General features: G+C 33.5%; 49 protein-coding genes, 2 tRNA genes and 1 pseudogene (1 of these 52 cut by a window edge). 9 read left to right on the forward strand and 43 right to left on the reverse strand.

Annotated elements, in window-relative coordinates:
* From GYV61_RS06560 to GYV61_RS06600, 9 genes are all read right to left on the reverse strand, one after another.
* Nucleotides 1-645 carry the 5' portion of a right-handed parallel beta-helix repeat-containing protein gene (locus GYV61_RS06560; protein ID WP_174795236.1) on the reverse strand. Its footprint begins 933 nt before the window's first position, so 645 of the gene's 1,578 nt are visible here — the first part of the coding sequence; the start codon lies at nucleotides 643-645; its stop codon lies beyond the left edge, outside the window.
* Nucleotides 646-673: 28 nt separating this feature from the next.
* Nucleotides 674-2,563 (reverse strand): heparinase II/III family protein, encoded by a 1,890-nt coding sequence (locus GYV61_RS06565; protein ID WP_174795237.1) that lies wholly within the window; start codon nucleotides 2,561-2,563, stop codon nucleotides 674-676.
* Nucleotides 2,550-2,837 carry a preprotein translocase subunit YajC gene (gene yajC / locus GYV61_RS06570; protein ID WP_122025708.1) on the reverse strand — a complete coding sequence of 96 codons (288 nt, stop codon included), beginning with the start codon at nucleotides 2,835-2,837 and terminating at the stop codon, nucleotides 2,550-2,552. The genes GYV61_RS06565 and yajC overlap by 14 nt, the downstream gene beginning before the upstream one ends.
* A gap of 2 nt (nucleotides 2,838-2,839) precedes the next feature.
* On the reverse strand, nucleotides 2,840-3,268 hold the full coding sequence (locus tag GYV61_RS06575) for a PTS sugar transporter subunit IIA (RefSeq protein ID WP_174795238.1): 429 nt from the start codon (nucleotides 3,266-3,268) through the stop codon (nucleotides 2,840-2,842).
* An 11-nt stretch (nucleotides 3,269-3,279) separates the two neighbouring features.
* Nucleotides 3,280-4,095, reverse strand: coding sequence for a PTS system mannose/fructose/sorbose family transporter subunit IID (locus GYV61_RS06580; protein ID WP_046324402.1), 816 nt, complete (start codon nucleotides 4,093-4,095; stop codon nucleotides 3,280-3,282).
* Complete coding sequence (locus tag GYV61_RS06585; protein ID WP_046324401.1) at nucleotides 4,085-4,867, reverse strand: PTS mannose/fructose/sorbose/N-acetylgalactosamine transporter subunit IIC; 783 nt, start codon at nucleotides 4,865-4,867, stop codon at nucleotides 4,085-4,087. The genes GYV61_RS06580 and GYV61_RS06585 overlap by 11 nt, the downstream gene beginning before the upstream one ends.
* Before the next feature lie 2 nt (nucleotides 4,868-4,869).
* Complete coding sequence (locus tag GYV61_RS06590; protein ID WP_046324400.1) at nucleotides 4,870-5,379, reverse strand: PTS sugar transporter subunit IIB; 510 nt, start codon at nucleotides 5,377-5,379, stop codon at nucleotides 4,870-4,872.
* 15 nt (nucleotides 5,380-5,394) lie between these two features.
* Nucleotides 5,395-6,573, reverse strand: coding sequence for a glycoside hydrolase family 88 protein (locus tag GYV61_RS06595; RefSeq protein ID WP_174795239.1), 1,179 nt, complete (start codon nucleotides 6,571-6,573; stop codon nucleotides 5,395-5,397).
* Nucleotides 6,574-6,664: 91 nt separating this feature from the next.
* A complete protein-coding gene (locus tag GYV61_RS06600) occupies nucleotides 6,665-7,417 on the reverse strand; it encodes an IclR family transcriptional regulator (protein ID WP_174795240.1) in 753 nt (250 codons plus the stop codon).
* 101 nt (nucleotides 7,418-7,518) lie between these two features.
* Between GYV61_RS06600 and GYV61_RS06605 the strand changes: the two genes are divergently transcribed.
* Complete coding sequence (locus GYV61_RS06605; protein ID WP_046324397.1) at nucleotides 7,519-8,169, forward strand: bifunctional 2-keto-4-hydroxyglutarate aldolase/2-keto-3-deoxy-6-phosphogluconate aldolase; 651 nt, start codon at nucleotides 7,519-7,521, stop codon at nucleotides 8,167-8,169.
* Between the two features lie 295 nt (nucleotides 8,170-8,464).
* Here the strand turns inward: GYV61_RS06605 and lacB are convergent, their stop codons facing one another.
* The 6 genes from lacB to GYV61_RS06635 all read right to left on the reverse strand — a co-directional run bounded on the left by lacB (nucleotide 8,465) and on the right by GYV61_RS06635 (nucleotide 14,089).
* The gene (gene lacB, locus GYV61_RS06610) at nucleotides 8,465-9,040 is read right to left on the reverse strand and encodes a galactose-6-phosphate isomerase subunit LacB (protein WP_174795241.1); all 576 of its coding nucleotides are present in this window, start codon (nucleotides 9,038-9,040) and stop codon (nucleotides 8,465-8,467) included.
* A gap of 12 nt (nucleotides 9,041-9,052) precedes the next feature.
* Nucleotides 9,053-9,481 carry a galactose-6-phosphate isomerase subunit LacA gene (lacA, locus tag GYV61_RS06615; protein ID WP_110445649.1) on the reverse strand — a complete coding sequence of 143 codons (429 nt, stop codon included), beginning with the start codon at nucleotides 9,479-9,481 and terminating at the stop codon, nucleotides 9,053-9,055.
* A gap of 21 nt (nucleotides 9,482-9,502) precedes the next feature.
* The gene (locus GYV61_RS06620) at nucleotides 9,503-10,258 is read right to left on the reverse strand and encodes a DeoR/GlpR family DNA-binding transcription regulator (protein ID WP_174795242.1); all 756 of its coding nucleotides are present in this window, start codon (nucleotides 10,256-10,258) and stop codon (nucleotides 9,503-9,505) included.
* Between the two features lie 291 nt (nucleotides 10,259-10,549).
* Nucleotides 10,550-11,479: a phosphate/phosphite/phosphonate ABC transporter substrate-binding protein gene (gene phnD / locus GYV61_RS06625; protein ID WP_174795243.1), complete on the reverse strand. Its 930-nt coding sequence runs from the start codon at nucleotides 11,477-11,479 to the stop codon at nucleotides 10,550-10,552.
* 340 nt (nucleotides 11,480-11,819) lie between these two features.
* Complete coding sequence (locus tag GYV61_RS06630) at nucleotides 11,820-13,223, reverse strand: zinc ribbon domain-containing protein (protein WP_174795244.1); 1,404 nt, start codon at nucleotides 13,221-13,223, stop codon at nucleotides 11,820-11,822.
* Between the two features lie 14 nt (nucleotides 13,224-13,237).
* Nucleotides 13,238-14,089, reverse strand: a complete 852-nt coding sequence (locus GYV61_RS06635; protein WP_174795245.1) for a zinc ribbon domain-containing protein — start codon at nucleotides 14,087-14,089, stop codon at nucleotides 13,238-13,240.
* A 307-nt stretch (nucleotides 14,090-14,396) separates the two neighbouring features.
* Here GYV61_RS06635 and GYV61_RS06640 point away from each other — a divergent pair, with 307 nt between their 5' ends.
* Together GYV61_RS06640 and GYV61_RS06645 are read left to right on the forward strand one after the other, a co-directional pair.
* On the forward strand, nucleotides 14,397-15,359 hold the full coding sequence (locus GYV61_RS06640) for a D-2-hydroxyacid dehydrogenase (RefSeq protein ID WP_174795246.1): 963 nt from the start codon (nucleotides 14,397-14,399) through the stop codon (nucleotides 15,357-15,359).
* A gap of 130 nt (nucleotides 15,360-15,489) precedes the next feature.
* Nucleotides 15,490-16,254 (forward strand): MerR family transcriptional regulator, encoded by a 765-nt coding sequence (locus GYV61_RS06645; protein ID WP_174795247.1) that lies wholly within the window; start codon nucleotides 15,490-15,492, stop codon nucleotides 16,252-16,254.
* A gap of 134 nt (nucleotides 16,255-16,388) precedes the next feature.
* On the opposite strand, the gene GYV61_RS06650 is transcribed toward GYV61_RS06645, so the two are convergent.
* The 4 genes from GYV61_RS06650 to GYV61_RS06665 all read right to left on the reverse strand — a co-directional run bounded on the left by GYV61_RS06650 (nucleotide 16,389) and on the right by GYV61_RS06665 (nucleotide 21,591).
* Nucleotides 16,389-17,153, reverse strand: coding sequence for a hypothetical protein (locus GYV61_RS06650; protein ID WP_174795248.1), 765 nt, complete (start codon nucleotides 17,151-17,153; stop codon nucleotides 16,389-16,391).
* Nucleotides 17,154-17,194: 41 nt separating this feature from the next.
* Nucleotides 17,195-17,905: a uracil-DNA glycosylase family protein gene (locus GYV61_RS06655; protein ID WP_174795249.1), complete on the reverse strand. Its 711-nt coding sequence runs from the start codon at nucleotides 17,903-17,905 to the stop codon at nucleotides 17,195-17,197.
* Nucleotides 17,906-18,046: 141 nt separating this feature from the next.
* Nucleotides 18,047-20,410, reverse strand: a complete 2,364-nt coding sequence (locus tag GYV61_RS06660; RefSeq protein WP_194240822.1) for an alpha-L-rhamnosidase — start codon at nucleotides 20,408-20,410, stop codon at nucleotides 18,047-18,049.
* 5 nt (nucleotides 20,411-20,415) lie between these two features.
* Nucleotides 20,416-21,591: an MFS transporter gene (locus tag GYV61_RS06665; RefSeq protein ID WP_174795250.1), complete on the reverse strand. Its 1,176-nt coding sequence runs from the start codon at nucleotides 21,589-21,591 to the stop codon at nucleotides 20,416-20,418.
* Nucleotides 21,592-21,729: 138 nt separating this feature from the next.
* Between GYV61_RS06665 and GYV61_RS06670 the strand changes: the two genes are divergently transcribed.
* On the forward strand, nucleotides 21,730-22,620 hold the full coding sequence (locus GYV61_RS06670) for an AraC family transcriptional regulator (protein WP_174795251.1): 891 nt from the start codon (nucleotides 21,730-21,732) through the stop codon (nucleotides 22,618-22,620).
* A 101-nt stretch (nucleotides 22,621-22,721) separates the two neighbouring features.
* On the opposite strand, the gene GYV61_RS06675 is transcribed toward GYV61_RS06670, so the two are convergent.
* The 4 genes from GYV61_RS06675 to rhaB form a co-directional block, all read right to left on the reverse strand.
* Complete coding sequence (locus GYV61_RS06675; RefSeq protein ID WP_174795252.1) at nucleotides 22,722-23,489, reverse strand: sulfite exporter TauE/SafE family protein; 768 nt, start codon at nucleotides 23,487-23,489, stop codon at nucleotides 22,722-22,724.
* 77 nt (nucleotides 23,490-23,566) lie between these two features.
* Entirely contained in the window at nucleotides 23,567-24,388 is an 822-nt protein-coding gene (gene rhaD / locus GYV61_RS06680) for a rhamnulose-1-phosphate aldolase (protein WP_174795253.1), read from the reverse strand.
* 25 nt (nucleotides 24,389-24,413) lie between these two features.
* On the reverse strand, nucleotides 24,414-25,682 hold the full coding sequence (locus GYV61_RS06685) for an L-rhamnose isomerase (protein ID WP_110445639.1): 1,269 nt from the start codon (nucleotides 25,680-25,682) through the stop codon (nucleotides 24,414-24,416).
* Between the two features lie 203 nt (nucleotides 25,683-25,885).
* Nucleotides 25,886-27,358 (reverse strand): rhamnulokinase, encoded by a 1,473-nt coding sequence (gene rhaB, locus GYV61_RS06690; RefSeq protein WP_174795254.1) that lies wholly within the window; start codon nucleotides 27,356-27,358, stop codon nucleotides 25,886-25,888.
* 244 nt (nucleotides 27,359-27,602) lie between these two features.
* Between rhaB and GYV61_RS06695 the strand changes: the two genes are divergently transcribed.
* The gene (locus tag GYV61_RS06695; protein WP_174795255.1) at nucleotides 27,603-28,574 is read left to right on the forward strand and encodes an AraC family transcriptional regulator; all 972 of its coding nucleotides are present in this window, start codon (nucleotides 27,603-27,605) and stop codon (nucleotides 28,572-28,574) included.
* Nucleotides 28,575-28,682: 108 nt separating this feature from the next.
* On the opposite strand, the pseudogene GYV61_RS06700 reads toward GYV61_RS06695, so the two are convergent.
* The 7 genes and pseudogenes from GYV61_RS06700 to GYV61_RS06730 all read right to left on the reverse strand — a co-directional run.
* A pseudogene (locus GYV61_RS06700) lies at nucleotides 28,683-28,886 on the reverse strand (HigA family addiction module antitoxin); the annotation flags it as partial.
* Nucleotides 28,887-29,134: 248 nt separating this feature from the next.
* On the reverse strand, nucleotides 29,135-30,367 hold the full coding sequence (locus GYV61_RS06705; RefSeq protein WP_046324378.1) for a tyrosine-type recombinase/integrase: 1,233 nt from the start codon (nucleotides 30,365-30,367) through the stop codon (nucleotides 29,135-29,137).
* 64 nt (nucleotides 30,368-30,431) lie between these two features.
* Complete coding sequence (locus tag GYV61_RS06710) at nucleotides 30,432-30,635, reverse strand: hypothetical protein (RefSeq protein WP_046324377.1); 204 nt, start codon at nucleotides 30,633-30,635, stop codon at nucleotides 30,432-30,434.
* The gene (locus tag GYV61_RS06715; RefSeq protein ID WP_046324376.1) at nucleotides 30,625-31,665 is read right to left on the reverse strand and encodes a Rep family protein; all 1,041 of its coding nucleotides are present in this window, start codon (nucleotides 31,663-31,665) and stop codon (nucleotides 30,625-30,627) included. Before GYV61_RS06715 ends, GYV61_RS06710 begins: the two co-directional genes overlap by 11 nt.
* A 163-nt stretch (nucleotides 31,666-31,828) precedes the next feature.
* Nucleotides 31,829-32,284, reverse strand: a complete 456-nt coding sequence (locus GYV61_RS06720) for a hypothetical protein (protein ID WP_046324375.1) — start codon at nucleotides 32,282-32,284, stop codon at nucleotides 31,829-31,831.
* Nucleotides 32,281-33,420, reverse strand: coding sequence for a P-loop NTPase family protein (locus tag GYV61_RS06725; RefSeq protein WP_052724623.1), 1,140 nt, complete (start codon nucleotides 33,418-33,420; stop codon nucleotides 32,281-32,283). The genes GYV61_RS06720 and GYV61_RS06725 overlap by 4 nt, the downstream gene beginning before the upstream one ends.
* Nucleotides 33,401-33,739: a hypothetical protein gene (locus GYV61_RS06730; RefSeq protein ID WP_046324373.1), complete on the reverse strand. Its 339-nt coding sequence runs from the start codon at nucleotides 33,737-33,739 to the stop codon at nucleotides 33,401-33,403. Before GYV61_RS06730 ends, GYV61_RS06725 begins: the two co-directional genes overlap by 20 nt.
* Before the next feature lie 186 nt (nucleotides 33,740-33,925).
* Between GYV61_RS06730 and GYV61_RS06735 the strand changes: the two genes are divergently transcribed.
* Nucleotides 33,926-35,101, forward strand: a complete 1,176-nt coding sequence (locus GYV61_RS06735) for a hypothetical protein (RefSeq protein WP_046324372.1) — start codon at nucleotides 33,926-33,928, stop codon at nucleotides 35,099-35,101.
* Nucleotides 35,102-35,393: 292 nt separating this feature from the next.
* On the opposite strand, the gene GYV61_RS06740 is transcribed toward GYV61_RS06735, so the two are convergent.
* From GYV61_RS06740 to GYV61_RS06770, 7 genes are all read right to left on the reverse strand, one after another.
* Nucleotides 35,394-36,614: an ATP-grasp domain-containing protein gene (locus tag GYV61_RS06740; protein ID WP_046324371.1), complete on the reverse strand. Its 1,221-nt coding sequence runs from the start codon at nucleotides 36,612-36,614 to the stop codon at nucleotides 35,394-35,396.
* Between the two features lie 9 nt (nucleotides 36,615-36,623).
* The gene (locus GYV61_RS06745; RefSeq protein WP_046324370.1) at nucleotides 36,624-37,520 is read right to left on the reverse strand and encodes a hypothetical protein; all 897 of its coding nucleotides are present in this window, start codon (nucleotides 37,518-37,520) and stop codon (nucleotides 36,624-36,626) included.
* Between the two features lies 1 nt (nucleotide 37,521).
* A complete protein-coding gene (locus GYV61_RS06750; protein WP_122025690.1) occupies nucleotides 37,522-38,139 on the reverse strand; it encodes an ATP-binding cassette domain-containing protein in 618 nt (205 codons plus the stop codon).
* A 29-nt stretch (nucleotides 38,140-38,168) separates the two neighbouring features.
* Nucleotides 38,169-40,202 carry a PEP-utilizing enzyme gene (locus GYV61_RS06755; protein ID WP_174795257.1) on the reverse strand — a complete coding sequence of 678 codons (2,034 nt, stop codon included), beginning with the start codon at nucleotides 40,200-40,202 and terminating at the stop codon, nucleotides 38,169-38,171.
* Nucleotides 40,203-40,280: 78 nt separating this feature from the next.
* Nucleotides 40,281-41,486, reverse strand: coding sequence for an MFS transporter (locus tag GYV61_RS06760; RefSeq protein ID WP_046324364.1), 1,206 nt, complete (start codon nucleotides 41,484-41,486; stop codon nucleotides 40,281-40,283).
* A gap of 1,173 nt (nucleotides 41,487-42,659) precedes the next feature.
* Nucleotides 42,660-42,732, reverse strand: a tRNA-Thr gene (locus GYV61_RS06765).
* Nucleotides 42,733-42,799: 67 nt separating this feature from the next.
* Nucleotides 42,800-43,558: an NADPH-dependent oxidoreductase gene (locus GYV61_RS06770; RefSeq protein WP_174795258.1), complete on the reverse strand. Its 759-nt coding sequence runs from the start codon at nucleotides 43,556-43,558 to the stop codon at nucleotides 42,800-42,802.
* A gap of 140 nt (nucleotides 43,559-43,698) precedes the next feature.
* Here GYV61_RS06770 and galE point away from each other — a divergent pair, with 140 nt between their 5' ends.
* Nucleotides 43,699-44,691 (forward strand): UDP-glucose 4-epimerase GalE, encoded by a 993-nt coding sequence (gene galE / locus GYV61_RS06775; protein WP_174795259.1) that lies wholly within the window; start codon nucleotides 43,699-43,701, stop codon nucleotides 44,689-44,691.
* Nucleotides 44,692-44,729: 38 nt separating this feature from the next.
* On the opposite strand, the gene GYV61_RS06780 is transcribed toward galE, so the two are convergent.
* A complete protein-coding gene (locus GYV61_RS06780; RefSeq protein WP_174795260.1) occupies nucleotides 44,730-45,278 on the reverse strand; it encodes a GNAT family N-acetyltransferase in 549 nt (182 codons plus the stop codon).
* Between the two features lie 186 nt (nucleotides 45,279-45,464).
* On the opposite strand from GYV61_RS06780, the gene GYV61_RS06785 reads away from it, so the two are divergent.
* Complete coding sequence (locus GYV61_RS06785; RefSeq protein ID WP_174795261.1) at nucleotides 45,465-46,835, forward strand: amino acid permease; 1,371 nt, start codon at nucleotides 45,465-45,467, stop codon at nucleotides 46,833-46,835.
* A 135-nt stretch (nucleotides 46,836-46,970) separates the two neighbouring features.
* Nucleotides 46,971-47,660 (forward strand): B3/B4 domain-containing protein, encoded by a 690-nt coding sequence (locus GYV61_RS06790; RefSeq protein WP_174795262.1) that lies wholly within the window; start codon nucleotides 46,971-46,973, stop codon nucleotides 47,658-47,660.
* A 40-nt stretch (nucleotides 47,661-47,700) separates the two neighbouring features.
* Here the strand turns inward: GYV61_RS06790 and GYV61_RS06795 are convergent, their stop codons facing one another.
* The 5 genes from GYV61_RS06795 to GYV61_RS06815 all read right to left on the reverse strand — a co-directional run bounded on the left by GYV61_RS06795 (nucleotide 47,701) and on the right by GYV61_RS06815 (nucleotide 51,091).
* On the reverse strand, nucleotides 47,701-48,063 hold the full coding sequence (locus tag GYV61_RS06795; RefSeq protein WP_174795263.1) for a DUF956 family protein: 363 nt from the start codon (nucleotides 48,061-48,063) through the stop codon (nucleotides 47,701-47,703).
* Nucleotides 48,064-48,069: 6 nt separating this feature from the next.
* Nucleotides 48,070-48,987, reverse strand: a complete 918-nt coding sequence (locus GYV61_RS06800; protein WP_174795264.1) for a PTS system mannose/fructose/sorbose family transporter subunit IID — start codon at nucleotides 48,985-48,987, stop codon at nucleotides 48,070-48,072.
* A 27-nt stretch (nucleotides 48,988-49,014) separates the two neighbouring features.
* Nucleotides 49,015-49,824: a PTS mannose/fructose/sorbose transporter subunit IIC gene (locus tag GYV61_RS06805; RefSeq protein WP_110445630.1), complete on the reverse strand. Its 810-nt coding sequence runs from the start codon at nucleotides 49,822-49,824 to the stop codon at nucleotides 49,015-49,017.
* Nucleotides 49,825-49,841: 17 nt separating this feature from the next.
* Nucleotides 49,842-50,852, reverse strand: a complete 1,011-nt coding sequence (locus GYV61_RS06810; RefSeq protein ID WP_174795265.1) for a mannose/fructose/sorbose PTS transporter subunit IIA — start codon at nucleotides 50,850-50,852, stop codon at nucleotides 49,842-49,844.
* 166 nt (nucleotides 50,853-51,018) lie between these two features.
* A tRNA-Asn gene (locus GYV61_RS06815) sits at nucleotides 51,019-51,091 on the reverse strand.
* Nucleotides 51,092-51,129 lie beyond the last annotated feature (38 nt).

Consider the following 51,129-nt stretch of genomic DNA (forward strand, 5'->3'; position numbering starts at 1 on the left):
TGTGACCGAAACATTTTGAAAGCCAAAGTTCTTATTATTATTTATTTTGCCATTGAGATCTTCATTGATACCAATCAGTATGATTCCACCAGTTACTTTCCAGGCATGATCTACCTGTGTGTCAGAATTAACATCATGGACAAAATTGTTAGCAATTGTAATATTTTTTTCTGGTGTATTTCCGTTATTAATAACTAAAATTCCTGACCTCTGAGAATGAACTTGTGAACTATAATTTGTAACTTCTAAGTTGCTTATCACCCAATCATGCTGATTAATAAGCATTACAGTTCCAGAATTTCTAACATAATTTGAAGTACCATTGCCGTTGATACGAGGTTTTTCTTTTCCCCCGTACTTATTTATTTCAATTGGGTGATTTTCATTGCCACTTCCTTTAGGATGAAGCTGGCCGTTCCATTCAGCACCGCTCTTAAAAAGGATTTTATCGCCAGGTAAAAATTGAACAGAATTAACTTTAGCAAGTGTTTTCCACGCATAATTTCTACTTATGCCGCTATTTGAATCCGATCCTTTAGGATCAACATAATAAGTAGCTGCTTTAACATTCGTCTGTGTAAATGCAATTCCTAAAATAGCTATGGCAAATGTTAAAATGAAACAAAAAATTTTCTTTTTTTTCATCTTTGTTCACCTCTTTTTGACTTTAAAACTACTCCTCAACACTGATGTTGCCATAAAAAGGAATATTATTTACAAAATATAACTTATTTCCTTTAATGGTATTTTCATGTTGAATATTAACAGTTATCGGCTTTCTTCCATTCAAAGAAATAACTATTCCGTAGTTATGGATATCGCTTGTATCAACCTTGCCATTCCTCATTGAGTCCACATGGTTAACACCTGCAATAACCTCTTTTTTACCAATTACAGTGTAAGAAACATTACTATTATTAAAATTATCAGAAATAATCAGTTTCGAAGTTTGCTGGATCTGATTATATCTATCTGAAAGTAATTGCCTTTGTATTTCAACTTGTTTTGAAGAATGAAATAAATAGTATTCATTTTGGTTAATACTAATTTTAATTTGGTTTTGTGTTATTTCCTTTACTTGAGATACTGGATTTAAAATCCAATTATTGCTTTGCAAGTGCTGGCCAGAATCTTCGACAATATCCACAATAACCATAACTGCAACAGTCTTAATCCAGATAAAATACCTTGTCACAATGTAATTTATCTTCTTATCCACATAAGTACATTTGACACTGTCAAAGGTTTTAAAATGGGCTACTTCATTTCTCTGGTTTGAAACTACCGTACTAAATTTCCAAGAATTTAGTGGTACAGTAGGAAAAGTATTATCCACTAAAATAACATTATGTGAAAAGCCTGACTTCAAATATCTACGCTCATGCGAATTGACATATGTATACCTTCCAGGATCAAGAAATATATCATCATCATTAATTACCAAGTCTAAATGACCGGAAGAAGCATGACCGTGTCCGCTTCCTAAATTACCGTTATAAATGTGCCAATAATTCTTGTTATTAGTATCTTTAAAGAAAAAGTTTCCTGAAGTAATCGAATCAAAATATCTAATTTCATCTAATTTTTTTTGGCCTAAAGTTATTTCTGCTTTATCTGCCAAAGAAATCAGTAAAAAATCATATTTATAATTCGAATTGAATTTGCCAGTTAAAATATATTCTGCTGTTGCAACTAAGTCAGCTATTTTAATTGAATCAGTATCTCCCTGCTGTAAAAGATTGCCATTAGGTTTAATTAAAAATTTGCTTGCTTTAAGCATTCTTTTTAATACATTCGTAATTTCTGCAGGAACAAACTTTTTATTAGCCTTAAAACTAGCAACAACTGATAATGAGCTTCTAAATACTTCAATGAAGTACAGTGGTGATTGCTCCCATTGAAGGCCCGTCTCATCTACTTGCAGTTTTAACTCTTGAATTAACTTATCTAAGGCCCAATTTGAAATTTGATTATCTATTATATTAGGGTGTTCAGCAGAAAAGGCTAGTATACCAGTGGTTATTAGTACTCCCCAATTACTTAGATCATACTTTTCAATATAATTATCTTCCAAATACTTAGCTTGACGCTTGACTGATTGATTAATTTGGCTTTTTTCTTCCGCACTAACGATATTCCTACTAATTAAATAGCTAAGGGGCTTTGACCAATTTAACAGCCTTATCCCGGTATCAATTGTGCGCCAAGTCTTATAACGAGCTGAATCGTCTGTATCATTATTTTGTATCCAGTCAAAGAAAAATGTTTTTATTTTAAATAAATACTCACTCTCATTTGTCCGAAGATAAGAATACAAAAGATCCTGTAAATATTCTTGACGCTTTAAAACATAAAGCCACTCGGGGTCACCGTTAGGAGACTCCTGCCAACTATTTAATTGATATACTTCAGGGCTAGGCTCCATATCGTACACATGTTGAAAACGAAATTGATTATTCAATAATAATTTTGCGTTGTCTAAATAGTCTTTTGCATATGAAATCCTATCATCATGAATCAAACTATTTAAATTTATTTTTTCTTTTAGATTATTTGGTTTCATTTTTTATTTTCGAAGCTATCCCGTGCTTATTGACTTTGACTACAGTATTATCTGTTACTTTTAAATCGACATAATTTTTTGTTATGTTTTTTATAGTACCGACAACACCACTAAGCAGCATAACTTTTTCACCTTCATGTAGTGAAGCAAAAAAGTTATCCATCTCTGCCTTTTTCCTTTCATTGCTTTTTTTTCTGGCAATAGGAATAATAACAAAATAAAGAACTACCAAGATAATTACCATAATGGTTATTAAAATATTGATCCAGTTCACTATTAGGACTCTTTTTCTAAATCTTGCTTACATGAGATCTCTTTCATTAATGATTTTGATTCATTAATTACGTGCTTAATTTCATTGTCAATATTTTGAGTGTTCAACTGCTCAGACATGTTTTTCAGATATATATCCAAAACTAAATTTAAAGAAACACCAGCTACTATAAATTTGTGTACATCATTTTGTAATAAAACTTTTTTAGCTACGATTTGGTATGGTGCACCGCCAACCATATCAGCAAAGAAAATTACATTCGTATGTAATTGAATATAGTGATCAACATTTTGCTCAAATTGCTCATGAGTAGTTTCTTCATTTAAATTAAAGCAGGTGATTCTATCGCAAGTTCCTGCAATTAATTTGACAGCCGATTTAAGGCCCGAAGGAAAATTACCATGTCCTATGATACATACATCATATTTCATAACTATTTACCTCAAGGAACTAATATGCCCATGGCTGAAAGTGCAATTCCTAAGACTAAAAGTAAAAGTATAATCTTATAAACTGTCCACTTTTTCTTGGTAATTAACCAATAAACAAAGTAAATTAGTAATACAGGCAATAGGTACGGCATGATTTTGTCTAAAAATGCCTGCACTGTTACTAGTTGGGTCTTACCTTTGATTACAGCAGAGTATTTTAAGCCTAAATTTACTTTAACAAATGAAACAGATAACCCGGCAATAACTGTCAGACCAATTGTACTGGCAATATCAGCTATAACAGCCATCTTGTCACTCAGAGTATCAATGATACTAGTACCGACTTTCCAGCCCAAGTAACCCATTAAACATCTAACACCAAATGTAATTCCAAATAAGCAGGCAAAGAACATTAATGGTGCATAAATAATGCCTTGTAAAGCAAGTGAGGCAAATATAGTTGAAAACAATGGTGCCAAGGCAAATTGTGATAACGCATCACCGATACCTGCTAAAGGTCCCATTAAAGCCATCTTAATTGCTTGCACATCACTTTCACTTTGACCACTATCATACATAGCCAGCATAATGCTGGTAACAAAAGGATAAGGTTGTGGGTTAGTGTTATAAAACTCTAAGTTAGAAATAGCTACACGTCTAAACTCTTGTTCATCATCCTGATAGATTTTATGTAACTCTGGCCAAATAGATTTTAAAACTCCTGTTCCCTGCATATTGCCGTAGTTCTGGACATTTTGCAGATAATATGATCTTAAAATAGATATGGCATAATCTTTTTTAGTTAAAACTGGTTTCCTAGATGCCATTTTCTACACCTCCATTGTTTTGCTCTTGATGATTACTACCAGATTTTTTACGATTGTAGTAATTGTTAAATGCTAAGGCTACACCTACAAATGCAAGACCAATAACCGGCATCTTAAGGTAAGCAACGCAGATATATCCAACTATAATAGCTGGTATATATTCTTTTTTAAGCATGGTACTCATGATAAGAGCAAAACCAACAGCTGGAAGCAAACCACCGACAACTGTCAATCCATTCATCAACCATTGAGGAATCATCATAACAAATGCTCTTAAAGCTGATGTACTTAATGTAGCTGCTAGTCCAAACAGAAAAGCAAATAACATAAATTCCCACAAAGTTAAATTAGACATAATATTGAACTTATGATATTTTCCTTCACTAACGGCTTTTTTAGCAGAAGCCATTGAACCTGAGTTAATCGTGAAAATCAAAGTGATAATAAATGGTACTAACATAGCAAATGGATATGACAGAGTTAATGCTGCACTTGGCGATAATTTATGCATAGAAATTGCTAAAATTGAACCTACAATACCAGGTCCAAGCGGATTAGGTGGAGTAGAACCTCCAGGTCCAACACCAAAGCCCATAAATGCTAATTCAGCTGTAGCACCAAAAATAACTGCTGTCTTTAAGTCTCCTAAAATGAGGCCAACACCAAATGATATAAACAAAGCCCTATTTGTATAAGTGCCCCAAACTTGTCCTGCAAAACAAAATGCGGCCCATAAACCTACCAATATAGCCTGCCAAACGGTAAAGTTCATATTTATTCTCCTTTCCAATCATCAACATATTTATTTAAATTAAAATCTGATCCTACTTCGTTTCCAATCGGAGTTACGCGGGTATTAAAATCAATCTGATATTTATCTCTCATTGTTTTAAAAGCCGTCATATCTTCCTTGTCTACCGAAATATAATTTGTAACTTTAGTTTTTCCATCTTTAAAATGAATATTTCCCACATTTAATTTCTTAATTGGTACGCCTCCTTCAACTAGTTTTAACGTGTCAGCTGCAGTTTTAACAATTATAAAAATTGACTGCTGAGGTGCTGCCTTAAAAATCTTGTCAATAGTTTCTGCAATTGTAAAAAATCTAACCCCGATTGAGTCAGGTAATAGTGACTTCATCAGAGTTTGCTGAATTGAACTTTTAGCAACTTCATCATTTGCAACTATGACCAAATTAACTCCTAAATTAGAAATCCATAATCTGCCCTGGCCATGAATTAATCTTTCATCCAAACGGACAGCTACAATATTTGGATTCGTCATTTCTTTCGCCCTTTTCTACCAAAATACTTTCCAGTCTTCATAAAATCTCATAAGTGCTTCAAAATAAAAATAGTCTCCCCAAATATTTCCTTCATCAACTCCTTTACCTGAATGCCAAGAGTACACACCATGATTTAGTAATGGTGCACCAGGCTTCAAATCATTATTTGCATAATTATCAATTAAAGATCTCAACATTTTATGCAGTAACAATACATATTCGTACTTGTTGCTAAAAGATTCAGGTAAATGTTTTAGCATTTCAGCAATTCCACAAATTGCTATAGCACCAGATGAAGAATCTTTAGGTTGATTATCACCATCATTAAAGATCAAATCCCAGTACGGAATAAAATCCTTAGGCAACCTATTTAAAAAATAGTTAGTTACGCCTCTAAAAAGTTTAAAATCTTCCTGTTTGTGACGATATTTATAGTGTAAAGGAATACCATAAACGGCCCAGGCTTGTCCTCTGGCCCAACTTGAATCATCACTATATCCTTGTTTGGTCATACCTTTTAAAGGTCTACCATTTTGTTTATCAAAGTAATATGTATGATAAGTTGAGCCATTATCCCTAATAACAGTATTAATAACATTTTGGTAATGTTGATCAGCAATTTTACCGTATTTAAAATTCCGTGTGACCTGTTCAGCCCAATAAAGTAAAGGAATGTTCATTAAAGAATCAATGATTAGTCTATATTCATTGTTATCATTTAGATCACCCCAAGCTTGAATAAATCCACCATTAGGTTGAAACCTTGAGACCAGGCAATCAGCAGCCTTCAAGGCTATTTGTCTGGCGTTTTCACTTCCAGTAATTTTGAAATCACTAACTACCGAAGTCGTATATAAAAAGCCTAAGTCATGATGATTGACTGCAATCTTTTGACTAATTCTTTTTTCAAATGAGTCAACGTTTTTTTCTGCAATCCTTTTATATTTAGGATCTTGAGTATACTGAAAAGCTAGCCACAAAATTCCAGTCCAAAAACCATTTGTCCATTCAGTATTGAAAATTTTGCGATAAATTCCTTGAGAAGTAGCTGGAGCTGGATAAAGATTGTCAAAAAACTTGATATTCAGATTAATTTGCTTCAATACTGTGTTTATCGCAGCTTCAATCTCTTGTTTACTTAAAAAGGTTTTATGATCAGGGTTAATAACTTTTTTTGTTAAGTCTTCATACATTGCTTTTCCTTTCCATATAAGAAATTATATTTCTTATTTATCCAAACAAATAAAATATAATACAATGTAAGCGATTTTACAAGTGTTTTTTTTAAATAATTTGATTAATTTGATCAACTGCTGATTTAACAAGCTTTTTCAAGTCACTAAACAATAGCTCGTCCAAACGATAATTTGGCGTACTTACACTTATTGCCCCAAAAACCTTGCCATATTTCTGAATCGCTGCCCCAACACAAACCACTTCTGCTTGATTTTCCTGATTATCAATTGCATATCCTGTTTTTTTGACCTCTTCAATCTGCTTTTTTAATTTAGCAATGCTTGTAATTGTATTTGGTGTACTTGGCCTCAACTCAACGCTTGAAAAGTATTGATCAAGCTCTCTTTCTGATTTAGTTGCTAGTATTGCTTTACCCATAGCAGAAGAATAAAGTTCAAGGGTTCCTCCAACTTTTGAATTTAAGTTAACTGGCTGAGGACTATCAATTTTCTTTAACAGTACAATTTGAGAATGCTCCTCAATTCCTAAATTAACAGTTTCACTTGTTACTTTATTTAATTCAATCAAATATGGTTCTGCAATAGAAACTATATCAAAGCTACTCATAGCTTTACTGCCATAACCAATTAAATTTGTTCCTAAAGAATATTTTTTCTCAGATTGATCTTTTCTTACAAAATTAATGTAGTCCAAGGTAGTCAATATTTTAAATGTCGTTGGCTTAGGTATTCCTGCTGCACTAGAAATTTGCTCTAAAGTCAAGCTTGTCTCTGATGCGGAAAGCACATCCATTATCTTTTTCGCTTTGAGAAGAACAGTACCATAAAGTTTATCTGTCATAATTTATTTTCCTTTCTTGATTAAAAAAACTGCAAGCGTTATACTCAATTTGAATTTATTATTTGTAATTATAATTTATTATTTGGAAACAGGACAATAAAATGGATAAAAAAATAAATATTTTAAAATCAATTAATCATAATTTTTTAGTCGCAGTCATTAGAGGTGCTTCTGCTGATGAAGCCTTTAACGACGCTGCTGCATGCATTAAGGGTGGAATTAAAACCATCGAGCTAACTTTTACCGTTCCTTCTGCTGATAGCGTAATAAAAAAATTAAAAGAAAAATATCAAAATGATGTAATAATTGGTGCTGGCACAATTTTAGACGAAGTTTCCGCACGCTTAGCTATTTTAGCAGGCGCAGACTTTATTGTGGGACCAAACTTTAACAAAGAAATTGCTCTTATTGCTAATTTATATCAAAGGCCATACATCCCCGGTTGTATGACCACTACAGAAATAACAACAGCATTATCATATGGTTCTGATATAATCAAAGTATTTCCAGGTAATGTCCTTGGTCCTAAGTTTATCAAGAGTATTTTGGGACCAATTCCTAATGCTAATTTAATGCCTACTGGCGGAGTTAACTTAGATAATATTTCAGACTGGGTAAAAGCAGGCGTTGCAGCAGTGGGAATTGGCAGTAACCTTGTAAGTCCAGGAGCAAATGGTAACTTTGATCAGGTAGAAGAAAATGCCAGACAATATGTTTCAAAATTAAAATATAATAGTCCAATCAAATTATAAAACATTTTAATTGACATTAATATTTAAACTAGCAAAGAGTAGGTAAATTATTAACAATATATTTTTAATATCTATTTAAAGTACAAAAACTACTTGTAAAAATTTAGTCCTACTACTAAAATCAAAATAATTCGATTTGAAAACTCTAATAGTATCATATTGTACTTTTTAGCACTACGCATTTTTGATTTACATTCACTATTAATTTTTTAAGCAAAATAAAAGCCATGACTTTTTTAAGTCATGGTTTTTGTGTGCGATTAAAACTTTAAATTTTTAGATTATTATTTAGCTATTAGTCGTGGTACACGCCTTCAGCCCACTTCTTATTTTCTTCATCAAAGAAGTGTACGTTATCCTTTTGATCAGGATTTGGTTTAGCAATACCGTCTATTTTGGCAATTAAATTTTGTCTTTCTGGGGTAGACTCATATTTAGCATTCAAGAATGAATCGACAATATCAAAAATAAAGTCACGTCCTAAAACAATACCACCAAAACCTAGTATATTGGCGTTCAATTCACGCCGAGCATATTCAGCTTGAGCAACATCACCTACCATTGCCGCACGAACTCCCTCGTTCTTATCAGCAGCAGTAGAAATGCCAATGCCAGTACCACAAAGAACAATACCTAAATCTGCACGACCATCGGCAACATCTTCAGCTACGCGTTTACCATAGATTGGGTAGTGAGTTCTAGTATTGTCATGAGTACCTTCATCAATGACTTGGTATCCTTCTTCTTTTAAATGATCAGAAATGACCATTTTAACAGAGGTTACAATATGATCGTTTCCTAAGGCAATAACAGTATGCTTGTCAACTTTGGGATCAACAAATTCTGGTTGTGGTCTATCGTTATCTAACATTAGTAAGCCTCCTTAAATCATTTCTTCAAGCATATTCAGGCGAACCTGATGGCGTCCGCCAGCATATTCTGTATCTAGGTAATGCTGCACAATTGAATAAGCTAGTTTTTCGCCTACGATGCCACTACCTAACGCAATTGCCTTTGCACCATTGTGCATAGCGGTCATATGTGCAGTTCTTTCTTCATTGACGTTTGCTGTAACCATGCCCTTAACTTTATTTGAAGCCATAGCTGAGCCCACACCGTATTCGTCAAACATAATGGCCTTCTTGATACCATTATCTAAGACTTCGTGAGTCACCTTTAAACTCGATTCAACAAAGTCCTCCGCGGCTTCCGGCGTAACATCCAAAACATCATAATGGTGTGCTTGCAAGTATTGTTTTACTTTTTCCTTTAAAGCAAAACCTGCCTTGTCACTACCAATGACAACCTTCATAGTCAAATCTCCTCTCAAAAACTATTTATATATAGTCGTAAACTGGCTGTAATGCTTTTCCAACTCAGGTTCAATTCCATGGTTAGTAATTAGTCCATCCACATTGCGCAAATCGTAAAATTGGTGAAAATCACTGTGATCCAACTTTGTATAATCAGCAACAACAAATTTTATTTGAGAACGGTCTAATCCTATACCTTCGGTTTGACCCTCCTCTAAGTTAGCAGTTGTCAAAGAAGTATCTTTAATGCCATTAACGCCGACAAAACCAACAGAAAAAGACATAGTTTTTAACTCATTGTTAGCTAAAGCACCCACAAAAGCTCCACTTATTCTTCTATATGAGCCGCCAACCATAATCAGTTCATAGTCATTCATATTATCTTTTGCAGCTTCAAATACTGGTAATGAATTAGTAACTATTCTCAAATGCTTAACTTTTAGGTTAGCAACAAGTAACTCTAACGTTGTTCCCGGGCCGACATAAATTGAGTCATTTTCGTGGATTAAGTTACAAGCTCTTTTAGCTACTTCATACTTTTCTTTACTATGAATTTCCCGTTTTTGCTGGTAGCTTTTTTCGGTCCGAATCTGATCAGATAATAATTGAGCACCACCATGAATACGCAAAATTTTATTTGCCTTATGCAATTCATTGAGGTCCCGTCTAATTGTCATATCCGAAACTTTTAAAGCCTGTGCCAATTCATCAACTGTAACAAATTTCTGAGTTTTTACTACTTGTAAGATAGTTTTCAGTCTTTCACTCTTTAACATTAGTAACCTACTTCTTAACTAGATTAAGCAACTAACTTAGTCCATTTTTATTATAGTTGTTAGCTTTTGTTTGTCAATGTTTGAAATTGTTCGATAGCTATAGTTTGAACTAAAAAGGTTGCAATTTACATTTAAGTTAATTAAAACAATCCGGAGCTTTTTTACAAAATTAAGATCGCAATTATTTAAAAACTTATATTTATCTGAATTTAGTTTATATTTTATCCACAAAAAATGCATCTTTTTAACTTTTGGCTAAAAAGATGCATTTACTATTAATTAATAATCTGACTATTTAGAAATTGACTGAGAAATTTTTTCATATTTGCGCACAGTGTCATAGTCACTATCTTTGGCTTTGACATATCCTTCATGTGAGTAAACACGTTCAATTACTTTCTTACCTTCTTTAGATTTGCCAATTGCAATAAATGCGTTAGCTAATTTTTCCCGGAAGGATTTTGACAAACTAGGAATAACTGAAATAGTATCATTGGGGATAGCACGAGTATAGTAAATTGGCACTACTTGAGACTTAATCTTAGGATTATCCTTAATTACATTGTTACGGGCATCTTCAAAAACAAAAGCAGCATCAGTGTCTTTATTTAAGACATTAAGTACGGCTTGATCGTGTCCGGTGGTAGTAACTAATTTGCAGCTACGAGGAACATCCAATCCCTTCTGTTTTAACTCAGCAATTGGGAAAATATAACCAGATGTTGAGGTTGGGCTTTGAATTGAAATTTTCTTACCTTTAAGATCTTTCCAACTCTTAATGCCAGAGTCCTTTCTAACTAAAATCTCGGAATGGAAAGTATGAACTAATTTTTTAGTCCAGTTGCCGTCTGGCCTGCTCAAGCCAAAACGCTCTGACTGTAATAAAACGTCAGCTGCATGCTGTTTATGAGCCTGCACATAGTCATCCCCTGGTAAAAAGCCAACATCTACTTTTTTAGACTTCATTGCTTCTACCAATGCATTACCACTGGTTGAAACTGAAACATGAACTGGGATTCCCAGACGCTTGGATAACATTTTTTCTAAAGGCTTTGCCTTAGTTTCTAGCGTATTCGCAGAAACGCTAGGTACGAACTGTACGTTAAGAGACTTTGGTGTACCACTATCAGCTTGCTTTTTAGCTGAATTAGAACATCCAGCAAGTAGAGCTGTACCTAAAACTGCAATAGCACCAACTAAAAACTTTTTAAATTTTGGCATGATTTCCTCCTAATCTGGAAATATTGCAATCAAAAAAGACTTAGCATAATACTAATGTATCAAGCTAAGTCTATTATTGATCATATTAAAAAACAGCAGCAACAATTTATATAGATAAGAAAGCCGCACTTTCCCCATTGCAAAAGGCTCATCAATTTGAGTTAATCCATGCATATGAAGAAAACTACCTCTCTTTCTTATTATATTAAAATAATAGCACAATATTAAGAGCTATAACAGATGTTTTTCTTTAAAAATTGTTCTTTTATTCATTTTAAAAAAGAAAGCGCTTTTTAATAAAAATCATTTTTAATTAAACTAGTGCTTGAAAAAAATAGTGTTAATTATCATACTTTTTATCACTAATTATTTTGCCATTACCAATTGATTTAATCTTTTGACTGCCGTCTTCGCTGTCGCCAGTCTGCTTAAAAAGACCACCCGTATAGAGCAAAACCTGTTTATGTTCAAAATCATCATGTTCAAAAGTATAAGTAATCTTATAAGTGACATTGCTGCAATTATTAGGAGCTGGTGTAATCGAAACTACAGAGCACTCCATATTGTAATCATTAATATCGTCATCTTTATTAAAGCCAGAGTTTTGAGAATGTAATTCTTGATAGCCTTTATTTTCGGCACCACCGATAAAGTCATCTTCGTCTGGTGAATTAAAATCATTCTCTAAAATTTCTTCAGCATCATCTTTATTAATTAAGCCTGGCCATTCTGGTTTAATTACATTACTGCTACTGTCATCATCGTCTTCAAAACCCATTTCATCATAGTCAACGGTTTTTGATTTAAGCACTTTGCCAGCAACTTTAGTGACCACATAAATTTTCATATCGTCAGTTACCGGATAATCCTTAAATACCTTATTTCCTCTTTTATCAAGATTACCCACATTTTTATCATTAATGTAGACGTCAGCAGTAGGAATACTTTTAATTGTAAAATTAACTGTTTTAATATTCATATCAATTTCTTTATTAGAAAAAATATTAGTACTCTTATCAGCAGTCAACTGATGACCTGATGCAATGGATTTTACTGCAATATGATATTTGCCAGGAAATAATGGTGTGATCTTTTTATAATAATCTTCGCCACTGCCATCAACTCCACCGAACTTTTTGTTATTAATATAAATTGTCGAATTAGCATGATTTGTTCTTATTCGCGGTGAATATGTTTTTAACTGCAAGCAATATTTAGGAAATAACAGTAAATAGCGACCATTTTGGACTAAACTGACATTCTCATATTGATCGCCATATTTAAAGGCTTCTGCCATCTTGTCAGCTTCAACATAGTGTTCAGCATAATACTCTTGGGTAGGCTTTAGAGCTGCTGTCGTTACACGTGCATTGGGATTTTCAGAGACCACATATGGAGCTAAATTGGCATGCGGGTTTTTTAAACTTGCCGCAATCTGACTAATTTGGTTATTTTTTTGATAGTGGTTAGAACCCCATGCATAAAATGCAGCAAATGCTATCACCAAAACACCTAAGCAAATCAGCAAGATTTTATTTCTTTTTTTCATGGGACGATGGACCGAATTTGTCGTAACTTGTTGTTGATTAGCAACTGGCTGCGCTAAGCTATTAGCTTGCTGGGATTGAAATTCTTTTCGGCTAAGCTTGGTTTGAGAAAGCTTATGACCACAATTAGGACAAAATTCTGCATCTAGTTTTTTTATTGGTTGACCACAATTAGGACAAAATTTAGAATCACTCATTTTACTCACACTATCTACATTGATCCATTTTGCATTGACATAATTTCGCTAATAATTGAATTAATCATAGAACTATAAATAATAGAATCTAAAATCATTAGGCACAAAAATATAATAGCAAAGGCAATTAAAAATCCGTAAATTTTATCACGAACGGCTCCTTGATCGCCAAACATGATAACATGTTGGCTTGCTATAAATAGACCCAGCATAATCACAAGCAAAGTAATAACAAACTTAATACTATTAAGTCCCAAAACCATTAACAAAAAGAATGCGGCTGAAAGAATTAGATTTAAATTACAGGCATGAACACTGCGATTAACAAATTCCCAAAAGCTAAGTTGTCTATCATACACATACCTATAGCCAGCATAAAAGCCACCGATTACTACTACTTCAAAGATCACCATCACAAGAAATATTTCAAGCATGATATTAAAAGGGACATGAAAATTTTCCCAGCCACTAATGTTACTACCTCGATGGTTAGCCCAGCCAATTACAGTATTAATAATAGTATTGGCACAAAAATACAGTCCTAAAACTATTAAAGCGTCCTTAATCAAAATTGTTAACCAGCCATACCAGTTTGCTACATTAACACTACTTGTACCTGGATTACGCCATGAATCAATACACCACTGCCAATAACTTAAATATTGTCCTTTTGAATTATTTGTATTATTGCCAACTGGTAATTCAGACTTAGTTTGCTCTGCCTCTATTTTTGGAGAATTTTTTACCTCAGTGGTAGAAACAGTTTCTTCTTTTTGGACACTAATGTTGCGCAAGTCATAACCACAGGACGTGCAAAAATTGACGTCTTTATCCATGATGGCGCCACATTGAGGACATTTTTTCATTGATAACTCCTTCTTAATTCCACTAACTTCTATATTTATTTACTAAACTTATTTATACCACTATTTAAGAAGCGCAACTTAGTTTAAAATCTAGAAATTGCATGTTAAAACCTTTTTATTTCAACCTAATTAATAATATTTAGGTATTACTAAAAAAGCAGAATACTCGTTAAGTTTAAATTTATTTATAAATACTGTCAAATATGGTTCCAATTACTACATTAATACTATCCATGTTTTCTAATTATCCGCGCCATGTATGTAGTAAACTAAAGAAGTACAGATATATTAACGTGAGGTCAAAAATATGAAGATTGTTAATTTAGATAGCTATGCTCTCAATCCTGGTGATTTAGATTGGTCAGCACTTGAACAATTAGGTGAATGCAAATTTTATGATCGTACTCCAGTTAATGATGATGTTGAAATTTTAAAGCGGATTGGGGATGCTGAAATTGTTTTGACTAACAAAACGCCCCTTGACGAAAAAGTCCTTCAGACTGCGCCCAACGTTAAATACATTGGCGTGACTGCTACTGGTTATAACATTGTTGACACCGCTGCAGCTCGTGCAGTTGGCATTCCTGTAACTAACATCCCTACTTATGGTACTGATGCCGTTGCGCAATTTACTTTTGCTTTGCTACTTGAAATTACTAGTCATGTTGGCTTGCATAACAAATTAGTCCATGAAGGTCGCTGGAGCAGCAACCCTGATTTTACTTTTTGGGCAAAACCGTTAATGGAACTAAACGGTAAAACTTTAGGATTAATTGGCTTTGGCAACATAGCTAAAAAAGTGGCAGAAATCGGCCATGCTTTTTCTATGAATATAATTTTTTGGAACCATCGGCCAAAATCAGATTTACCGAATTACGTTAAGCAGGTTGAACTTGACGAACTTTATCAAAAAGCAGATATCGTCAGTTTACACGTGCCACAAACTCCAGAAACTACGGAAATGATTAATCAAGGGGCAATTAGTCAAATGAAAGATGGCGTCATTTTAATTAATACTGCTCGCGGCGGTTTAATTAATGAAAAAGATGTCGCAGACGCTTTAAATGAAGGCAAGATTGCTGCAGCGGGGATTGACGTTGCTCAAAAAGAGCCCATTCCTGCTGACAGTCCACTTCTTTCTGCTAAGAACTGCTATATTACCCCTCATATTGCCTGGGCACCACGCGAAACCCGCAATCGTTTGCTGGGTATTGTCGTTGAAAATCTGCAAGCATTTCTAAAAGGTGAAAAATTAAATGTCGTAAATTAAAAATCATAGCCAAGAACCCAGTATTCTGATTAAATACTGGCTTTTTTATTCTCAAAAATCATTTTCCGTGCTTGACCTTAACGCTACGTCAACCAATATACTTAATTTTGCAAGTGAGGAGAGTTTAAACATGTCATATTCTATCAATGAACTAGCAAAACTAGCTGGCATTTCAACACGAACTTTACGCTATTACGATAAGCAGGGACTTTTAAAAGCGCGCAGGAATCCCGAAAATAATTATCGCTATTATGAAGAAAGTGAAGTTGATCAACTGCAAAAAATTCTATTTTTAAAGCTCTTTGACCTGCCACTTGAACAAATAAAACAGGTAATGCAGACTTCACCGAAAACTCAATATCAAGTTTTACGAAACCAGCGGAGCAAATTAGTTGCACAGCAGCAAAATCTAGATGATTTGATTAAGAACTTAGACAAGACACTTGCAACAATGAAGGGAGAAACACAAATGACTGACACGGAAAAATTTGCCACATTAAAAAAAGAAATGATTAGCAAAAATGAAAAACAATACGGTACGGAAATTAGAGAGAAATATGGTGACACTCAAATAAATCTTAGTAATCAAAAGTTCAGTTCTTTATCTGCAGATGAATTAGCTCATTTCAAAAAATTGTCCGCTGAAATTTTAACTGAATTAAAGAACTTTAATAAGACTGCTGATATCAAACAAGCTGCTGCCAAGCACCTTTTCAAATTGCACAAAGAATATTTATTAACAATATGGCCTAAAGGTCAGTATTCGGGAGAAGCCCACAAGAATCTTGCCCGAATGTATGTCTGCGACACACGCTTTAACAAATATTATGCAGAAGGCACTGGTAATACTGACGCTGCGAAAATATTAAAAGCAATTATTGATTATTACGCGTAAACTTTTTTAATCTTTAGAAGTAGAATTCCAAAATAAAACCTTTCAGATACAGGTTCATTAAGAACTGTTTTGAAAGGTTTTTGTTTAAAGTAATTTTATTTAAACGTTTTTAATAAAAAAGATGTTATTTATATTTAATTTTTCCTTGCATTAGAAGCAGTCAGATTTTTAAAATCATTCCTGCTCCACAACCATAATGGATTTTGCAGGTTTGTTGGCACAAATTCAGTGCCCTGCAGTTCTTTAGCCCAAGCACTAATCACATAGGTTTGCACTTTAGAACTTTCCATTTGTTCTTTAGTAATTAAGCCTAATTTATAACTTGCTCTGATTACATGCCTGTCGGCAGCAATATAAATATTATTAGTGTTTTTTAAAGGAATTGTAGTGTATTTACTGAGAACATAGAGCCAATAGTTACAAAGCTTATTACCAGACAAATACGGGAACTTTTTCTTAGCGTCTTTCTGCATGAAATACCTTATTTTATCAACATCATTATCTAAATTGTTAATGAATTTGATAATATTACCCTCAGAAAGCTCCATAAATGTCTGACATAATTTAAGCCAAATATCTGTTTGCTTGTTCTTTTGCAAAGCAAGCCGATACTTAGTCAAAGCTTTTTGTACTGATTTATACCCAGCAGTAATAACTCTTGCCGGTATAAAAACAAAACTAGTTTCGGGATCTTCATATGTTTTCAAGGCACTTTCCCACAAAGTATAGGAATTTCTCTGATAATTTAAAGCCATTGGCAACGTGAAATAGAGCGCATTTTCATTAGTACTTGGATCTAAGTGCGGGTTGCTATCTTCAGGTAAAGTAGTATCACCTAAATCACTATTTTGGTACATTTGATAAATTGTTTTTACTTTTTCAAGGATTACATCGGACATAAATTGATGACCTCACTTATCTTTAAAACTAATGATTTTTATTATTCACATGTCAGAGCATTGAGATACTTACTCAGATATTTTTCTTCATCTTCAGGATGATATTGGGTAATAAAACGCGGATGTTCAAGTGGAATTATTTTTTGAAACAAATGTAATTTCTTATTAATTTTGCTTAGTTCTTGATAATTTTGACCACTGCCGATGCAGTAACAAACAGAAGTATCAATTCCAAAGTTAATTTGCGTTTTAAGTGCAGAAATCATAAAAGGAGTTAACATTTCTTCAACTCGCTTATTTTCATAATAATTGCAGTTTACTTGGTTACCCTTAGAATTAGTCTTGCAAATGCCTAAAGGACAAACAAAATTGAGGTAAAAATCTCGATAAAATTTGTTCCTTCCACCATATTTATCTATGACTTTATTTAAAAAATTAGAAGATGCATTACTGACATGAAAATTTGCTATTGCAATTCCTGTTTCTTTCTGGAGATTTGAAGCATCTTCAAAGGGAACTCCTGTTATTGCTGATCCTCTTCTCGCTGGAGAACTGCCCAGTATCAAGCGCCGCTTGTTGTTGTCATTGAAATACTTCTGATAGAAAATTTGGACAATTTGCAAAACTTGCTTCTTGTTTCTGCCACTATAAGGATTAATTAATTTATAAGAATCAGGTAAATCAATTTTTACATTACCTAATTCCTGATCATATTTAAAAACTTTATCTGAAAAAGTTTGTTTTTGTTTCATAAATGCCATCTACCTATTAAGTTACAAAATTATATAAGCAAATTATAGTACATATGTTCGTAAACATTTTAACCTTTTTGAAAAATCGCATAAAAATAAAGGATCAGCCCACCATTTTGGACCAATCCTTTATTTATTGCATTAATATTCCCATTGATAAGTACCCGGTTTTACACTAATTCCGGTATTTTGAGTTTTTGCTTCGGGGTATTTCTCTAAAAAGCCAGCAGGATCCGGAAGATATACTATAGCTTGACAACCCTCAGGAATAGTAAATTCATATTTTCCATTCAGCAATTTTATTGTAAACAAGCCATTTTCACTCAAATATTTCATTTGGAAGTCATCAACAATACCTTTTATCTGAGGCTTAATTTCTACTTCCTTAAATCCGGGCTTAATCTCATTTAAACCAACAACTTTTCTAATAAACCAGTCAAGGACACAGCCCATCGCATAGTGATTGAACGAAAATGTTCCAGTTTTGCCATCTGGTTGAATTCCTGCCCATGATTCCCAAATAGTTGTTGCACCATGGTCAACTTCATATAACCAAGACGGACATTTATTCTGGAGAAAGACCTTTCTGGCCAAATCAGTTTCCCCATTATCAACTAATACATCCAGCAAATAAGGAACAGATAAAAACCCCGTATCCAGGCAGTCATGATTATTATGAATTAATGCCACTAATCTACTTAGTAATTTCTTTCTCGTATTAGTATCACTAATCATATCAAATGCTAAGGCCAGAACATAACATCCCTGATAGTCGCTGGTTAATTTCCCGTCTTTGACAAATTTTTCAGTAAAGGCTTGCTTAACTTTATTAGAATAGGCAATATATTCGTCACCATTTTCGCCTAAAACATTACTTATTTTAGCAAGAAGATCTGCAGAATGAGCCAGAAAAGCAGTAGCAACCACGTCTTTGGTTGCTGCAGCAGATTTCATTGGATTAGGATCTCCAATCATCATGCTTGGAAGCATCCAGTCACCATAATGAAATGTAGTATCCCAAATGTAGCGATCATTGCCACTCTTATTACCGGCAGCACTTTTGACACTATAATTATGCCACTTCTTCATCGCAGCATAATTTTCGGTCAAAACCTCTTTATGACCATATCTTTGATATAAAGTCCATGGGACCATTATAATTGCATCGCCCCAACCGGCTGAACTTAAGCTGCCTTTAAAATCTAACGTGCTTTGATAAAAGCTGGCAGGAGCTGGTGAGTAGTCAATAATTTCCCCGTTTTTTTGTTGATCAATACGTACGTTTTTTAACCAGCGACGGATCAAATTTTCTGCGTTGTAGTAAAAAGTAGAGGCTGGTGCAAAGACTTGCATATCCCCGGTCCAACCAGCACGTTCACGCTGCGGGCAATCAGTTGGAATAGACAACATGTTTCCCTGTTGACTCCATTTAATGTTTTGTAGTAAACGATTTATTTGCCGGTTAGAAGTACTTATCTCACCAGTTCTTTTCATATCACTAAAAATAACTATCGCCGTCAAATCTTGAATATCTGCTTGCTCAAGGCCAGTGATCCTAATATATCTGAAGCCATGATACGTAAAGTCAGGCTCGAAAGTTGCCAACCTCCCAGCACCAATCACATGATCTTCCTGATCCTTATTACGACCAATGATATTTTTGAAGAAATGACCATCTTGATCCAAAGCTTCAGTATGTTCAATCTTAATATCAACATCCTTTTTAAAAGTAGCTGTTAGCCGAATTCGTCCCGTTATAACTTGACCGAAATCAACTACTAACTTGTTTTCTTCTTGCCAAATCTTTTTTGCTGTTAAAGTTTGCATTCGTTTTACCAGCGGGCCAAATTGTGGGGCTAAGCGCTCATAATCTGCATCGATCACTTCTGCCTCTTGCGAAAAAGGAGTATTAGTAGCTAATTCATTTTTAACGCGGAGATCTTGCTTTTCACCGATAACGACATCTGCATAACGCCACTTGCCGGTACCGACCGAAAAAGACGAATCAGTACCAATTTTTAAAAAGCTGTGATCTTCATATTCAACAGTTAAGTCAGCTAGTAATGCTAACCGATCACCAAACTGACAACTATCGCCAGAAACAGCGATTCTACCAGCATACCAACCATCTGCTACAACCACTGTCAACACATTTTGACCACTGACTAATAGATCTTTTATGTCATTAGTTTGATATAGTAAATATTCTTGGTATTGCGTATAATCTGGCGTAAAGATGGCATCACCAATCTTCTGACCATTTAAATATGCTTGATACAAGCCTTGTGCAGTAATCTCTAGTTTGGCAGAATTAATAGTTTTAGCTATATTAAAAATTTTCTTAAAAACTATTGGCGCATGTAATCGTTCAGCAACAGGCTTGGGAACTGGTGTCTTTTTGCCACCAAACATGTCAGCTAAAGAAAACTCTGGTTCTTTACTAACCTCAGCAAAATCTGAACTTATCCATTTTCCTAACCATTTATCTTCACTATTTTTAATCATTTCTACTATCCCTCTTTGACAGAATTAGACAAAACTTTTTTACCAAGATTTGTCAAAATACAAATAATACCAATTACAAAGCAACTTACACACCCAAAAGTAAAGGAACTTTCACCAACTTTAATGTGAAGTAAATTTAGTAATACAGGACTAATAAAACCTCCTATGGAATTCATAAATTGGAAAAGCATCATTGATACTGCTAATTCATATTTATGTGAAAGGACAGACATATAAAACGGAATTGTGGACATAATCATAGACATGGCAAAACCTGAAAGGACACCGCCAATACCAATTAAAATAAGGTTATTGGCAATTCTTCCCAGTAAGAAAGTAACTCCCAAAGTAATGTAACCACCAGCAATTATTTTGTCCTTAAATACTTTGTTCAGATACTTTAAGCTAAAGCCGGCAACAAAACCGCCCGCTGTGCCGACAGCATTGATAATACCCGTAATACTAGTACTACCTAGTTCTTTTTGTCCAATAATAATTGACAGGTTAGTCGGATAGATTGTGTAAAGTATCCCCATTAGAAGAGTAACAAATCCTATCAGCCAGACATATCCATTTAAATGTTTTAAAATCCCAAAAATATTGCCGCTAGCATTCTTTTCACTACGGTCTACTTTATCATTCGGTAAGGCAAACAGCACTAGGAGAAAAACAAATATGCCTAAAAGAAATACCCAATAAGAATTAACCCAATTCTTAGCTCCTAAAAGTCCACCGCCAAGCATCATTAAAATAGAGCCTAAACTATTCATCGCTGTATTTTTACCCATCATTGCATTTCTTTCTTCTCCTTCAAAAAAGATTGAAATGAGCATAGGAATTAAGGTGTTAACAAAGCCTAAGCCAAATCCCAGAATAAAAGCACATCCGATTAAAACATCAATGCTGCTATGAACTAATAGCGGTAATAAACCGCCCAACGTAGCTATTCCCAAACCAATTAACGATAACAATTTTTTTGAATATTTAACGGCCAAAGTTCCCACTACCACTGTGGCAATTAGTGTTCCTAAAGAAGGAACTGTTCCTATCATTTGAATTTTAGCGACAGGAACATCTGGAAAAGACTTTGTCATCGCCCCAAATGCATTAGTGATTACTAAGAAGCTCATTGTTAGCAAGCTCATACTTAGAATACTTATTTTCATTTTTGTTTTATTCATAACGAATACCTCTTACATAATAACTTTCATTAATAGGCCTATCTTTTTTCATGGTCATATTAACAGCTTATTGTAAGTGCTTACAATACTGTGCTATGATAAGTTTGTGTGTTTTTATGACATTGAGGATTACCAAAAATGAAATTGATTGATTCTAATAAATTGCCTAAGCTTTCAAGAAATGATTTTTTTAAAATTCCAAATTTGGTTCGTTCAAGCAATATACCAAATTCTGAAAAAATCTTTGTGGTAAGCCACGATTTAGATATTCCTGTACCCTTTCATAAACATGATTTTTATGAATTTGTTTTTATTACTAACGGTATTGCAATTAGCAATATTAATAATAAAGATATCTACCTACTTCCTGATTCGTTGTTATTAATGAATTTACATAGTGCACACTCATTAAAGGTCAAAGATCCTAAGGCACAAGTAATCAATATTTGCATTAAACCGGAAATTTTTGCAGGTGGTGTTTTTGCTGAATTTTTACAGCAAGACAATTATTTATGTAATTTTCTTTGTGATAAAGGTAATAACAGTTACCTCTATTTTTCCCCTACCAGCTTATCTAGATATTTACCTATAATTAACGGAATTTTATCTGAATATGTTACCAATAATTATCATTATAATTACGCAATGCTGGGGTTATTGCTCATCTTTTTTGACCAATTGAGCCATGAAAATTATTATTCTTACACTGGAATCGATAGCCTAAGTTTAAACGTCATATCAGCAATTAAAGATAACGTTCAAACTATCACTGTCCAACAATTAGCCCAAAATTTTGGCTACAGTACGGCTTACTTATCACGATACATTAAAAAACATACTGCACTAACTATTAAAGAAATTATTATGCAAGAAAAGATGAAACAAGCTAAAAAATATTTATCAGAAACTAATTATTCAGTTGAAGAAATTTCAAGGCTGGTGGGTTATAAAAGTGTCAGCTACTTTTTTAAAACTTTTGAAAAGCAAAATAACGTTACTCCTGACCAATTTCGTAAAACAGTTAAATAGATAATCAACTTCTCTAAATTAAAAAAATAAAAGCAATGAATTAGGTATTAAAAATACTTAACTCATTGTTTTTATAAGTACTTAAGTGGAAAAAATTCATATTAGGCAAAATAAGCAGTATAAAATAACCAACCTGCTAAAACAATTGAAAAGACAAATGTAATCCAAGATACAATCTTTAAAGATAGGAACTTAATACTATATTGACCTAAATAGCCGCCAATAAATAAGCCAATTGCTAGCAATATGGCCATCATCCAGTTGATCTGGGCCCCAAAAATAAAAACAATTAGGGCTACCAAATTGGCTAAAGCGCCTACAAGATCTTTCATAGCGTTAATAGTATAAAACTCATCATCAGATAGATAATTAATGCAAATCAAATGAATTACACCAGCAGCAGCTCCAAAATAACCAGAGTAAACCCCTCCTAGAAACAAACCAATATAGGCTAAAAAAGCCTTCCCTTTAGTTCTTTTTCTAGCTTCATTTTTATTACTATTTTTGCCACTTGTCATTATTAAACCAACCGCAGATAAAAGCACCAGAAACGGGACTATTTTTTCAAAGACTTTTCCAGGAAAAGAGATTAAAAGCAGCCCTCCTGCCACCGCGCCAGATAACAAGAAAAGACAGTAGAAGCTGAACTCTTGCCAATGGCCTTTCATTTTTTTGGCAGAAGCTAAAAGTACACCAGGGCCCGTAAAAATTAAAGCGGCTGTATTTGTGATATTCGCTGCAATTGGTGAGCAGCCCGCTATTAATAAGGCTGGATAAGATACCAAAGACGCCATACTGGCAACAGCAGAAATAATACCTGAAATGATACCCATCAAAATTAAAAAAATAACTAATATTGGCATACTCATAATTGTTATCTCCCTTACACAAAGAAAGTCGAAGCTAACTAACTCCGACTTTCTTTTATACTCAACTCATTTTGCTTTTAATCTAAAAAACCTTCCCTGGGCGTAACATGGAAATACTTGGCAATTTCCACCAATTGCTTATCAGTTATTTCGTCTAACCTGTTACCACCCTGCGCTTGAATCGCTGTAAAGATAGTAGCCGCTTTTTCAACAGTTTCAATTAAACCGAAGCATTCATCCGGTGTGTCACCCACTGCAAATATGCCATGGTGTGGCCACATAACAACTCTAAAGCCATCCGCAACTTTAGCAGCTGTGTGCTCACCAATAACTGTAGTACCAGGTGTTTCGTAAGGAATAATTCCTATCCCTTCTGGCAAAACTGGCATTGATTCAGCTTGCATCTTCCAAATAGTTTTACTGAAATACTTTTCATCAAGTGGCTGAGTGAATGACATTGCAATCAAGTTGGTTAGGTGGCAGTGCATAACTACTCTTTGCCTGGGATCGAGCTTTAAACGAGCATGGTGATTCATTAAGTGAGTTGGAAATTCACTTGTGGGCAAAGCGCCATCGGTGTAACCCCAAACAATTTCACCTTTCTGGCCATCAGCACTAATACGAACTAAGCCCAAATCTTTTTCGGTATTTTGGAAAACATTCCTAAAATAGCGTCCTGTGCCTGTGACTAGAAAATACTGCCCCTTCAAACCACTAGCGTCAAAGCCAAGATCAAAAACCCTTTTTACTTCTTTAACGTCTTCATATTCCTTTAGTTCTTCAGGAATAATACGGATACTCATATTACCGCCATTGCGCTCATCCCAACCATTGTCATAGCTTTGACGAGTGATATTACACATATCTTTAACAAATGTTGAATTGATAAACTTAGCCATTATTTAATCTCCAGAAACTTTCTTATTAATTTCTCTTAAATTGAACGTTCTTTTCATAATCTTTAAGTTCTTGATACCAATCCATCCCTACGGGAACATTATTTCTTAGGCAGAATTCATCCCATACAGCACCAAATGGGAATGACTTTAATTCTTCAGTCTCTGCTAAGCGTAGAGTATAATCATAGTGATTTTCTGCATCTTTTAATTGGTCGATTGGAGCCAGCAATGCCAAAAGCAGAGCTTTTTGTGCTGAACGAGTACCAATTACCCAGGCAGAAACGCGATTAATTGAAGCATCAAAGAAGTCTAAGCCAATAACTGTCTTGGACAATAAGTTATCCCTGACCAAAGCCCGCATCATTTTAATTAACATGTCATTCATTGCAGGTACGTGATCACTGTCCCAGTGAACCGGACGAGATAAGTGTAAGAACATGCCCTTGCCAAATGCCAAGAATGATGACAGGTAATCAGAAGGATCCTCAGCTTCATGGAAGTGACCAATATCCATACACCAATCTTTACCTCTTGTTAAAGCATAGTTGTTGTAAAAGAGGTGAGAACCAACTGTGTAACTTTCAACACCGGTACCAAACAATTTGCCTTCATATGATTCCATGGTGTTCTTTTCATCATATTTCTCTTCGTTAATTTGATCTAATGAATCAATCAAACGCTCACGTGGATCCAATCTACTGATAGGTTCATCCTTCATACCATCCATAATCCAGAAGTTGTCAATTGATTGTGCTTTTTGCTCTTCGCCAAAGTAATTAGAAATTGCACGTGCATTTTTACCAACTTGAATCCAGTAATCGCGAACGCTTTTTTCAGGACTTGCTAAAGTCATATTTTCCTTTACTTTAGGACTTGAGAAAAATGTCGGATTGAAATCAAGGTAAATATCATTCTTCTTTGCCCAGTCAACCCAGAACTTAAAGTCTTCTGGTCCAACTTCAGACACATCCTTCTTTTTACCGTCAGTCACAGCGTAAATTTGGTGCAGTTGCAATCTTTGCTTTGCTGGAATTAACTTAAAGGCTTCATCCAAGTCATTAGTTAATTCTTCAGGTGTTCTTGCAATGCCAGGGTAATTACCCGATACGCCAATTCCTCCAGACAAAGCAGCATCTGGTGTTAGGAAGCCATGGATATCATCTCCTTGCCAGCAAGGAAGAGATACACGAATATTTTGTAACTTCTTTAAAACCTTCTCTGTATCAACACCAACTTCTGCGTAACGTTCTTTAGCAACTTGATATGCTGTTTCAACTGCTTTTTCACTAACCATCGTTATTCTCCTTTTATTAAAAAACTTCTAAATAAATAACTTCTAAATAAATAACTAGACTATTCCTTGAGCTTGCATGCATAGGTCTACTGTAAGGTTTGCTTACTGCACAAATTTTCGTTCAAATATCGTGGACAATTGCATATGATTTTTATGATGCATTCTGACACTGATTTTATTTTTTATTTTAACTGGGCCCACTGTTATATTGCTCCACCCCGTTTAGCTGTGTGCAAAAAGTTAATGTAGTCATCAAGAATGCCTAAGTATTTACCCTGTTCAGGTTTAAAATGCTTAATTGCAAATGAATCTTTAATAATTTGTCGCGCCGTTGAAACATTTGCAACATCGTTTCTGGTAATCATTTGAACTGCTAAATTACCGATTGCTGTAGCTTCGCTTGGTCCAGCATAAACATCGATGCCAGCAATTGTGCTCGTCAACTGATTTAGCAAGGCAACGTTTGATCCACCACCAACAATATTCAAAGTATCAATTTGGTATCCTATAATATGATTTAACTTTTGAATTTCATAAGCATAAAATAAAGCTAAATTGGAGTAAATCGCCATCGCTATTTCACCAGGTGTTTTTGGAACTCTTTGGCCTGTTTCTTGACAATAAGCCTGAATTTCTTGGATCATATTTTTGGGATTAACAAACCGTTCGTCGTTAATATTAATAAATTGACTAAACGGTTTAGTATTGCTGGCCAATTCTGCTAATTCACTGAAGGAATACTTATCATTAAAATCACGTTTTACACATTGAACCATCCACAGCCCCATGATATTTTTTAAAAATCTATAGGTGCCATAAGCGCCCCATTCATTAGTGTAATTTTCTTTATATGCATCTGGACCATTTTCTGGAACATTGAGTTCTGTTCCCAGAAGCGACCATGTGCCTGAAGAAATATATGCCCAATGATGTCCTATTCCAGGAGTGCCGACTACAGCTGAAGCTGTATCATGGGTTGCGACTGTAATCACATCAGTATCAGGCAAATCATAACTTTGAAATTCTTCTCGCTTCAGTTTACCAAGCGGGGTACCAGCATCAACTAATTTAGGAAATTGATCTTGTCTCACATTAACTTCTTTTAGCAGATTCTGATCAAACAAGCCTTCTCTGAGACTCAACATTTGTGTAGTTGAAGCATTTGTCGTCTCTAAAACTGCTTTCCCGGTGAGAACATATCCAATATAATCAGGAATCATCATGATCTTATCCGTTTGAGCCAGAAGTTCTTTGTTTTCCTCAAACAACTGGTAGAGAGTATTGAAATCCAGAAATTGGATTCCTGTCTTTTGATAAATCTGTCCCTTAGATACTTTAGCTGTTAATTCCTTAATTGCATTCGTGGTTCTCTTATCACGATAGCTAATCGGATCATCAAGCTTATTTCCATCTTTTCCTACTAGAACATAGTCAACTGCCCAAGTATCAATTCCTAAAGAAACTTTACTAAAGCCAGCTCTTTTTATTTTTTGCAGACCTAATAAAATCTCTTTAATAATATGGTCAATATCCCAGCGGTCATGTCCGTTTTTTAAGGTAAAACCATTTTTAAAACGATGCATTTCTGTTAAGACCATTTTGCCATTTTTTAATTGACTTAGCATCAGACGGCCACTTGAAGCACCAATGTCTACCGCTACATAGGTCTTTGTCAATTATAATCACCTCACTTTCAAACCTTACAGTTATATTTATACGTTAAAATGTCACCGCTTACAATGACATATAAGGTTGCGTATTGTATCATATTGGTAGGTCTATTTTGATTTGAAATATTTATTCATTAGTTTTATAGCACCATAACATAAGTATTAATTACATTTATTTATAAACTTATCTATTCTGAAGATAATATCAAATAACAATATGATAGGTAGTTATATTTGAGGTAGTAAATGGATGAACAATGAATTACTAAGCAAACTAAAAGAACTAAATCCGGTGGAAAAAAAGCAATATAATGAACAACTTTTTATTAATGACTTTAACGATAAAACCTTGCTACATGCTTCAGACAAAAAATTTGTCCCTATTTTTACGGAGGAATTTTTTAAAGGTAAAAACATATATGTCAGTAAGCACAACCGCTTTGCGCCCTATCCTAAACATACCCATACATTCTTGGAAATGAATTATATGGTATCAGGAAGTGCCAAGGAAAAAGTGAATGGTCATACCATTTATTTAAACGAAGGAGATATTTTATTATTAGGTGTCGGCACTACCCATTCAATTGCTACTCTGGGTAAAGATGACATTTTGATAAATATTATTTTCAGAAATAATATTAGTTTCTCTTTAGAAAATTTAAGAATCATTGGCAAGACCAAGAATGTTCTGTCCAGCTTTATTTTGGCCAATGACAACTCACATGATTTTATGATTTATAGAAAAAAGCATACTGAATCATCAATTCGCCAAATAGCCAATTTAATAATTGAAGAATATTACTTTGACAAAAATTTTTCTGATAAGCTGATTGACAGTTACCTCAATTCGTTATTGATATTGTTATCAAGAAATACCAACATCCATTCTGACAAGATTTTAAAAGAAAATACTCCCGATATTATTCTTTATATTTTGAAAGAAATATCTGCTAACAGTGCCAACATTTCTCTATCTTATATTGCAAAAAAGACTAATTATAGTCGCTCTTACTTAGGCAATTTATTTAAGAAAACTGTGGGTAAATCTTTTTCAGATGCACTAACTGAACAACGGCTACTAGATGCATACAACCTACTTAATTCAACTAATTTGTCAATTTCTGATATTATTCAAAAGGTAGGAATTTCAAACAAAACTTTCTTTTACCAAAAGTTTAAGAATAAATTTAACTGCCTTCCTAGTGAAATTCGCTATTTTTAAATAAAAAAGATCATTCATTTAACCTCAATTAGGTCATGAATGACTTTTAAGCCAATTAATACACTGATAAATCTGTTTACGAAAAGCTATATCTTCCTGTAAATTTTAAAAATACTTGTTACTCACGCCAAATACTCTTCCTAATCTAATAGAAGTATCGACTGTTATTCCAATTCTATCATGCAATATGTTTTGAATTCTTGAAGTAGGCACACCTATTAATTTTGCTAGTTTATATGCAGAAATTTGCAACGGCTTCATAATTTCTTCTTTTAGTATTTCTCCAATTGTGGGTTTCGTAATTTTACTCATTTTATTAAACTCTCGATTAGTGATAATCAACAATTTCTACATTTGTAAAAATATTTTGTTTTTATTCTGAAGTTTTACCTGATTATCCAAATCTATTTAATACAGGTGCAATATAAAAAACCTTTCAAGCGCTCACCCATTAGGACTTCTTTGAAAGGTTTTGAACTATCTGAAATTTAAAAATGCTGATTGCCAGTGTAGCATTAACCTTTTAAGCCTTGCTAATCTAGCATTTACAACTATTGTATCTAATTTTGTGTGACTAACTGTGAGCTAACGACATTTAACATATCTTCGTTCTTATCTTGGTCAACATGAACATAAACTTTCATAAACGTTTTTAGTGAATGTCCTAACCGATAAGCTGCCCAAGGGTAACTCATACTTGGAATATTAGCTAATTTAGTTGCTATAGTATGACGACAAGTATACATACTAACACGCAAGCCACGATTATTAACGCCTATCTTTTTACAGATTTTACGCATCATGTCATTTAAGCCACGTTGATCTATTGGCATCCCTAACGAACATAAATTATAAGTAGTTAATGCTAATAAAATATAATCCTGTTCATTATCTAAACCATATTCTTGCAATACATCTGTTTGCTTTTCTTTAAAAATCATTAATATTTGATATAAGTTTTCAGATATTGGCAAAGTTAATCTTTTAGCCCCTTTAGGTCTAGTTTTCAAATGACCATTTAGCTTCTTTGCCTTGCTATTCCAAGAATCGTTAATTTCAAACACTACTTTACCATGATCTTTAGTCAAATTAGCCCATTTCAAAGCTTGAATTTCTTGCGGTCGCATTCCTGTCTCTAAAGCAATCCAGATTGCCAAGCGACTACACCAATAATTAGGTTTTATTGACTTCAACCGCTCCTTAATATCAGTGATAATGGCAATAATTTCTTTATCAGAAAAAACATATTTTTCATCTGGTACAGTCATTTCATCATTACGAAAGAATTTATACAAGGCTTTTATAGGAACAGGATTTTTTACTATCTTGTCCAGTGAACTAAAGTAACATCTAATATTTTGTAATTGGCGGTCAATTGTTGTATGTGGTGCTACACTGGCATGATGTTTTTGCACATAATTACGGGCAAACTGTCGAATATCAGTTTCAGTAATATCTTTTACTTTTTTATCACCAAAATAGTCTTTTAATAGCCTAATTGTATAAGTCCATGCTTTATAAGTAGTTGCCGATTGCCATCTACCTAACTTATGCTCGCTTTCGATAAAACTTTTATATGATTGCACTAGCGGTTGACTCAGTTCTTGGTAATTGCCGTGCGGATTAGAACGGAAATCTACCCACATTTTTTCATATAAAGCCTTAGCTGCCCGATAATTGTCGGCAACTTGACTAGGAACAGGAATAACTTTCCCAGTATGCTCATCTCTTGGTTGTATTCTTACTCGATACTTACCAGCTTTCTTTCCTTTATTAATTTTACTAATTGGCATGTTTATTCTCCTTTTACTTTTAGGAAGAACATACCCTTGATTACTTTAAATTTTACCACAATAATCACCGCTTTCTGATCCAATTTACTACTTCATCATAGTTATAAAATTTCCTACCCCCTGGCGTTATGCGGTGAAACGGCATACCTAATTTAGTTAATTTGAAAAAATAAGTATTAGAAATTTCTAACTTTTTTGCTATTTGTCGGGCATTTAATAACTCATTGCCAAACATTTTTACATCTTCTTTCATTGTTTTATCTACCACCAAATAACTCTTCAAATTCAGATTCATTATCTTGAAAAACTTCCGCAATAAATTTTGGTGTAATATGAATTGCATGAACCCGCCTTTTAAGCTGTTCAAAGGTATCTGTTTTTTCATCAGCAATTTTCACATGTTGATAAAATTCAAACGGACTATAAGGAGTAGTAATAATCAACATTTCAACATTTAATTTCACATCATGGTAGCGTCTTGGTGCTACTTTATCATGCTCATAAGGATCTAGTAGCCTTAATAAGTCGGCATATCTAAAATCATTGGGACGCAAATCATTCAGAATTACATAATGTTCACCATGATAATCTTGAAAGTAATCCCGACTGCTGCCTAAGATAGCAACTTTTTCACCACGAACTAGCTTATTTGCATAACGTGTTTTACCAACTCCAGCTTCGCCCCATAACCAAATTGTTTCTGCTTTGCGATCATGATATTCATGTAACCATTCCTCATGCTTTTTATCCGCAATTAATTTAGTAATATTGTCAATCACGCTTTTTCTTTTAGCAACTTCAGCTAAACCAATAATATCCGCTAATTCTTGATAATCAATTTCTTCATTAGCATATTGCGTTAAGAAATTAGCCACTACTTTAGAATTTAACCTGCTTTGGTTAACACTGCTTTGTATTTCAGTAATCCTTGCGGGAAAATCAAATGAAGCCACCACACTATTAGGATCGTATTGATACTTATCTTTAGCTTCCAATGTTGCATGAATTAGATAGCTATAAGCATTACTGATTCTTCCTTGCCAAACTTCTAAATATTGCGGTTTATCATTAAAAAGCCTTACAACATGAGAAAGTATTTGCGGATTAGCATATTTTAAGACCACATGTAGATGTTTCCTAATTAGCCTATTACCTTGATCCAAATCTTGGTCATGAATGATATAAGCCCACTCTTGAATATTAGCCTTAGTTAAAATATTGGTTAGTTCAGTAAAATCTATCTTTAAATGGGCAAAATCTTGCATATACATAAACTGTCTAGCTCTAATCTCTGCCATATAATTCCCTTCTGCACAGTTTGCACACTTTTAACATTTGCCATAACAAGCCCAGCAAATGTTGTCACATCAGTGCTTAGCACACTTACACAGTAGAATATTTATAAATTATGCAAGGTGCCATTCTTTTTGTCTTGAGGACAAAGCTGGCACCTTGCTTCTATTAAATTCTTGTACCGGTTAAAACAAACTGATCATGATAATAGTCTGGTCTACTTACAAAACGATAATTGTCTAAATTATCCATTAAAAATAATCTAAAATCTTCTGAACTAAGCATTTCCCTAATTCGCTTTTTAACTTCTAATTGTGATGATAATTGAAACCAGCGTTTAGTTGGAACTATTATCTGCACACGCCCCTTATTATCAAGGTATTTAACACTAGCCCAACAAACCACTTTGTTAACAGCAGAAATTATTTTATCTGGTTTTTCTGGTTCCATGAGCTTCAATGTTTGTTCTAAAGCAATGGTTTTAGAAATTGATTTACCATAAAATTTCAGAAAATAATGTACGATTAACAGAATTACTAGAATAATCAGCAAAATTACGCTGATCTTGCCAAGCAAAGCAATTAATTTATCAAATAACTTATTAATTAAGTCTATTCCCTTCATGATTCTTCTCCTTTGGTTATTGTCGGCATGGCAAGTGGTTCAATCCCGTAATGTTTACCATCATTAATCTCAATTATTCCCGTTCCTAAGCCGCCAATAGGGATAGACAAGCCATCAATCATTGACGGGAACAAATACTGAACGGTTGCCTTATCTATTCGTCCTAGCAAAATTCTAACGTTCATCTGTGAGCGAATTGGAATAGGCACAATATCATTTCTAGCAATTTGACTAGTAATAATTAAATTAATTAAGCTTTCTCTGCCAAGTAAGGCAATTAATTCTAATTCGCGGTATAAATCTTTAACTTGTCTTGAAGTTGACGCTAAACCCAAAGTTAAGCTGGCCATTTCTTCCAAAACAACAAAAATTGGTGGCACATTGATTTCGTTAGCGTCAGTGCTAATCTTATTTGAAACTTCATAAAGCTTACTTTGCCTTAACTGCATTTCATTAACCACAGCAGCCAATTCCGCATTCACCCTAGTTAGAAAATCTTCTGGTCGATCGCTATCTTCTGGAATTAATAATTTAATTTCAGAGTGTTTTTTAGCATATCTCGCACCATCAGACTTTTTGGGATCAATCATAATAACTTGTGCTGGTTCATCACCATTTTGATTAGTTAAACGACTAATTATTTCTTCTAAATAACGTAAGGCATAGCTTTTACCGCTACCTGTATTACCGCTAATAATCCAAGTGGTGGCATTCCTGCCAACAGTTAATCCCCGCATCAACGGTATTTCCTTATTTAAATCATAGTCAGCCACAATTTTAGTAATTGTGCCGACGAAACGTTGTTTCTTACCCTTGTAACCTGGAAAATAAAAACCCCTAGCTGTTGCTAATTGTTCACCGTCCACTTCTACTAATTGCATGGAAGTAGGTCTAACACAGGTATATTCAGGGAAAACAGCTGCCGAAATAATATCGTAAATACGATAATAAGTATCAGTATTTAATACCAAATTTGTTGGGTAGCGCGGAATAAACAAGAAACCATACGGCTCCTTAATTACTTCTAAGACCAGATAAGATTGCTTAATTGTACTTGCTTCATCAGATAAGACACTATCAAGCACATTTTCAATGTAATTACAGATAGTTGTATGCTTACCCTGCAATGATCTCATCTCCTTTAATGGAAACCTGAACATAGCCCCGTTGATTAGCCCACAGATTGACTTGATCATTCTTAATAGAACTCTTATCAAAATCGATCATTTTACCAGCTTTCAAATCACCAACTTTTTTAAGCTTAAAGTTTAGCATTTGGCCATTATTAACATTATTTTTATCAACCGTGATTGCCATTCTTACTAGATAAGGATATTCAGCAACATCTTTGGCATTATCATACTTTTCACTGGCTTTACGTTCGCTTATACCTGTAATAATTGCGGTGATACCAGTTAATACTTGTTTTGCTGTTAAATTTATTTTGATTGTCATACTTATCTCCAATCTAATCGCTTTTTTACATGCGCTTACATAATTAGGTGTAAAATTTTATTTACACCCATATCAAATACTGAAGATGTCTTTGATTGCAATCAGATTTAATCTTCACAATTGAGTATATGCCTTTTAATCAAGAAAAAGGTTCCCGAAAAAATTCAGAAAAAAACGGAGTAAAAAATGCCTAAACTACCAAGAATTCCAAGTACATTAGCCGAATTAATCAATAGTTATAAAAAAGAAAAACATATTAGTGATATTCAAGTTATTAAAAAAATCAACAGTCTAATTGAAAACGAAAATGATAAGATTCAATACAAAGTAGATAGATTTCAAAAATTGGGAAAAGCAAAGATATTGATTCCTTCAACTTTTTCAGATTGGACTAATTTAACCTCCAAAAATCCTAAACGTCCTATAAATGGTGTTCAGCGACAAGCTATCGCAAATTTATTAAACAAAGATTATATTGAAACAATTTTCGCTAATGGAGCAGAAATTATTCCATTTATGGATAAAGTCTTTTCATATATCTGCGATGTTTTGACAAAAATTCGCGATACACCAAAAAAACGTAAATTTCCAGAGTTTAAATCTCTTAACCAAGAGACTTTAAAAGAAGATTTAATTAGACGCGGTTATGAACAGATAGCTACGCTAATTGATCCAATATGTACTTATGAAATAGCAAGAAATTTTATAATGTTTGAAACAGACAGGATATTAAGTAACATTCAATTAACTTCAGTTGTGACGTGGCTAAAAATCAATTATGACACTTCTATAGGTAGAGCTGGATTACTAACACCTGAATTATTTAACACAATCAATAGTGGGGAAGCAATTTTTCCAAAATTCTATGCTTTTAACACAAAAGTACCAATAGAGTTACTAAACAAAAGTTACATAGACAATGAGTCAATATATAATTTCTTAATATTAGCAATCAAAAAAATTGAATCTCTTCTATTAAGAAATATCTTTGACGAAAACCAATCCAATTCACTGGACAAAAACTTTAAATTCTTAAGATACAAGAACTTATACAAAAGTTTAAGTAAAGAAATAAATCAGTTAAACACGATGCCTAGAAAAGAAACTAAAGCAATCATTAATTCTGTTATCGGACTAATTAAATCCTTAATAAGTAAAATAGCTAAAATTGGGGTTGAAAATATGGAAATAATAAACAATTCTGGCTACGCTATTCCACCAATTACTTCAATCACATCTGCACATATCATTGTAGGAAAAACACTCTTAAATTCCTCAATTAAAGAGACAGATGAAGAAATTATAATTCTGATAAATAAATTCCAAAATTCTTTTTTTAATACACAAACCCAACACACATAAAATAAAATGCACTACCCCAATAAAAAATGATCTGAACCCTGAAATTAATTTGTCCTAATTTTAGGGTTCAGATCAAAATACTATAATAGTGTATTAATAACAATGTAATTATAGAAATGTATACTTTTTTAGGCTGTACGCTAAACTGCCTAAAAGCTAAATAACTATTTGAATTTAACAAGCTTCAATTAAAAAGAGTTACAATTGATCAAAATTGTAACTCTATAAGAAAAAGTATTTCTTAACTTAACGACATTACTAAAATTAAAACATCGCCTTTTTATTTAAATCGTTATATCTTATTTGGCTTTAACAAATTCAACAATATTTTTTCTTTCTTTTCAAGATCTAATTGAGAAGAATAATTAAAAACAACAGTATAAGCCTGAATAGTCATCCAATTTTCTTCTGTTATGATTACTTTCCGATTATCGAGATAGGATTTTTTAAATAGTATCCAATTAGGAAAATCTAACATATTATTTATTAATTTTTTTTGATTTAGTGAAGAAAAACGTGGTGAAAACGAAATTGAAGTCAGTCTATTACGTAGTTTTAAATTACCCAATATTATAGCGTCTGTTGAACTAGTCAACAATTTAGCATACATTTGTTTAACATCTACATTATATTCTGCCATAATCAGTTCAGGAATATATGCTCCTCCAAATCTTGCTGCTCCCTCACAAAATTTAATTGTTCGTTTTTTAGTATCAACAAACCATTCAAAGTGAAAAGGAATAACCTCTGCATTAGTTGAAACATTGATTAAAATGTTTTTTGCCATCTTTTCTATTTTTTTTATTAATTTTGGATCTTTCTCATACAAATCAGCTGTTTTAACTTTTAAAGGAGCAGTATTTTTTTCAGAATCAGAGATTTTTTCACCATACTGATGAATAGTAACAAAAATATTGCCATTAGTATACAAGCCGTCGCTTGTATACATGCTGGTATAATTTACTTTTTCCTCCATCAAATAATTATTTAACGAGATTGGAATATGATTAAGATCTGACTCTTTATTGACATAGTATTGCCCACGGCTTGAATATAAGGCTCTCGGCTTTAACACTATACCATTCGGGTTTGTTTTTAAAAACTTCTTTGCATTTTCTTTTCCTGTATATTCTGAAAAATTAGGTTCTGGTACAATATTTCCAAGAAATGACCTCATTAATAGTTTGTCTGTCAACAAATATGAAGTAACTGCAGACAAACATTTTTTATTTGATCTAGAATTTCTGTCATTTAGTATGCCACATAATTCTACTAAATTTTCGTCAAAGGTCACACATCCAACATTCTCATTACTTATATTTTTCGAAATATTTTCAACCGCTTCAACAATATTTTCTATAGAAAAATCATCAAGTTCAATTGTGTCGATATAACTTGGAAAAGTTTTTTTCTTATATGTATGAATTATAACCTTAAGATTCTCATTTTTTCGTATAGTTTCTACAAACGTCTTAACACTTTGATAGCCAAATTCATGAATTAATATTATCATTTTTTCTCCTTAAAAATTCGAAAGTACATAGTCTTGAAATCTTTTTCTTCGCTGTAAAGTCTCTTTATCAAATACACCTGAGCTTCTCTGAGGAATAGAAAAATCTACTTTTCCTTTCCATTGCATTGCTCCAGCTGCTCCAATAGAGGTCCCATACTTAGGTTGAATTAAAATAATTATCTTTTTTTGCTTATAAATGCTTACACCATAATTGCAGAAGCAATTGTAATACTTATTTGCTACATCAAGCATTGCAAAATGAATTTCTTGAAGAATAAAAACTAATTTTTCTAAATCAATTTCACAAAACTGCTTCCATTCTGTAATTACATTAATACCAACCCCTAAGCCATATTTTTTGCTTTTTTTGATTCCTATAGATCGTTTATTAAACAAATATTTGAAATAAACACACGCCTCCTCTAGTTTTTTATCAAATTCACTTAGATTAATCTCTTTAATTTTCAATTTATTCAGTTCATAGCTAGAAAAAGTGTTAATATGTAGGTGAAAAGCTGGTAGCGACATTGCTGATTTATTAGAAATATTTGATGAAATATTATAAATTAGTTTTGTGGTTTCAGGATATATTTTAAATTTCTTTTCTAACTTAAAATTCTCTATTTTTTTTTGAATATCAATCCCTGTCTGCAAAATAGTTTTAAATTCTTTTTTATTATTAATAATTTCATCAATCCCATCTAAGCTTGAAAAGGCTAACATAATATCAAATAAAGTATGGGGATGCAGCTTGTCTATTGCAATAATTCCTCTGTGTTTTTGATTTCCTAACTTAATTATTCCTAGTCGTCCACCAAGGAACATTTCATCTTTAATTTCATTTTCTTTATTTAGATCACAAAATTTTATCTCAGGTATATCATATTGACCGATTTTTATTTTCATATTAGAAAGTTATCCTCTTATTTTTAATTTTTATAACTTTATTTGTTAGCAATGCCAAATCGTTTTTATTATGACTAACAAATATAAGTGTAATTTTATTATTTTCTATCCATTTATTAAGAAAAGTAAACAGTTCTCTTCTCTTATTGTCATCTATTCCATTAAAAGCTTCATCTAATATTAAAAGATCTGGTAAACTTAGTAATGCGACACCTACTAAAACTACTTTTCTTTGTCCTCCCGAAAGAGTGCCATATTTCTGCTGGAATAAACTGTTTAAACCTAATTGATCAATTATGAAATTTCCTTGTATATCACTGATTTTAGATAAATGTTTAGCTCTTCTAATTATATAATTAACCCCAAGCCAATTTGGGAATTCATCAAATTGTGGAACAAAAAACGTTCTATTAAAATTGTTTTCTATTATTCCATCGAATTTTTTATCTAAACCAGCTAGCATATTTAAGAACGTCGTTTTGCCAATTCCAGAGTTTCCTACAATACCCATTCTGTCCCTATACTTAATACGAAATTGCTCGCATTCAAATAAAACTTCATTACCCACATATTTTTTTAAGTCGTTTATTATTATCTCTTTTTTCTTATAAATAATCATACTCTTTCGTACTCATATACTTGTTAAAATCATTCTTTTTTAATGTCATAAAATACCTCCTTGCTAGTAATTGGCCTAACTTGAAAAATTTTGAAATTTCCAAATTTATCTATAGTCCATTCGACATCAATATCAAAAGAAAACTCAGATTGAATTTTTTTAAGTTGTAAAAATAGTTCTTTTTTCCAATCTTTGTCTATATTTTTCATTTCATTATCAATATACCCACTAAATCTTTCATTCACTTTTCCTTTGACAACATCTTGAGGTCCATTTTCAGAAACTTCTGTGATAAATTTATTAGTATTTTTTTCTAAAAAAGAAACACCTCCTATTGAGCTAGCTATATACGGCTGGATAAAAATTTGAAGATGATTTGCCTTTTCCATTTTTCTTAAAGTTTTGGTAAATGAATTAAAATTATTACTACATTTTATTGATTCATATTTTCCAGCCATCGAAAACTTCAAACCATCCTCTTCAGAAGAGGAACTTCTAATAATCAAAAATTTTGTTTTCCACATATTAACAGTAGATTTATATAATATTTCATTCAGTTCTAATAAATTATATTTTTTTGGATCAAACGAAATTGCAATTCCATCTAAAACAGGGTAGCCTTTTCTTTTTAGTAAAGATAATCTAGCTACCTTTGAACCAAATATTTTAGCGTCTATTTTAGTTCCTATCAAAGCAACATTAATATCTCTCAAATTTGCAACTAATCCTATTGTGCCATTAAGAATCAAATTGTCTTTATTTTGTATTTTTCTTATCAAGTTTTTAATGCCAACTAAACAGGGCTTTTTTAATTCTCTTGCAACTATTGACGCGTGACTTAGAATTCCCCCTTCTTCAGTAATAGAACCTGCACACTCATAAAATGAATCTACCAAATTAAAATCAGTTCCAGGTGCAACTAATATTTCTCCCTTTTTTAACTGGTTACTATCCGTTGAATCATTAACTAAGTGTGCTTTACCAATAACTAAACCTCTGCTAACAGGTACGCCTCTCATTAATTTTAAAGTTCTACTGTTTGAGGTTTTGCTGGCAAAATTAGTAATCAATAATTTAGTATTACTATTTGCTTCTGTTTTAATATTTTCCTTACGACTTAATACGACACCTTTTGATCGCTCTTTTATAGTATTTTTTGAAACTCTATAATCTTCATAAACTGCTTTATACAATTCCATTAACATATAGAATTTTCCCTCTTGTGGCAAAATTTTTAGTTTTGATAATAAAGTATTGAATACTCTGTTTTTTTCTGTTGATACTTGTCCCATTAAAAATTTATTTTTATCCCTTAATTCAAAAATTTTGGAACTGTAATTTCTCAAACATATTGCTAAATCCATATTTTTAAATGCAATTTTATCTTTTCTTCTCCCATAAGAAGGTAAAAAACTTTCCTTATTAGTATCTTTCACAAATTGCTTTTCTTTTTCATTATTACTATTTTTTTCCTTAAAATTACCATATGCTGTTTCTAAGCCACCATATTGATTTGTATAAATTTGTTCGGCTTCTTTATTAGTAATCAACCCTTTTCTTTTCTTTTCAGAGAGAGAAACTTTCAATTCAATTGCATCTGTTAAAATAGAGTGTGAGTCTCCCAACAGCCAATTAAATGCATCAGTACCAAAGTTTTGTTCACTTTGAAGAAATTTTTTAATGGCATAATGTAGACCTTCTTCAATTTGAACCAAATTTATACCATAAATTTCATTTAAAGCACAAAAATGTAATTTAATTAATGTATGACATAATATTTTAGGACTATCAGAGTTCAAGTCCCGTTGAGCTATCGATTTTAGAAGTTTTTTTAGTTCTGTTTTGGGAAATTCTATGTAATGATTCAATCCGATTAAAAAAGATCTATCTTTTTCAAGAAATTTATTACCTACATATTCCTGGAGAAAGTTCCACTCTTTTTCCGGTGCATAAGCTTGAAAAATTCCATCTCTGTAAATTGAAATAATATTTCTAAACCGTACTGGATTAATTTCTAAATCAACTTGACTGTACAGATCTTGTAAAAATTCCACATCTATCATTTTGTCCACATTTCTGTGATTAATAATTTTATAATTATCATTTACTGTATTTGAAAATAACATTATTTATCCTTTCACTTAATCTAAATGATGTGAGTTAAAAAATATAAGACCAAACTTCATCAGCACAAAAACAATAAACTCTCCAAAACCGATTATAATAAAAGCCGACCAATCTAAAATATTTAAAATTGAAAAAGTATATGTACCTATTGGTGCAAAAAGTGTGGATATTGTAAAAACAGCACCAAAAACCCTACCCATAAATTCATCAGGTATTTCAGATTGAATACCTGAAATCATTTGAATATTAAAAAATGTAAGGCAAAGCATAGCTAATGAAATCAGTAGTAAAATTAATATATTACTAAATTTGAAAATAGATACAAGTAAAGTTGCTAACGACATACCTAATAGGAAATTACTATATCTTTCAGGTGTCAGACTTTTTTTAGATATACCATTCAATAAAGCACCCAAGATATTACCTACTGAAGAGGCAACCAATACATAAGCGTATAAATTTTTGCTGTTACTTATTTTATTAATAAAAGGCAATGTAAAGTTATAACCTGCCAAGAAAAAATTTATTAAGCTACTGGAAATTATGATAATCAGTAACTTTTTATTGTTCCATATATATTGGCTTCCTTCTATAAAAGAACCTATTAAGTTATCTCGTTTTTTTAAATCAATAGCTCTATCATTTACTATAAGTGTTAATCTACATTCAATTAAAGCTGACACAAAAAAACTAAGCGAATTTATAAGCATTCCAATTTTAAAGCCAAATCCATTAATAATTATCATTCCTAGTATAGGAGACAAGACATTTATTACTTCAGAAACTGATTTAGAATACGAATTATATTTATAAATGTTTTTTTTGGATAATAGATCTTTAATAATTGCTTTATATGCAGGACTGTTAAAAGAATAAAGAATTGCAAGAATTATGTTTACAACTATTAAATTCCAAGCTTTTTTAGATGAATAGTTTAAGTAGACTATCAATGTTACAATTCCTGAAAGGATATCTGTATAAATTAATAATTTCTTTCTGTTTTTTTTATCTGCAAAAACGCCACCCACTAAATTGAATAGCAGACCAGCTATTGCTTCCCCCCCTTGATACAATCCCATATAAAGATTTGTGTTATTACTTAATCCTGAAATTACAAGTTGATTAGCGTAATCAAAAATTTGTGTACCAAAACTATTTGTTTGTCCACTTATCAATAAGTTTATTATGTTTGCTTTTTCTATATTTGTTTTCTTTTTCATCTATTTCTCCTTAGTAAATACTTAACAGAGTATAAATTAAATTAATTAAAAAGTAAATGATAACTTTCATATTTTTATAAAATATAATTTACCATTTTTATAATTATTTTTAATGAAATTATTAACAACTGATAACACATACGAAGCTCAATTGCTAATATTTCAGAAAACAAATTTTATAAAGCTTAATTTAAATACTGGTAACATCTAAAACTATTTTCAAAAAAATAAAGATATATCTTAGATTTGAATGAAACATTTTGGTGACATATACCTATTCTATGAGTACGGAATACTTGCCTGCTTTTATAATCATAAAAAGTACAAATATGTTAGCAACTACTGTGCTATTGTTTAAAAAATTTCACAAATAAATTGATAAAAATCAAGACAGTATAAAAACTATCACATTGAATAGTGATCTAGAATTCACTGATATGGTCAAAATACAAAATTTATTTTATACACTCATATTACTCATAGGAACTAAGAGATAGCTAAAACTATAATTTTATTTTATATCAAACTAATTCATTTATTATGATGCTCTCTCTTTTTATTTTGTTTATACATTAAGAATCTTTAGAGAGATTCCGTAAATCTCTTCCAACTATTTATCTTAGAACTTAATTCAGCCTCATTAGCAACTTGTTGCATAACTAACTTAATATTGTTGAACACGATGCTCATCAAAATCTATTAAATAAACATAACATGGGTATAACTCTATAACTTAGTCAAAAAATAAGGCTAGTGGAATCCATAATAAATAAAAAATATTTGGAAAGCAGCGATCCTTATTCTTAGCGATTTAATAATTTTTTACTTAGTTATTACTACAACAACTTTAATTGCTGCTAATTTTGTGAGAAACATAAAATTGCGATCGAGCTAAAACAGATAAATTATTAAAGAAAAAGTAATATATCTCCTTAGTCACACTCAGTCACACAAAAAAGCAAGCAATTAAGCCTGCTACATCAAGAGTTATGTTCATTCCTGAAAAATTAATAACGACAAATTTTCAACTTATTTCACATTGTGTGACTAGCAGTGTGACTGACCACAACATTTCACATTAATTTACAACTATTTAAAACACTTCATAACAAGCAAAAGCCCGTCATATCAAGATTGATACAACGGGCTTTAATGCTATATTTGCCTTTGTTATGCTGATTGCCAGAATCGAACTGGCGACCTTTTCTTTACGAGGGAAACGCTCTACCAACTGAGCTAAATCAGCAACTTTCACAACGTTTAAATTATACCAAAACAAAAAAAGTCGTGCAATCGAATGTACGACTTTTATTTTATTTCCAATCTAGACAAAGCTCTTGCTTGTGCAACAATTCTGGCAACTCATCACGGTCGATTCTTTTGTCATTTAATTTATCACCTGTTATTTGTTTAGTAAAAGAATCAATGCGCCTATTGGCATCCCGCAAATCATAGTAAGTTGTAACTACTTGATCATATTCTTTTAAGTCTCCCACTTTAAAATCACGCGGATACTCATTTTCAAAAGTCGTAAATTCGAGTGGCAAACGCGGCTTTAATTGTGGCTCTTGATCGGGAATACCTACTTGCATCCCCAAAGCTGGAAACGTTAATTTAGGCAAGTCTAGCACTTCCAACATTTTTAAAGGGTGATCATTAATGGTTCCTAGTGGCACATAACCTAAATCCATGCTTTCAACAGCATTAGCCACATTTTGCCAAGCAAGTAATGTGTCGTCCATCCCTTGAAAGAAAATATCAGTGGTATGAACGCGGCCGTCATCCTTACCTAATTGGCGGCGAATTTGTTGGTTGCGGTATAAATCTACCACAAAGATAAACAAATCTCCTTCTGCTCCGACATATTTTTGTCCGCACAATTCCCTGATTTTAGCCCTTTTACCTTCATCAGTAATATGAAGCATTGTCGCATTTTGCATAAACATGCTGGTCGCTGTATGTTGAAAGACGGTGTACAAAGTATTTAATTGTTCTGCATTTAGTGTTTGATCTTTAAATTTTCTGATAGAGCGGTGATTAATTTGATGGTTGATGGTTGCATTATGAATCATTTTGATACTTCTTTCTTACTATCTTACTAAAAGTAACTCTATTGCAAATTTATTTTACTGTCAATAAATTATCTTTTAAACGGCCAGAATGTGCTAAAATTTAGACGGAATACAAAATTACTAATCCAGTGGAGGAAATTATGCGCGTTTTAGTTATCGGCGGTGCCGGTTATATTGGCTCAGTAGCTGTTAAAAAATTAATCGAACAAAATAATGATGTTGTTGTTTTGGATGCTTTATATACAGGACACAGAAAGGCAGTTAATCCTAAAGCCAAGTTTTACCAAGGAGATATTGAAAACAAGTTTTTAGTCAGTCAAATTTTGCGTAAAGAAAAGATTGAGGCAGTCATGCACTTTGCTGCTTATTCTTTAGTACCAGAATCTGTGCAAAAGCCACTTAAATATTATGATAATAATGTTTCTGGCATGATTTCCTTATTGGAAGCAATGAAAGATGCCGGTGTAAATTATCTGGTCTTTTCTTCCAGTGCTGCCACATATGGCATCCCTAAGAAGTTACCAATTACTGAAGATTCACCTCTTAATCCAATCAGCCCTTATGGCGAAACCAAAGTAATAATGGAAAAGATTATGCACTGGGCAGATAAAGCTGATGGTATCAAGTCAATTGCATTGCGCTACTTTAACGTAGCTGGGGCTGCAAGTGATGGGTCAATCGGAGAAGATCACTCTCCAGAAACGCACTTAATCCCCAACATTCTAAAAAGTGCTGTCAGTGGCGATGGCAAATTTACCATTTTTGGTAACGACTACGACACTAAAGATGGCACTAACGTAAGAGATTACGTTCAAATCGAAGATCTAATTGACGCACACCTATTAGCATTAAAGCACTTAGTTACAACTAATAAATCTGATGTTTTCAACCTCGGAACTGCTCATGGCTACTCCAACTTGGAAATCTTACAAGCTGCTCATAAAGTTACCAATGTTGAAATTCCATATACTATGGGCCCACGCCGTGCAGGTGATCCTGACAGTTTAGTTGCCGATTCAGCTAAAGCCAGAACTATTTTAGGCTGGGAGCCGCAACATGAGAACGCCGAAGATATGATGACAAGTGCATGGAAATGGCACCAAAGTCATCCTCAAGGATATGCAGATAAATAACAAAATTGCTGGTAAGTTTTACCAGCAATTTTTTTTGTTTAGTTTTTAGGGTTAAATGTGATATATAACTCCATATCACAGAACTTGCCGTGATACTTGACTTCATCTTTGAGCCTGGCCACATGTTCAAAGTGCAGTCTTTCTGCAATGGCTCTACTAGGTTTATTATTATGATCTGCCAGTAATTTAATGCTGTGCAACCCAAATTGGTTAAATGACACATCTACTAATTTTTTAACGGCCTGGGTCATGATTCCGTTACCCTGATATTTTTGTCCCAACCAATAGCCTATTTCGCCGCTTTCATTTTTTAGCTTAATATTGTGCAGATCAACCATTCCAGCTGGTTTGCCATTGACAAGAACAACCAGGACCAGTTTCTTATAATTTGCGGTGTCAACTCGCATTGCCTTAATAAAATCAACCTCATCTTTGACACTCGCAATCTTACCAGCCCAGGGTAAGAAGTGTGCCAGCTGATCACGGTCATGAACAATAATTTCATATAAAGCTTCCGCATGACTGACTTCCGGTAATACCAAACTAATCTCCAAGTTGTTAACAGTAAATTGGCCAATGGTAAACATTAAATCTTCCTCCTTAATTTATTTTTAATAAAGTATATGATACTACAATTTGTCTTTAAATAAAGCCCTTTTTAACATAACAAAATTTACAATTTGTCCAAATTTTGGTTTGATTAAAAACATACGCCTATGTATAATGCTATAATTTAATAATGTAACTAATTTTTAAGTATTTGGAGTGATTTAATGAGCGAAGAAGAGGAAAATAACGGTTCTGGTTACGAACGAACTTTGACTAACGCGCATATTCAATTGATTGCCCTGGGTGGCACAATTGGGACTGGTTTATTTCTAGGTGTAGGTAATAGCATTAGACGAGCCGGTCCCAGTGTCATTCTGATTTATGTCGTCGTTGGTATTTTCTTATTTCTACTAATGCGAGCTTTGGGTGAGCTAATTGTTTCAGATTTATCTAAGCATACCTATATTGACTTTATTGAAAAATATTTGGGTAAAAATACTGGTTTTATCTCCGGGTATCTTTACTGGATTAGTTGGGTTACCTTGGGTATGGCAGAAATGACAGCCTTAGGCATATACTTTCAATACTGGTTCCCCCATTTACCCACATGGGTGCCTGGATTAATCACGATCGCAATTTTGCTATTTATCAATTTACTTTCTGCGCGGCTTTTCGGTAATTTGGAGTTTAGTTTTGCCATTATTAAAATTGTGACAGTTATTGCCTTTGTGATTTTAGTAGCCTATTTGTTAATAACTGGTGGAAAAACCACTTTTGGACCTGTTACTTTAGCCAACTTATCCATTCACGGTGGTTTTTTTGCTAAAGGAAGTACTGGCTTTTTCTCCGGTTTCCAAATGGTTATCTTTAGCTTTGTTGGAGTTGAATTAGTAGGTTTGACTGCTGCCGAAGCCCAAAATCCTAAAGTAACTATTAGAAAGGCCATTAACGAAGTACCAATGAGGATAATACTATTTTATGTTCTCGCTATTATCGCTATCCTAGTCGTTATTCCCTGGGATAAGGTGGCTACAAATTCCAGTCCGTTTGTGCAGACTTTAGCGGCAACCGGTATTCGCAATGCTGGTTCAATTATCAACTTTGTTGTCATTTCTGCCGCTGTTTCTTCAACTAATAGTATTCTTTATAGTGCTGGCCGGTTGCTATTTTCTGTCACCTTTAACGGCAAAGGCAAATGGAATCAGACATTTGGTCACCTAAGAAGACAATTACCACAAAATGCTTTAACTCTATCAGCCTGCTTAATGGCCTTAGCACCATTTGTTATCATTATTATTGGCAATGAGGCATTTAATTTTATTTCTTCTACCTCTACCAGTATGTTTTTAATTATCTGGTGTCTGATGCTTTTAACTCATATAGCCTATCGGAAAAAGACACCTGAACAAGAACTAACCGACTTCAAAATGCCAGGGTTTCCTTTTTTAGATTATATTACCTTAATCTTTTTTATTTTAATGATAGTTTTACTATTAATTTTACCTGCTAACAGGATAGCAATGATTTCAGCCCTGTTAACCTTCATAGTTTTGTCAACCGTGTCTAAAATTTGGCATAAAGAAAAGGCGGCCTAATTATACTTGCATTTGAAAATCTTTTATATTAAAATTTTAGCAAATTAAGCAATATCGCCACCGGGCGACAGCACTTAGCAAACTCTTTAGGTCTTAGTAGAGTTTGCTAGGTGTTTTTATTTTTGGAGGTAACTCATGCAAGAACTAATTGTTGATAATACTTTTTGGGCAATTTTTCCCCAGGCAAAAATTTACACATTAATTGTTAATGGTATTAACAATCACATCCCTGATAATACAGAAAAATATCAAACTTTGCTCAACCAGGCTGAAGAAGAAGCAAAACAGTATTTAACGGCTAAAGATTTTAAAGACAACATTGTTATTGCCGAATGGCGGGAAGTTCTTACTAATTTTAAAAAGAAAAAGGGGGCTCGTTCTTCAATTGAGGCCCTCTTAAAAAGAGTTTCTCAAGATAAAATTTTTAATCCCATTAATCCTTTAGTGGATATTTATAATGGCGTCTCTTTAAAGTACGCCGTTCCTTGTGGTGGTGAAGATCTTGATCAAATTACCGGTCAAATGCACCTTGGTGTAGCAAGTGGAAATGAGGATTTTTACCCCTTAGGAGCTGAAAAAAGTGATCCGCCTAGAGCAGGTGAAGTAATATATTATGATCAAAGGGGTGCTGTATGTCGTTCACTTAATTGGCGCGATGGCAAGAGGACTATGCTGACAGAAGATACTACCAATGCAATATTAATCATGGAAGCTATAACTGATAGTCAAAAGGAAAGAGCTGACAAAGCAATTCAGGCTTTGAAACAGAAAATTGCTGTAGAATTAGGTGTTGTGGGAGACATAAGTATTAAAACCAATAATTAACAAAAAATTCCTAGACAATTAATTTTGTCTAGGAACTTTTTTAATTATGTCTTATTCTTCTTTTTATTTTTTGCCATAATCCCAGCGCTTGTCGCATATGTTCAGCGGGAACATATTGACGAATAGCACGTAAAGTTTTCTTATTATCTCGCGTAGTAAAAATAAACTTACCATTTGCACGAGTGCGAATTTCAAAACGAGGTATATAGCGTCCATGAAAATAAACATCCGCTACCACGTAGGTAACCTCTTGCCAAGGAATTTGGACATAATCAGAGACATTGCGATCATTATAGAATTCAAACGCCTTATCTCCAACCATTACTTTACCGTATGTTGATAACGCACGAAACCAAGTTGCATTTGCTGTTAAATCAACTTCAGTATTTTTTGATTCAACCATTTTAGATTAAAGCACATGCAAAACGTGTAAAACAACACCGACAATAAAGATGGCAATAATGATCAAAATTGGTGAAACTTTCTTCTTTAATAGCCACATACAAAGGAAAGTAAGTAGCAGACCGGCTAATCCCGGAATTAAGCTATCCAAGTTGTTTTGTAAAGTAGTTACTTTAAACTTAGTTAGTGATAAGCCGTTAGCTTGATCTATTAAAGCTTGCTGAATTCCTTTGGCACCAGCAGGAAGTGATCCCCAATCAATATAGCCACCTTTTTGAACAGGTGTCTTTGAAACAATCGGAGTGAACTTAATGTTAACCCAGCGTTCAATTAAGGAACCTAAAACAAACATACCCATCATGGAAGCGCCACGAGTTACTTTTTGTAAAAGACCACCAGACATATCATTGGTAATCGCAGAACCGGCCTTGTAACCAAACTCCTGTGTATACCACATGAAGGCCAATCTAATTACATTCCAAATAACGAAGAACAAAATCGGTCCTAAAACGTTACCCTGAATAGCCATTGAAGCACCTAAAGCACCAACTATTGGTCTTACCGTGTACCAGAATACAGGGTCACCAACACCAGCCAAAGGTCCCATCATTCCGACCTTAACACCTTGAATAGCTTCGTCTTCAACTTTAGCACCATTAGCCTTGTCTTCCTCTAAGGCTAAAGTAACACCTAAGATAGGTGATACTAGATAAGGGTGAACGTTAAAGAATACCAGGTGTCTTTGCAAAGCAGCTGCCATGTCTTCCTTTTTAGGATAAAGTTTTCTTAAAGCAGGAATAAGCGAATATGCATAACCACCGTTCTGCATTCTTTCATAGTTCCATGAAGCTTGCAAAAATTGTGAGTGCCACATAACTTTGAAGCGGTCGGCTTTAGTTAATTTTATTTTTTTATTATCAGCCATTATAAAATCCTCCTCTTAAATATCACTCTAATAGTCATCTATGATATCGCCGAGTGGATCGCCGGTACCGTCATTATCAGAATTTGAGCTACCGCCATTGCCACCTTTTGACTCTAAAGATAAGTACATAAGTGCTAAAGCTAAGCCAATTGCACCTAAAGCAATCAAAGTTAAATCTTTTATTGCTGCCAGAGCAAATCCGATGGCAAAGAATGGCCAAACTTCACGACTGGCCATCATGTTGATAACCATTGCATAACCAACAGCAACGACCATAGCACCACCAATTGACATACCGTCGCTTAGCCATGCTGGCATTAAGCCCAGCCAGTATCTAACTTGTGAAGCAGGAATAGCTAACAGCAATGCAGCCGGAATAGCGATTCTTAATCCCTGCAGACAAACATCAAGCCATTGCCACATATTAATTTTACGCCAATCGCCCCTTTTAGCATCGGCATCCATAATGTGGACAATACCAGTAGAAATTGTCCGTACGATCATAGTCAAAAACAGTCCGGCAACGGCTAGGGGCATGGCAATACCAGTAGCCATACCAATACCTTTTGTTCCTTGACCACTTTGAACCAAAATGATAGCGGAAGCAACTGAAGCCAAGGCGGCATCAGGAGCAACAGCAGCACCAATGTTAGCCCAGCCTAGGGCAATCATTTGTAAATATCCACCTAAGATAACACCTAAAACCAGATTACCAGTTACGAGGCCAATTAATGTACAAGCAACCAATGGTTGGTGAAATTCCCATTGGTCTAAGATGCCTTCCATACCTGCAAGAAAGGCAACTATGACAACTAAAATCATTTGAATAGCGTTCATTTTTTACTCCTATTCTCTTACTTGTTTTGTTCGTCAAGCAAACTTTGAGCTTTATTTAAAATAGCTTCCATATTGCCTTCTTTATCTGTTGGAACTTTCCGCACATCGTACTTGACTCCCATTTTTTCAAGTTCGTGGAAAGTATCAACATCTTCTTGATTCATAGACAATACGTTATTTGCATTGACATCTCCGACTTTGTAAGACATTGAACCGACATTAACAGTCTTAATGTCAACACCTGCTTTGATTACTTTTAAAACATCTTCTGGATTTTCAAAAAGCAGTAAGGCATGTGTATTACCAAAACGGGGATCTTTAGCAATCTCCACCATCTTCTTCAACGGAACAGTATGTGCTTTGACACCTGCAGGAGCGGCTTCACGAATCATGCTTTTACGCATTTCGTCTTTAGCCACACTATCGGAAACTACAATTACACGATCCGGGTGCATAGTCGGTATCCAGCCTGTAGCTACCTGACCATGCAAAAGACGTGAATCAATGCGTGCTAAGACAAACTTAATATGACCATCACCAACAACTGTACCTTCAGGAATAGTTTTCTTATTAGCTGAATTAACAGGTTGGGACTGTTTTTGAGTTGCTGCAGATTCCTGTGGCATTAAGTCCGCTGGCTTGGTTTTAATACCATCCTTTGCCGGCTCAACAATAGCAGTTGCAATCTGATGAGCAGTGGCAGCAGGATTGGTCATCCTTTGTGTCAATGCTTCAACAACCATTGGTAAGTTCATACCGGTAACAATAGCCCAATTAGGGTGCTTTTCAAGCAGTGCATTGGCTTGATTAAATGGCGTACCTCCCCACAAATCAACTATCAGCAAAACTTCATCTTGATTTTCAAATGAAGCAATTGCTGTTTCCATTTTGCCTCTAATGTCATCTGGACCTTCATCGGGTTTCAAAATGACATGAGCAAAATTATCTTGTTCGCCAAACAGCATTTGCGCAGATTCCGCAATACCGTCAGCAAAACCACCATGGCTGGCTAAAATAATTCCTACCATGAGATTTCCTCCTTTAGATAAAACATATCCGTTGTCATTTTACCCTGAAAAATGTTCTATGTCACATTTTCTAAAAATTAGCTCACCTATTTCTAATATATTAATTTTTGTCATTTAAATAATCAAACACAAAAAAAGAGGACCTTTTGGTCCTCTTCTCTCTTCGCTCCGGCTGTCAGACTCGAACTGACGACATCTTGATTAACAGTCAAGCGCTCTACCAACTGAGCTAAGCCGGAATACTAAAAAGCACGGCAGCGTCCTACCCTCGCAGGCA

Origin of the sequence: Lactobacillus melliventris, assembly GCF_013346935.1 — a bacterium.
GTDB lineage: Bacteria > Bacillota > Bacilli > Lactobacillales > Lactobacillaceae > Lactobacillus.

What these genes read in the sequence shown, in the direction of transcription:
- GYV61_RS06565 (WP_174795237.1), bottom strand. Translation starts at nt 2,563, where the DNA reads ATGAAACCAAATAATCTAAAAGAAAAAATAAATTTAAATAGTTTGATT.
- GYV61_RS06575 (WP_174795238.1), bottom strand. Translation starts at nt 3,268, where the DNA reads ATGAAATATGATGTATGTATCATAGGACATGGTAATTTTCCTTCGGGC.
- GYV61_RS06580 (WP_046324402.1), bottom strand. Translation starts at nt 4,095, where the DNA reads ATGGCATCTAGGAAACCAGTTTTAACTAAAAAAGATTATGCCATATCT.
- GYV61_RS06585 (WP_046324401.1), bottom strand. Translation starts at nt 4,867, where the DNA reads ATGAACTTTACCGTTTGGCAGGCTATATTGGTAGGTTTATGGGCCGCA.
- GYV61_RS06590 (WP_046324400.1), bottom strand. Translation starts at nt 5,379, where the DNA reads ATGACGAATCCAAATATTGTAGCTGTCCGTTTGGATGAAAGATTAATT.
- GYV61_RS06595 (WP_174795239.1), bottom strand. Translation starts at nt 6,573, where the DNA reads ATGTATGAAGACTTAACAAAAAAAGTTATTAACCCTGATCATAAAACC.
- GYV61_RS06600 (WP_174795240.1), bottom strand. Translation starts at nt 7,417, where the DNA reads ATGACAGATAAACTTTATGGTACTGTTCTTCTCAAAGCGAAAAAGATA.
- GYV61_RS06605 (WP_046324397.1), top strand. Translation starts at nt 7,519, where the DNA reads ATGGATAAAAAAATAAATATTTTAAAATCAATTAATCATAATTTTTTA.
- lacB (WP_174795241.1), bottom strand. Translation starts at nt 9,040, where the DNA reads ATGTTAGATAACGATAGACCACAACCAGAATTTGTTGATCCCAAAGTT.
- lacA (WP_110445649.1), bottom strand. Translation starts at nt 9,481, where the DNA reads ATGAAGGTTGTCATTGGTAGTGACAAGGCAGGTTTTGCTTTAAAGGAA.
- GYV61_RS06620 (WP_174795242.1), bottom strand. Translation starts at nt 10,258, where the DNA reads ATGTTAAAGAGTGAAAGACTGAAAACTATCTTACAAGTAGTAAAAACT.
- phnD (WP_174795243.1), bottom strand. Translation starts at nt 11,479, where the DNA reads ATGCCAAAATTTAAAAAGTTTTTAGTTGGTGCTATTGCAGTTTTAGGT.
- GYV61_RS06630 (WP_174795244.1), bottom strand. Translation starts at nt 13,223, where the DNA reads ATGAGTGATTCTAAATTTTGTCCTAATTGTGGTCAACCAATAAAAAAA.
- GYV61_RS06635 (WP_174795245.1), bottom strand. Translation starts at nt 14,089, where the DNA reads ATGAAAAAATGTCCTCAATGTGGCGCCATCATGGATAAAGACGTCAAT.
- GYV61_RS06640 (WP_174795246.1), top strand. Translation starts at nt 14,397, where the DNA reads ATGAAGATTGTTAATTTAGATAGCTATGCTCTCAATCCTGGTGATTTA.
- GYV61_RS06645 (WP_174795247.1), top strand. Translation starts at nt 15,490, where the DNA reads ATGTCATATTCTATCAATGAACTAGCAAAACTAGCTGGCATTTCAACA.
- GYV61_RS06650 (WP_174795248.1), bottom strand. Translation starts at nt 17,153, where the DNA reads ATGTCCGATGTAATCCTTGAAAAAGTAAAAACAATTTATCAAATGTAC.
- GYV61_RS06655 (WP_174795249.1), bottom strand. Translation starts at nt 17,905, where the DNA reads ATGAAACAAAAACAAACTTTTTCAGATAAAGTTTTTAAATATGATCAG.
- GYV61_RS06660 (WP_194240822.1), bottom strand. Translation starts at nt 20,410, where the DNA reads ATGATTAAAAATAGTGAAGATAAATGGTTAGGAAAATGGATAAGTTCA.
- GYV61_RS06665 (WP_174795250.1), bottom strand. Translation starts at nt 21,591, where the DNA reads ATGAATAAAACAAAAATGAAAATAAGTATTCTAAGTATGAGCTTGCTA.
- GYV61_RS06670 (WP_174795251.1), top strand. Translation starts at nt 21,730, where the DNA reads ATGAAATTGATTGATTCTAATAAATTGCCTAAGCTTTCAAGAAATGAT.
- GYV61_RS06675 (WP_174795252.1), bottom strand. Translation starts at nt 23,489, where the DNA reads ATGAGTATGCCAATATTAGTTATTTTTTTAATTTTGATGGGTATCATT.
- rhaD (WP_174795253.1), bottom strand. Translation starts at nt 24,388, where the DNA reads ATGGCTAAGTTTATCAATTCAACATTTGTTAAAGATATGTGTAATATC.
- GYV61_RS06685 (WP_110445639.1), bottom strand. Translation starts at nt 25,682, where the DNA reads ATGGTTAGTGAAAAAGCAGTTGAAACAGCATATCAAGTTGCTAAAGAA.
- GYV61_RS06695 (WP_174795255.1), top strand. Translation starts at nt 27,603, where the DNA reads ATGAACAATGAATTACTAAGCAAACTAAAAGAACTAAATCCGGTGGAA.
- GYV61_RS06705 (WP_046324378.1), bottom strand. Translation starts at nt 30,367, where the DNA reads ATGCCAATTAGTAAAATTAATAAAGGAAAGAAAGCTGGTAAGTATCGA.
- GYV61_RS06715 (WP_046324376.1), bottom strand. Translation starts at nt 31,665, where the DNA reads ATGGCAGAGATTAGAGCTAGACAGTTTATGTATATGCAAGATTTTGCC.
- GYV61_RS06720 (WP_046324375.1), bottom strand. Translation starts at nt 32,284, where the DNA reads ATGAAGGGAATAGACTTAATTAATAAGTTATTTGATAAATTAATTGCT.
- GYV61_RS06725 (WP_052724623.1), bottom strand. Translation starts at nt 33,420, where the DNA reads ATGAGATCATTGCAGGGTAAGCATACAACTATCTGTAATTACATTGAA.
- GYV61_RS06730 (WP_046324373.1), bottom strand. Translation starts at nt 33,739, where the DNA reads ATGACAATCAAAATAAATTTAACAGCAAAACAAGTATTAACTGGTATC.
- GYV61_RS06735 (WP_046324372.1), top strand. Translation starts at nt 33,926, where the DNA reads ATGCCTAAACTACCAAGAATTCCAAGTACATTAGCCGAATTAATCAAT.
- GYV61_RS06740 (WP_046324371.1), bottom strand. Translation starts at nt 36,614, where the DNA reads ATGATAATATTAATTCATGAATTTGGCTATCAAAGTGTTAAGACGTTT.
- GYV61_RS06745 (WP_046324370.1), bottom strand. Translation starts at nt 37,520, where the DNA reads ATGAAAATAAAAATCGGTCAATATGATATACCTGAGATAAAATTTTGT.
- GYV61_RS06750 (WP_122025690.1), bottom strand. Translation starts at nt 38,139, where the DNA reads ATGATTATTTATAAGAAAAAAGAGATAATAATAAACGACTTAAAAAAA.
- GYV61_RS06755 (WP_174795257.1), bottom strand. Translation starts at nt 40,202, where the DNA reads ATGATAGATGTGGAATTTTTACAAGATCTGTACAGTCAAGTTGATTTA.
- GYV61_RS06760 (WP_046324364.1), bottom strand. Translation starts at nt 41,486, where the DNA reads ATGAAAAAGAAAACAAATATAGAAAAAGCAAACATAATAAACTTATTG.
- GYV61_RS06770 (WP_174795258.1), bottom strand. Translation starts at nt 43,558, where the DNA reads ATGATTCATAATGCAACCATCAACCATCAAATTAATCACCGCTCTATC.
- galE (WP_174795259.1), top strand. Translation starts at nt 43,699, where the DNA reads ATGCGCGTTTTAGTTATCGGCGGTGCCGGTTATATTGGCTCAGTAGCT.
- GYV61_RS06780 (WP_174795260.1), bottom strand. Translation starts at nt 45,278, where the DNA reads ATGTTTACCATTGGCCAATTTACTGTTAACAACTTGGAGATTAGTTTG.
- GYV61_RS06785 (WP_174795261.1), top strand. Translation starts at nt 45,465, where the DNA reads ATGAGCGAAGAAGAGGAAAATAACGGTTCTGGTTACGAACGAACTTTG.
- GYV61_RS06790 (WP_174795262.1), top strand. Translation starts at nt 46,971, where the DNA reads ATGCAAGAACTAATTGTTGATAATACTTTTTGGGCAATTTTTCCCCAG.
- GYV61_RS06795 (WP_174795263.1), bottom strand. Translation starts at nt 48,063, where the DNA reads ATGGTTGAATCAAAAAATACTGAAGTTGATTTAACAGCAAATGCAACT.
- GYV61_RS06800 (WP_174795264.1), bottom strand. Translation starts at nt 48,987, where the DNA reads ATGGCTGATAATAAAAAAATAAAATTAACTAAAGCCGACCGCTTCAAA.
- GYV61_RS06805 (WP_110445630.1), bottom strand. Translation starts at nt 49,824, where the DNA reads ATGAACGCTATTCAAATGATTTTAGTTGTCATAGTTGCCTTTCTTGCA.
- GYV61_RS06810 (WP_174795265.1), bottom strand. Translation starts at nt 50,852, where the DNA reads ATGGTAGGAATTATTTTAGCCAGCCATGGTGGTTTTGCTGACGGTATT.